The 55441-nt window shown below is 60.3% G+C and carries 58 protein-coding genes (1 of these 58 running past the window's edge); 23 read left to right on the top strand and 35 right to left on the bottom strand.

Annotation, left to right across the window (positions count from 1 at the left end; genetic code table 11):
• Positions 1-12, bottom strand: partial view of a fructose-bisphosphate aldolase gene (locus H8F23_RS01805; RefSeq protein ID WP_228759054.1) — the 5' end (the start) only. The gene continues 270 nt to the left of window position 1, outside the view; only the first 12 of its 282 coding nucleotides appear in the window; its start codon is at positions 10-12; its stop codon lies beyond the left edge, outside the window.
• A 580-nt stretch (positions 13-592) separates the two neighbouring features.
• Between H8F23_RS01805 and H8F23_RS01800 the strand changes: the two genes are divergently transcribed.
• A complete protein-coding gene (locus H8F23_RS01800; protein WP_127928684.1) occupies positions 593-877 on the top strand; it encodes a hypothetical protein in 285 nt (94 codons plus the stop codon).
• Positions 878-955: 78 nt separating this feature from the next.
• Here H8F23_RS01800 and H8F23_RS01795 read toward each other — a convergent pair whose 3' ends face one another.
• Positions 956-1387 (bottom strand): hypothetical protein, encoded by a 432-nt coding sequence (locus tag H8F23_RS01795; protein WP_038365628.1) that lies wholly within the window; start codon positions 1385-1387, stop codon positions 956-958.
• Between the two features lie 166 nt (positions 1388-1553).
• On the opposite strand from H8F23_RS01795, the gene H8F23_RS01790 reads away from it, so the two are divergent.
• The 3 genes from H8F23_RS01790 to H8F23_RS01780 all read left to right on the top strand — a co-directional run bounded on the left by H8F23_RS01790 (position 1554) and on the right by H8F23_RS01780 (position 3534).
• Positions 1554-1943 carry a hypothetical protein gene (locus H8F23_RS01790; protein WP_194933254.1) on the top strand — a complete coding sequence of 130 codons (390 nt, stop codon included), beginning with the start codon at positions 1554-1556 and terminating at the stop codon, positions 1941-1943.
• A 15-nt stretch (positions 1944-1958) separates the two neighbouring features.
• On the top strand, positions 1959-2381 hold the full coding sequence (locus tag H8F23_RS01785; RefSeq protein WP_194933209.1) for an HD domain-containing protein: 423 nt from the start codon (positions 1959-1961) through the stop codon (positions 2379-2381).
• A gap of 130 nt (positions 2382-2511) precedes the next feature.
• Complete coding sequence (locus H8F23_RS01780; protein ID WP_194933208.1) at positions 2512-3534, top strand: AbrB family transcriptional regulator; 1023 nt, start codon at positions 2512-2514, stop codon at positions 3532-3534.
• A 328-nt stretch (positions 3535-3862) separates the two neighbouring features.
• On the opposite strand, the gene H8F23_RS01775 is transcribed toward H8F23_RS01780, so the two are convergent.
• Entirely contained in the window at positions 3863-4639 is a 777-nt protein-coding gene (locus H8F23_RS01775; RefSeq protein WP_194933207.1) for an NAD(P)H-dependent oxidoreductase, read from the bottom strand.
• Positions 4640-4724: 85 nt separating this feature from the next.
• Between H8F23_RS01775 and H8F23_RS01770 the strand changes: the two genes are divergently transcribed.
• Together H8F23_RS01770 and H8F23_RS01765 are read left to right on the top strand one after the other, a co-directional pair.
• Complete coding sequence (locus tag H8F23_RS01770) at positions 4725-5618, top strand: LysR family transcriptional regulator (RefSeq protein WP_194933206.1); 894 nt, start codon at positions 4725-4727, stop codon at positions 5616-5618.
• A 256-nt stretch (positions 5619-5874) separates the two neighbouring features.
• Positions 5875-6660, top strand: coding sequence for a DeoR/GlpR family DNA-binding transcription regulator (locus tag H8F23_RS01765; protein WP_194933205.1), 786 nt, complete (start codon positions 5875-5877; stop codon positions 6658-6660).
• A 173-nt stretch (positions 6661-6833) separates the two neighbouring features.
• On the opposite strand, the gene H8F23_RS01760 is transcribed toward H8F23_RS01765, so the two are convergent.
• From H8F23_RS01760 to H8F23_RS01725, 8 genes are all read right to left on the bottom strand, one after another.
• The gene (locus tag H8F23_RS01760; RefSeq protein ID WP_194933204.1) at positions 6834-8117 is read right to left on the bottom strand and encodes an NAD(P)/FAD-dependent oxidoreductase; all 1284 of its coding nucleotides are present in this window, start codon (positions 8115-8117) and stop codon (positions 6834-6836) included.
• A gap of 148 nt (positions 8118-8265) precedes the next feature.
• A complete protein-coding gene (locus H8F23_RS01755; protein ID WP_194933203.1) occupies positions 8266-9630 on the bottom strand; it encodes a glutamine synthetase family protein in 1365 nt (454 codons plus the stop codon).
• Between the two features lie 409 nt (positions 9631-10039).
• Positions 10040-11383: a chromate efflux transporter gene (chrA, locus tag H8F23_RS01750; protein ID WP_194933202.1), complete on the bottom strand. Its 1344-nt coding sequence runs from the start codon at positions 11381-11383 to the stop codon at positions 10040-10042.
• 316 nt (positions 11384-11699) lie between these two features.
• Positions 11700-12161 (bottom strand): molybdopterin synthase catalytic subunit MoaE, encoded by a 462-nt coding sequence (moaE, locus tag H8F23_RS01745; RefSeq protein ID WP_194933201.1) that lies wholly within the window; start codon positions 12159-12161, stop codon positions 11700-11702.
• 3 nt (positions 12162-12164) lie between these two features.
• On the bottom strand, positions 12165-12416 hold the full coding sequence (locus tag H8F23_RS01740) for a MoaD/ThiS family protein (RefSeq protein ID WP_194933200.1): 252 nt from the start codon (positions 12414-12416) through the stop codon (positions 12165-12167).
• The gene (moaC, locus tag H8F23_RS01735) at positions 12413-12898 is read right to left on the bottom strand and encodes a cyclic pyranopterin monophosphate synthase MoaC (protein WP_194933199.1); all 486 of its coding nucleotides are present in this window, start codon (positions 12896-12898) and stop codon (positions 12413-12415) included. Before moaC ends, H8F23_RS01740 begins: the two co-directional genes overlap by 4 nt.
• Positions 12895-13740: a formate dehydrogenase accessory sulfurtransferase FdhD gene (gene fdhD / locus H8F23_RS01730; protein WP_194933198.1), complete on the bottom strand. Its 846-nt coding sequence runs from the start codon at positions 13738-13740 to the stop codon at positions 12895-12897. Before fdhD ends, moaC begins: the two co-directional genes overlap by 4 nt.
• 227 nt (positions 13741-13967) lie before the next feature.
• Positions 13968-14867 (bottom strand): LysR family transcriptional regulator, encoded by a 900-nt coding sequence (locus tag H8F23_RS01725; protein WP_194933197.1) that lies wholly within the window; start codon positions 14865-14867, stop codon positions 13968-13970.
• 287 nt (positions 14868-15154) lie between these two features.
• On the opposite strand from H8F23_RS01725, the gene moaB reads away from it, so the two are divergent.
• Positions 15155-15694 carry a molybdenum cofactor biosynthesis protein B gene (gene moaB, locus H8F23_RS01720; protein WP_038365659.1) on the top strand — a complete coding sequence of 180 codons (540 nt, stop codon included), beginning with the start codon at positions 15155-15157 and terminating at the stop codon, positions 15692-15694.
• The gene (locus H8F23_RS01715) at positions 15691-16896 is read left to right on the top strand and encodes a molybdopterin molybdotransferase MoeA (protein WP_194933253.1); all 1206 of its coding nucleotides are present in this window, start codon (positions 15691-15693) and stop codon (positions 16894-16896) included. The genes moaB and H8F23_RS01715 overlap by 4 nt, the downstream gene beginning before the upstream one ends.
• Before the next feature lie 318 nt (positions 16897-17214).
• On the opposite strand, the gene H8F23_RS01710 is transcribed toward H8F23_RS01715, so the two are convergent.
• Both H8F23_RS01710 and moaA read right to left on the bottom strand, forming a co-directional pair.
• Positions 17215-18111 (bottom strand): bestrophin family protein, encoded by an 897-nt coding sequence (locus tag H8F23_RS01710; RefSeq protein ID WP_194933196.1) that lies wholly within the window; start codon positions 18109-18111, stop codon positions 17215-17217.
• Between the two features lie 35 nt (positions 18112-18146).
• Positions 18147-19145, bottom strand: a complete 999-nt coding sequence (gene moaA / locus H8F23_RS01705) for a GTP 3',8-cyclase MoaA (protein WP_194933195.1) — start codon at positions 19143-19145, stop codon at positions 18147-18149.
• A gap of 354 nt (positions 19146-19499) precedes the next feature.
• Between moaA and H8F23_RS01700 the strand changes: the two genes are divergently transcribed.
• From H8F23_RS01700 to H8F23_RS01685, 4 genes are all read left to right on the top strand, one after another.
• Complete coding sequence (locus H8F23_RS01700) at positions 19500-21824, top strand: FdhF/YdeP family oxidoreductase (protein WP_194933194.1); 2325 nt, start codon at positions 19500-19502, stop codon at positions 21822-21824.
• Between the two features lie 106 nt (positions 21825-21930).
• Positions 21931-23334, top strand: a complete 1404-nt coding sequence (locus tag H8F23_RS01695) for a cytochrome ubiquinol oxidase subunit I (protein WP_194933193.1) — start codon at positions 21931-21933, stop codon at positions 23332-23334.
• Between the two features lie 3 nt (positions 23335-23337).
• Positions 23338-24354 carry a cytochrome d ubiquinol oxidase subunit II gene (gene cydB / locus H8F23_RS01690; RefSeq protein ID WP_194933192.1) on the top strand — a complete coding sequence of 339 codons (1017 nt, stop codon included), beginning with the start codon at positions 23338-23340 and terminating at the stop codon, positions 24352-24354.
• The gene (locus tag H8F23_RS01685; protein WP_194933191.1) at positions 24341-24496 is read left to right on the top strand and encodes a DUF2474 domain-containing protein; all 156 of its coding nucleotides are present in this window, start codon (positions 24341-24343) and stop codon (positions 24494-24496) included. The genes cydB and H8F23_RS01685 overlap by 14 nt, the downstream gene beginning before the upstream one ends.
• Positions 24497-24812: 316 nt before the next feature.
• On the opposite strand, the gene H8F23_RS01680 is transcribed toward H8F23_RS01685, so the two are convergent.
• Positions 24813-25664, bottom strand: a complete 852-nt coding sequence (locus H8F23_RS01680; protein WP_194933190.1) for a CAP domain-containing protein — start codon at positions 25662-25664, stop codon at positions 24813-24815.
• 199 nt (positions 25665-25863) lie between these two features.
• Here H8F23_RS01680 and H8F23_RS01675 point away from each other — a divergent pair, with 199 nt between their 5' ends.
• On the top strand, positions 25864-26484 hold the full coding sequence (locus H8F23_RS01675) for a cell wall hydrolase (protein WP_034155563.1): 621 nt from the start codon (positions 25864-25866) through the stop codon (positions 26482-26484).
• Here the strand turns inward: H8F23_RS01675 and H8F23_RS01670 are convergent.
• The gene (locus H8F23_RS01670; protein ID WP_194933189.1) at positions 26481-27368 is read right to left on the bottom strand and encodes a LysR family transcriptional regulator; all 888 of its coding nucleotides are present in this window, start codon (positions 27366-27368) and stop codon (positions 26481-26483) included. The two genes, H8F23_RS01675 and H8F23_RS01670, sit on opposite strands and share 4 nt — an antisense overlap.
• A gap of 103 nt (positions 27369-27471) precedes the next feature.
• Between H8F23_RS01670 and H8F23_RS01665 the strand changes: the two genes are divergently transcribed.
• Positions 27472-28884, top strand: coding sequence for an MFS transporter (locus H8F23_RS01665; protein WP_194933188.1), 1413 nt, complete (start codon positions 27472-27474; stop codon positions 28882-28884).
• Between the two features lie 55 nt (positions 28885-28939).
• Here H8F23_RS01665 and H8F23_RS01660 read toward each other — a convergent pair whose 3' ends face one another.
• The 4 genes from H8F23_RS01660 to H8F23_RS01645 all read right to left on the bottom strand — a co-directional run bounded on the left by H8F23_RS01660 (position 28940) and on the right by H8F23_RS01645 (position 32222).
• A complete protein-coding gene (locus tag H8F23_RS01660; protein WP_194933187.1) occupies positions 28940-30343 on the bottom strand; it encodes a heavy metal sensor histidine kinase in 1404 nt (467 codons plus the stop codon).
• Positions 30340-31011 carry a heavy metal response regulator transcription factor gene (locus H8F23_RS01655; protein ID WP_016985270.1) on the bottom strand — a complete coding sequence of 224 codons (672 nt, stop codon included), beginning with the start codon at positions 31009-31011 and terminating at the stop codon, positions 30340-30342. Before H8F23_RS01655 ends, H8F23_RS01660 begins: the two co-directional genes overlap by 4 nt.
• 9 nt (positions 31012-31020) lie before the next feature.
• Complete coding sequence (locus H8F23_RS01650; RefSeq protein ID WP_064389346.1) at positions 31021-31278, bottom strand: DUF2790 domain-containing protein; 258 nt, start codon at positions 31276-31278, stop codon at positions 31021-31023.
• Between the two features lie 230 nt (positions 31279-31508).
• Positions 31509-32222, bottom strand: a complete 714-nt coding sequence (locus tag H8F23_RS01645; RefSeq protein ID WP_194933186.1) for a murein L,D-transpeptidase catalytic domain family protein — start codon at positions 32220-32222, stop codon at positions 31509-31511.
• Positions 32223-32373: 151 nt separating this feature from the next.
• Between H8F23_RS01645 and H8F23_RS01640 the strand changes: the two genes are divergently transcribed.
• Positions 32374-33990, top strand: coding sequence for a L,D-transpeptidase family protein (locus H8F23_RS01640; RefSeq protein ID WP_194933185.1), 1617 nt, complete (start codon positions 32374-32376; stop codon positions 33988-33990).
• Between the two features lie 3 nt (positions 33991-33993).
• Here H8F23_RS01640 and H8F23_RS01635 read toward each other — a convergent pair whose 3' ends face one another.
• A complete protein-coding gene (locus tag H8F23_RS01635) occupies positions 33994-34509 on the bottom strand; it encodes an HvfX family Cu-binding RiPP maturation protein (protein WP_194933184.1) in 516 nt (171 codons plus the stop codon).
• Positions 34510-34886: 377 nt separating this feature from the next.
• Here H8F23_RS01635 and H8F23_RS01630 point away from each other — a divergent pair, with 377 nt between their 5' ends.
• From H8F23_RS01630 to H8F23_RS01620, 3 genes are all read left to right on the top strand, one after another.
• The gene (locus H8F23_RS01630; RefSeq protein ID WP_194933183.1) at positions 34887-35771 is read left to right on the top strand and encodes a LysR substrate-binding domain-containing protein; all 885 of its coding nucleotides are present in this window, start codon (positions 34887-34889) and stop codon (positions 35769-35771) included.
• 104 nt (positions 35772-35875) lie between these two features.
• On the top strand, positions 35876-36985 hold the full coding sequence (aguA, locus tag H8F23_RS01625; protein WP_194933182.1) for an agmatine deiminase: 1110 nt from the start codon (positions 35876-35878) through the stop codon (positions 36983-36985).
• A 2-nt stretch (positions 36986-36987) separates the two neighbouring features.
• On the top strand, positions 36988-38085 hold the full coding sequence (locus H8F23_RS01620) for an extracellular solute-binding protein (RefSeq protein WP_194933181.1): 1098 nt from the start codon (positions 36988-36990) through the stop codon (positions 38083-38085).
• A 334-nt stretch (positions 38086-38419) separates the two neighbouring features.
• Here H8F23_RS01620 and H8F23_RS01615 read toward each other — a convergent pair whose 3' ends face one another.
• Genes H8F23_RS01615 through H8F23_RS01605 form a run of 3 tightly spaced genes read right to left on the bottom strand, consistent with a single transcriptional unit; the run spans position 38420 to position 40962 of the window.
• Positions 38420-39049, bottom strand: coding sequence for a DNA-3-methyladenine glycosylase family protein (locus H8F23_RS01615; RefSeq protein ID WP_194933180.1), 630 nt, complete (start codon positions 39047-39049; stop codon positions 38420-38422).
• Entirely contained in the window at positions 39050-39847 is a 798-nt protein-coding gene (locus H8F23_RS01610; protein ID WP_194933179.1) for an isocitrate lyase/PEP mutase family protein, read from the bottom strand.
• A gap of 32 nt (positions 39848-39879) precedes the next feature.
• Positions 39880-40962 (bottom strand): bifunctional transcriptional activator/DNA repair enzyme AdaA, encoded by a 1083-nt coding sequence (locus H8F23_RS01605; protein ID WP_194933178.1) that lies wholly within the window; start codon positions 40960-40962, stop codon positions 39880-39882.
• Positions 40963-41172: 210 nt separating this feature from the next.
• On the opposite strand from H8F23_RS01605, the gene H8F23_RS01600 reads away from it, so the two are divergent.
• Entirely contained in the window at positions 41173-41586 is a 414-nt protein-coding gene (locus tag H8F23_RS01600; protein ID WP_194933177.1) for a VOC family protein, read from the top strand.
• On the opposite strand, the gene H8F23_RS01595 is transcribed toward H8F23_RS01600, so the two are convergent.
• Complete coding sequence (locus H8F23_RS01595; protein WP_194933176.1) at positions 41583-42203, bottom strand: LysE family translocator; 621 nt, start codon at positions 42201-42203, stop codon at positions 41583-41585. The two genes, H8F23_RS01600 and H8F23_RS01595, sit on opposite strands and share 4 nt — an antisense overlap.
• Before the next feature lie 275 nt (positions 42204-42478).
• Between H8F23_RS01595 and H8F23_RS01590 the strand changes: the two genes are divergently transcribed.
• The 3 genes from H8F23_RS01590 to H8F23_RS01580 all read left to right on the top strand — a co-directional run bounded on the left by H8F23_RS01590 (position 42479) and on the right by H8F23_RS01580 (position 46162).
• Positions 42479-43093: a biliverdin-producing heme oxygenase gene (locus H8F23_RS01590; protein ID WP_194933175.1), complete on the top strand. Its 615-nt coding sequence runs from the start codon at positions 42479-42481 to the stop codon at positions 43091-43093.
• Entirely contained in the window at positions 43090-45327 is a 2238-nt protein-coding gene (locus H8F23_RS01585; RefSeq protein WP_194933174.1) for an ATP-binding protein, read from the top strand. Before H8F23_RS01590 ends, H8F23_RS01585 begins: the two co-directional genes overlap by 4 nt.
• A gap of 247 nt (positions 45328-45574) precedes the next feature.
• Positions 45575-46162 (top strand): LysE family translocator, encoded by a 588-nt coding sequence (locus H8F23_RS01580; protein WP_194933173.1) that lies wholly within the window; start codon positions 45575-45577, stop codon positions 46160-46162.
• Positions 46163-46295: 133 nt separating this feature from the next.
• Here H8F23_RS01580 and H8F23_RS01575 read toward each other — a convergent pair whose 3' ends face one another.
• From H8F23_RS01575 to H8F23_RS01555, 5 genes are all read right to left on the bottom strand, one after another.
• Positions 46296-46604 (bottom strand): antibiotic biosynthesis monooxygenase family protein, encoded by a 309-nt coding sequence (locus H8F23_RS01575; RefSeq protein WP_194933172.1) that lies wholly within the window; start codon positions 46602-46604, stop codon positions 46296-46298.
• A gap of 23 nt (positions 46605-46627) precedes the next feature.
• Positions 46628-47611, bottom strand: a complete 984-nt coding sequence (locus H8F23_RS01570; RefSeq protein ID WP_194933171.1) for a zinc-dependent alcohol dehydrogenase family protein — start codon at positions 47609-47611, stop codon at positions 46628-46630.
• 61 nt (positions 47612-47672) lie between these two features.
• Positions 47673-47975, bottom strand: a complete 303-nt coding sequence (locus H8F23_RS01565; protein WP_077572353.1) for an ArsR/SmtB family transcription factor — start codon at positions 47973-47975, stop codon at positions 47673-47675.
• Between the two features lie 105 nt (positions 47976-48080).
• On the bottom strand, positions 48081-48914 hold the full coding sequence (locus tag H8F23_RS01560) for a helix-turn-helix transcriptional regulator (RefSeq protein WP_194933170.1): 834 nt from the start codon (positions 48912-48914) through the stop codon (positions 48081-48083).
• A gap of 35 nt (positions 48915-48949) precedes the next feature.
• Positions 48950-49453 carry a VOC family protein gene (locus tag H8F23_RS01555; protein WP_194933169.1) on the bottom strand — a complete coding sequence of 168 codons (504 nt, stop codon included), beginning with the start codon at positions 49451-49453 and terminating at the stop codon, positions 48950-48952.
• Positions 49454-49714: 261 nt separating this feature from the next.
• On the opposite strand from H8F23_RS01555, the gene H8F23_RS01550 reads away from it, so the two are divergent.
• The gene (locus H8F23_RS01550; RefSeq protein ID WP_194933168.1) at positions 49715-49966 is read left to right on the top strand and encodes a transmembrane sensor/regulator PpyR; all 252 of its coding nucleotides are present in this window, start codon (positions 49715-49717) and stop codon (positions 49964-49966) included.
• A gap of 116 nt (positions 49967-50082) precedes the next feature.
• On the opposite strand, the gene H8F23_RS01545 is transcribed toward H8F23_RS01550, so the two are convergent.
• From H8F23_RS01545 to H8F23_RS01520, 6 genes are all read right to left on the bottom strand, one after another.
• Positions 50083-50751 carry a class I SAM-dependent methyltransferase gene (locus tag H8F23_RS01545; protein WP_194933167.1) on the bottom strand — a complete coding sequence of 223 codons (669 nt, stop codon included), beginning with the start codon at positions 50749-50751 and terminating at the stop codon, positions 50083-50085.
• Between the two features lie 56 nt (positions 50752-50807).
• Positions 50808-51701 carry a LysR family transcriptional regulator gene (locus H8F23_RS01540; RefSeq protein WP_194933166.1) on the bottom strand — a complete coding sequence of 298 codons (894 nt, stop codon included), beginning with the start codon at positions 51699-51701 and terminating at the stop codon, positions 50808-50810.
• An 81-nt stretch (positions 51702-51782) separates the two neighbouring features.
• Positions 51783-52835: an alpha/beta hydrolase gene (locus tag H8F23_RS01535; RefSeq protein ID WP_194933165.1), complete on the bottom strand. Its 1053-nt coding sequence runs from the start codon at positions 52833-52835 to the stop codon at positions 51783-51785.
• Between the two features lie 49 nt (positions 52836-52884).
• A complete protein-coding gene (locus tag H8F23_RS01530) occupies positions 52885-53829 on the bottom strand; it encodes an alpha/beta hydrolase (protein WP_194933252.1) in 945 nt (314 codons plus the stop codon).
• Between the two features lie 121 nt (positions 53830-53950).
• A complete protein-coding gene (locus H8F23_RS01525) occupies positions 53951-54724 on the bottom strand; it encodes a carboxymuconolactone decarboxylase family protein (protein WP_194933164.1) in 774 nt (257 codons plus the stop codon).
• Between the two features lie 229 nt (positions 54725-54953).
• On the bottom strand, positions 54954-55421 hold the full coding sequence (locus H8F23_RS01520; RefSeq protein WP_194933163.1) for a (R)-mandelonitrile lyase: 468 nt from the start codon (positions 55419-55421) through the stop codon (positions 54954-54956).
• Between the last annotated feature and the right edge of the window lie 20 nt (positions 55422-55441).

The following is a 55441-nucleotide window of genomic DNA, read 5'->3' as shown; positions in this document are numbered from 1 at the left end:
GTCTGTAGGCATGAGTAAAACTTCCTCGTATCTATGAGAGAAGCTACTGCCATTCGCTGCGAGTCGAAGGGTGGTAGCTGTGTGCGGGTTCGCAGACCGAGGATACGAGGAACCCGGCAGACCCGAAGGTCTCCCACACACAGCCACCATTGAACGGATTTCGGGCGCTAGTGCGACCGCCACCGTTTTTAGGGGGCGCTAGGTTACTACACGTATCGTCAGGGCTGCGAAACCCTGGTGCTGAATTTGCTCAGCGACGACCCCACTCTAGGCAGCAATTTCAGCCGCCACAACCGACCTGTAGGACGTGAAACCCGTACCCGTGACAAGCGCGCTTGCTCCCGCTCGGCAACGCAGTCGTCGTAATCCGGGGCGTGCGGTCTGTCTGGGAGAAACGGACTATCCGGTTTTGGCGCAGCTTCGCAGCCCAGCGGGAGCAAGCTCTCTCGCCACACGGGGTGTTTTCCTACGAAGTTTTCAGACATCGAAATGGCGCGAGCCTTTTGGGCGACAACCATTCGTCCGACACACCGCACCTTCGCCTCACACCTTCTTCCAATGCTGTAACTCACCCAGCAAAGGAAGAGCCACCATGCTGAACCATAAAATCGCGGCGTTTACCCTCGCGGCATTGCTGTCCGGCAGTTCGCTGTACGCGATCGCGGCTGGCGAAACGCCGACCCCAACGGCTAACGACGGCAACAGCCAGACGCGTGAACCGGCGTCTCCAGCCACCAATGCCGACCCGGACGCCAATTCGCTGCCCAAGGGTGGTGATGGTGGCAAGACCGACAATGGGCCGGTGCCTTCTGCCTCCAAGCCCAGCCCTGCGGGTCAACCGTCAGGTAGCAGCAGTGGTGGTAACGGCGGTGGTTAACGGATATTGCGCACTAAAAAGCCCGGTCCTTTTGAGCCGGGCTTTTCTTTGCCTGTCGCTGGCATGGAAATCAGTCGTTTACTTCGTTTTCCAATGCCCGCCACCATTCTCACAATCAATCCGCGCCTGCGCCAAATGCTCTACGTCGTAGTAATAGGTGGTCACTTGCGCGTTGTCGGGGATGTTCAGGGCTTTGGCGTTTTTGTCCTTGCTGGTGGAATGCGGGTTGGCCAGGGATTCCTGGGTAATCGTGGCGGCACACGTTGCCTGGTAGTGATCGGCACAGTGTTCGACCTTGGTTTTAGTGCTGCTGAGCATGTCTTTGCTTTCGTTGCTGCACGACCAGTCGATTGAGTTGACCGGCATGCCTTCGTATTCATAGCAACTGTGGGTTTCCACCGCAGGCACCGAGGCGCTGGAGGATTGGGTCTGGACGTCGCAGCCTTCGGCCATGACGCAGGTGGGGATGACGGCGAAGCTGGCGATCAGAAGCAGGAATCGAATGTTCATCGGGGTTTCCTCTTCAAAGGCGCCGGGTCTGATCGATGATTTGGCGCTGATACAGTTTCGAGATTATGCGGAGGAGGGAGGTTCCATCGGGTTTTTGATTTGCTCCCGTGGCGTACACTGCGAAACAATCGGAAACATTCAGCGCCCAAGGATTGGAACATTGCCCATGATTGAAATCGGCAGCCGCAATAACGCGCCCCCCTCGCAGCATCCATTCCACGACATCTATCTGTTTCACATTGACCCTGCCAAGCCAGACACGCCTTTCTGTTTCGAACAGTCGATGTCCGGCGGACATATGGAGCATGGCGGTGCGCGGTGGTTGGCGCTGGATGAGCTGGACGCCTGGCCCGGTGAGTGGCGTGAGCATCTGCAGAAGGCTGATTGCGCTTGGGTTGCCGAGTTGATCGATGCCAATCCAAAAGCCGATCAAACTACTTTGGTGTCGCTGATCCTTCAGCGTCATTCCGGGCCAGCGAAGCCAGTCAGTCGCCTGAAAGCAATCGGCAACTGGCTCAAACGCAACATCCATGTCGGCGGCCGTTACGGCGTCTAACCCTCGGAGACTCTCATGACCCAGACACTCGAACGCGCTATCGCCATCGCCGCCACGGCCCACGCCGGGCAGGTCGACAAGGGCGGTGCGCCGTACATTCTGCACCCGCTGAAAGTCATGTTACGCATGAGCACGCTGGAAGAACGCATCGTCGCCGTGCTGCACGATGTGGTTGAGGATTGTGGCATCAGCCTTGATGATTTGCGCAAGGAAGGTTTCAGCGAGGAAGTTTTGAGCGCTATCGAATCCGTGACCAAAGTATCGGGCGAATCCTATGAAGACTTCGTCGACCGCGCCGCACAGAATCCGATAGGTCGGGTAGTGAAGCTGGCGGATCTGGAAGAGAACAGCGACCTGTCGCGGATTGCTTCGCCGAGTTGGGAGGATCTGGAGAGGATCGAGAAATATCGCCGGGCGATTGGACGGTTGCGCGGCTGAAAACGAATACATCCCCTGTAGGAGCTGCCGAAGGCTGCGATCCTTTCAAAAAACAAAGTCAAAAGATCGCAGCCTTCGGCAGCTCCTACACGGGTTGTGGTGTGTCAGGTAAATAGCCAGGAAGGCGACTATGAAATCCATTCTCTGTTTGTTTATTGCCGCTGGTTTCGGCGCGCTGTTGCAGTTCGAAGGCGTGCCCCACGGTTTGTTGTTGGGCTCGATTGTCGTTACCGCATTGTTCGCCAGTAAAACCGGCATCGCGCCGGCAACACCTTATGGACTGGGCTACATCCAGGTCACGCTGGGCATCGCCACCGGGCTGATGTTCGAGGCGTGGGACAGCGAGACGGCCTCGACGATGTTGCCGAGCCTCGGAGTGTTGCTGATTTGCCTGACGGTGCAAATCGGACTCGCCGGATGGTGGCTGACGCGCGGCGCAGGCTGGAATCGTACCGATGCGCTGTTAGCGGTTTATCCCGGTGCACTGGCGGCGGTGTTCGATTTATTGGAGTCAGAAAAGGCATCGAGTAAGGTCATCATCGTGCACTTGATGCGCTTGCTGCTCATCACGGTGCTGGTGAGTTTCCTGATTCCCGGCCAGGCGGCTGCGGTGGCGGTTGCCGATAGTGATCCTTTAACGACAGGCATGGCGCTGACTGCGTTTTCGGTAATCGCGCTGAGCGTACTGCTCGGACGCTTGCTGCTGGTGATCGGCGTACCGGCGCCGTTCATGCTCACCGCGATCATCATCACTGCCGTGTTTGTGAAATCGGGATGGCTGCACGGTTTTCACATGCCGGACTGGAGTTTGAATCTGGCAGCGCTGATTCTCGGCGTGCGGATCGGCTCAAGGTTTCAGGGGCTTGGCGTCGCGGAGCTGGGACGTCATGGGCGCACGGCGTTGGTTTCGGTCGGTTTGATGATTGTGGTTGCCGCAGTATTTGCTGAAGTCGCGGCGCGCTGGTTGGGCAGTGATCCGCTGTCGCTGTGGCTGGCGTATATGCCGGGGGCAATTGAGACGATTGCGATTGTCGCGTTTGGTGGCGGACTGAATGTGGTGTTTATTCTGACTCATCATTTGAGCCGGATGGTGTTGCTGCATTTTGCCCCGGCGTTGTTGGTGCAGGTGCGGCGAGTGCGGGAGGAAACATGACTCGAGCTGATGCCAATGTGTTGCGGTGTGTCAGTTAGATCCATCCCCCTCACCCCAGCCCTCTCCCCCAAAGGGGGCGAGGGGGAAGGGAGTCGATCTCGGTGCCTTTCAAAAGTTGAGTTCAACTCGAGATATCAGGTCGGCGTAGCTCGAAAAAACAACTCGGTCAGTCCCCTCTCTCCCAGGTGGTCGAGGGGGAAGGGAGCCGATCTCGGTGGCTTTCAAAAGCTGAGTTCAACTCGAGATATCAGGTCGGTGTAGCTCGAACATCCAACACGGTCGGCTCCCTCTCCCTCCGGGAGAGGGCTGGGGTGAGGGCAATGCGGCGCTAGCGGATGTGTGCGTGGAAGCCTTCGCTATCCGGCGCAATATCGCTCTTCAAGGTCAAAGCAGGAATTTCGTATTCGCCGGCATTCTGCTGCCGAAACCCAATCGGCCGCGCACTCCACAACTCATCCAGCCGCCGCCCCAGCTGATCGCAAGTCTCGGCATACCGCGCCGCATCCATCCGGCTAGTCCGATACACCACAAACGGTGGCACCACTTCAAAACCGGGGTAGTACAAAATCCCGTGTTGAATCGGAAACAGCAAATCATCCATCGGCCCGTTAATCCCACGCGGCGCATAGTGCGATTCCCAGCCACCAGTGGTGACCATCAACATCGCCCGTTTACCTTTCATCTTCCCTTCGCCATAACGCTCGCCCCAACGACTGTCGGAGTGTTCACCGACGCCATAGGCAAAACCGTAGGCGTATACCCGATCGACCCAGCCTTTGAGAATGGCGGGCATGGTGAACCACCACAGCGGAAACTGCAGGATCAGCGCATCCGCCCACAACAGTTTCTCCTGCTCACGGGCGATGTCGGCAGCCTGGGTGCCTTCGGCGTAGGCGATTTTCGAGTCGAGGGAGGCATGGAACGGTTTCGTCGCATCGCGCTGCGGGGCGTCGTCGGCGTCGAGGGTGGCTTTCCAGTTCATTGCGTAGAGGTCGGAGACCTGCACGGTGTGGCCGGCGGCTTGCAGGCGCTGGACGCTGAAGTCGCGCAGCGAGCCATTGAGGGAAGTCGGTTCCGGGTGTGCGTAGACGAGTAAGACGTTCATGTTGAAGCTCCGTTAGCTGAGTGACTGCAGGATCGGCGTTCAACCGGTATATTGGAAATGAATGTCTGATATGTCTGGTATAGCCATGAATAATTTGAGACGCCTGGATATCAATCTGCTGCTGACCCTTGATGTGTTGCTGGCGGAGCACAACGTCACCCGCGCGGCGCAGCGGCTGAACCTGTCGCAGCCTTCGGTGAGTGTGCATCTGGCCAAGTTGCGCGACATCTTTGGCGATCCGCTGTTGTTGCCTGGACCGCGCGGCATGCGCCCGACGGCGCGCGCCGACGAACTGCGCGAACCGTTGCGCGAGGCGCTGGAGGCGTTGGAGAGGGCGGTGGCGCCGGCCAGCGCGTTCGACCCGGCGCTGGCGACGCACACCTGGAAAATCGCCGCGACCGATTACGGCGAGTCGACGGTGGTGTTGCCGGCGCTGGGCGGCTTGCGCGAACAGGCGCCGGGCACGCGGCTGGCGGTGATCGATCTGACGCCGGCGCATTTGGTCAAACAGGCTGAGCAGGGCGTGTTCGATCTGGCGCTGCACATCAGCGAAGACGCGCCGCCGGAACTGCATCGCCGACCACTGTTCACCGAGCGTTATGTGCTGGCCGGTCGAGTCGGGCATCCGGGATTAAAGTCTGCACCCACTCGCAAACAATTCTGCGCGCTGGAGCATGTGATGGTGTCGCGCGAGGGCGGGGGCTTTTTCGGGGTGACCGACCGGGCGCTGGCCGATGTCGGGCTGATGAGAAAAGTGGTGTTATCGGTGCCGCATTTTCTGATGGCGATGTCGGTGTTGGCCAGCACCGATCTGGTGGCGATGCTGCCGTCACGCCTGGTGCGCGGCAATCCGGCCTTGCAAGTGGTCGACGCGCCGCTGGAAGTGCCCGGCTACGAGATGGCGATGTTCTGGGGCGAGCGTTCGCATCGCGATCCGGCGCACAAATGGTTACGCGAGCAATTGCTGGCGTCGGTCTGAGGCGCTGTCAGGCGTGGCCTAGGGCAATCGCAAACGACACGACGATCATGCACGCAAACGCAAAATTGAGATTCATGAGGTGTTCATCCTGAGCCTTTTAGAAGTGCGGCCATTCTGAACAGGTTGAAAGCAAAGAAAAAATTCGCCTTGTCGATTCCAATGATCGAAACGATTGATACCCCGCCGGTTTGTGTTTGCTCAGGGCTTTGGCTAAGCTCGCAAAAACCTGCAACTACAAGCATAAACAGGCATAACCATGCACGATCATTCCGCGGTTGAACTGCCATCCCTGCGCCGGCAGAAAATCCTTTTGCTCCTTGAGCGTGACGGCAAGGTCATGGCCTCCGAATTGAGCCAGCACTTTGCGGTGTCAGAAGACACCATCCGCCGCGACCTCGCCGAACTGGACAATGCCGGGCTGGTGCAGCGTGTCCACGGCGGCGCGTTGCCGCGTCCGAAGGACTCCGGCAAGGATTACTTCACGCGGCTGGACGAGACGGATGAGGTCAAGATTCGTTTGGCGCAAAGAGCGGCGCAGGAGATTGAGGACGGGCAGATTGTGCTGTTCGATTCCGGTTCGACCACGTTGCAGGTGGCGCGGTCGCTGCGTGCCGATATCAGCATCACGGCGGTGACGGCTTCACCGATGACGGCGATTGCGCTCTCGGATTTCAAGGGTGTGAAAGTGATTCTCGCTGGCGGCCAGTTGAACCCGCGAACGATGGCGGCAGGAGGGCATGAGGCGCTGCGGTTGCTGGCCGGGATCAAGGCGGATCTGGCGATTACCGGGGTGTGTGCGATTCATCCGGAGGTAGGGATTACCTCGCTGCATTTCGACGAGGTGCCGGTGAAGCAGGCGATGCTGGAGGGCGCGGCGCGGGTGATTGCGGTGACCACGGCGGACAAGTTGGGGGCGGTGGAGCCGTTTGTGGTGGCGCCGTGTACGCGCCTGCATACGCTGATTACCGAGCGGCATGTGGCGTCGGGGAGTGTCGAGGATTATCGGCGGTTGGGGATTGTGGTCGAGCAGTTGCCGGATTGAGCTTTTGCGGTGGTTTTGATGGCCCCTTCGCGAGCAAGCTCGCTCCCACAATGGATCTTCGGTGAATCGATAACCTGTAGGAGCTGCCGAAGGCTGCGATCTTTTGATTTTGATTCTTAAAAACAAGATCAAAAGATCGCAGCCTTCGGCAGCTCCTACAACTGGAGGGTGTGTCAGCGAAGTCGCTCAAGCATCTGGTAATACCACATCCCCGCCGCCAACAACGGATTACCGAGTAAATCCCCCATCGGCACACGAATGTGCTGGCACTGGGCAAACGTATCGAACTGCTCCATCTGCCCGGTGATCGCCCGGCTCATGATTTCACCCATGATGTGCGTCGTCGCGATGCCGTGCCCCGAGTAGCCCTGGCAATACCAGACGTTGTCCGAGAGCTTGCCCAGTTGCGGAATGCGGTTGATGACGATGCCCATCGCGCAGCTCCACTGGTAATCGATCTGCACGCCTTTGAGCGCCGGGAAGGTTTGCTCGATGCACGGGCGCAGTTCGGCGGCGATGTCCCGTGAATCCTTGCCGCTGTAGTTGGCACCGCCACCGAACAACAGGCGGCCGTCGGCGGTGAGGCGGTAGTAGTCGAGGACGAAACGGCAGTCGTACACCGCGAGGTCTTCGGGGTTGATCTGTTTTGCCAGATCGCCCAGTGGCGCGGTGGTGACGATGCCGCCCATGGCCGGGAAAATCTTGCCCTTGAGCTGCCCCGGTTCGAGTTTGTGGTAGACGTCGCCGGCGAGCATCACCTGATTGGCATCGATCTGCCCGTGAGCCGTGCGCACACCGGGCGTAGCGCCGTGAATGATCTCCAGCACTTCGCTGTTTTCGAAGATCAGCGCGCCAAGACTTTCCGCCGCCCGCGCCTCACCGATGCACAGGTTGAGCGGGTGCAGATGCATGTTGCGCGTATTCTTGATTGCGCCGTGGTAGAGGTCGCTTTGCAGCAGATCACGCACCTGGCTGCGGTCGAGCAGGCTGACCTCATCGCCCAGTCCGCGGCGCACGGCTTCTTCATAATCCTTGCGCAAGTCGGTCATGTGGCTGGGCTTGTACGCGGCGTGCAAGTGGCCGTGTTTGAGATCGCATTGAATGCCGTATTTCTCGACGCGTTGCTGGATGATTTCGTGCCCGCGCCAGCGCAGGTGCCAGATGAAATCATCGACCTCATCGCCGAGTTTCGCGCGCATCTGTTTGCGCATCGCACCGTCGCCGGAAAGGCTGCCGGTGACTTGGCCGCCATTGCGGCCGGTGGCGCCCCAGCCGATCTTGTGGCTTTCGACGATGGCGACTTTCAGGCCTTTTTCAGCGAGTTCGACGGCAGTGGCGACGCCAGTGAAGCCGCCGCCGATGATCACCACATCGACCTTGTGCCGGCCTTGCAGGGTCGGGTAGTCGGTGTCTTGGTTAAGGGTGGCGGTGTAGTAGGAATTGCAGCGTTCGGTCATTTTAGTTTCCACACAGAATTCGGGAGTTGTACGCGGTCCCCTGTAGGAGTGAGCCTGCTCGCGATAGCGGTGGGTCATTCAAAGATGATTTGACTGACATGGCCTAATCGCGAGCAGGCTCACTCCTACAAGGGATAGTGGTGAATCTTCAGGCCTCGGTGAGATACCAGCGCCAATCCTGCTCACCCACCTCGGCCATGAACTGCCGGTATTCGGCACGTTTCACCGCCAGATACACCCCGAGAAATTCCTGCCCCAAGGCATCCCGCGCCCACACCGAATTCTCCAGCGCCTGCAGCGACGTCAGCCAATCGGTTGGCAACAATTCCTTCGCCTGCGCATAACCATTGCCTTCAACCGGCGCACCCGGATCAAGGTCTTCACGAATGCCGCGATGAATCCCGGCAAGGATCGCCGCTGCCGCCAGATACGGGTTGGCATCGGCGCCGCAGATGCGGTGTTCGATGTGCCGGGTATTGGCCGGGCCACCGGGTACGCGCAGGCTGACGGTGCGGTTGTCGACGCCCCAGGTCGGCGCCAGCGGCGCGTAGCTGTTGGCCTGAAAGCGTCGGTACGAGTTGGCGTTCGGGCAGAACAGCAACAACGAGTCGAGTAGCGAGGCGAGCATGCCGCCAATCGCCGTGCGCAGCAGCGGGGTGCCGGCCGGGTCTTCCGAGGCAAAGAGGTTACGTCCCTCGCTATCGGCCAGGCTCACGTGCATGTGCATGCCTGTACCCGCCAGATCATCGAACGGCTTGGCCATGAACGTTGCCTGCATGCCGTGCTTATGGGCGATGGCTTTGACCAGACGTTTGTAGCGCACGGCCTGATCCATCGCCTCCAGCGCGTCGCCGTGTTCGAGGGTGATTTCCACCTGACCCGGCGCGTATTCGGAGATCGCCGTGCGCGCCGGAATGCCGTGCAGTTTGCAGGCGCTGTAGAGGTCGGCGAGGAACGGTTCGATTTGCTCCAGCTCGCGCAAACCATACACCTGCGTATGTCGCGGTCGACCGCCGTCAGCGTCCAGGGCCGGTTGCGGACGGCCGTTGTGATCGCGTTTGGCGTCGAGCAGATAAAACTCCAGTTCACACGCCATCACCGGGTGATAACCCTCGGCCTTGAGCCCGTCGATGACCTTGATCAGCAAGTGTCGAGGGTCGGCGATACTCGCCGGCATGCCCTCGGTCGGGTGCATGCTGACCTGCACGGCGGCGGTCGGAATCTGCCGCCATGGCAGGCGCACCAGACTGCCCTCAAGCGGATAGGCGCGGCAGTCGATATCGCCGACGTCCCAGACCAGACCGGAGTTTTCGACGTCTTCACCTTGCACGGTCAGACCGAGGATGGTGCTTGGTAGCGGTCGACCGCTTTGGTACACGGCGAGCAGTTCTTCGCGGTGCAACAGCTTGCCGCGTGGCACGCCGTTGGCGTCGAGAATGAACAACTCGATCATGTCGATATCGGGGTTCTGGTCAAGGAACAGGCGTGCGTCTTCGATGGCTGCGAATTTCATAATCAATCACTCACGATGGCGCCGCACAGGCGCGCAGATTCGGGCCGGACACGACGCGGCAATAGGCGTGGCTGTCCTGGCAGGGATATCAAGGGGTAGGGGACTGTCGCGGGTTCTTTAACGGACGCGATCAGACAGACCGGGCGATATCCGGCGGGCGTGCGGAGTGACGCAGCTTGGAACGGCGCAGGGCCATGGGGAGATTGACGATACGATTCATACGCCGCCCCTGTGGGAGAGGGCGCGCAGGGTAGAGACGTTCAACGATTTTCGTTGTTGTGGTGACGTACTCATAACGCGTGTTTCCGTTGGCGGAAAACGTCGGTGGCGGGCTGACCCGCCGACCGGTGTGCCCGGATAGTAAGGGGGAATTCGCGGACCTGTAAACGGGAGATTCACAGGCCCCGCTTCAGCGCATCAGCTCAAAGCCCAGCCCGGCGAGGGCGCAAACGATCAACACACTGATCACGCCGCGTTTGAAAACGAACAAAGCCAATGCTGCCGCAACCGCCAGCATCAGCGAAAACAGATCCAGCGCCCCGGCAAAACCGTTCGGCCAGAACACGTGGTAGGCGAAAAAACACGCCAGGTTCAGAATCACCCCGACCACGGCAGCGGTGATCGCCGTCAGCGGTGCGGTGAATTTCAGTTCGTTGTGCGTCGATTCCACCAACGGCCCGCCGGCGAGGATGAACAGAAACGAGGGCAGAAAGGTGAACCAGGTCACAAGCGTTGCCGCCAGCGCCCCGGCGGCAAACGCATGCTCGGGGCCGAACGACGGTTGCACATAGGCACCGACGAAACCGACAAACGCCACCACCATGATCAGCGGGCCCGGCGTGGTTTCACCGAGGGCGAGGCCGTCGATCATCTGCGTCGGCGTCAACCAGCCGTAATGCCCGACGGCGCCCTGATAGACGTAAGGCAGCACCGCGTAGGCGCCGCCAAACGTGAGCAGCGCGGCTTTGGTGAAGAACCAGGCCATTTGCGTGAACGTGCCGTCCCAGCCGAACAACGCCGTCAATAACGCCATCGGTAAACACCAGAGCACCGCACCGATCAACGCCAGGCGCAACAGCTTCGCCTTTTTGAAACGGGCGTGTTCAGGCGCCGGCGTATCGTCATCGATCAACGCCGGGCCGAAGGATTTCTCGCTGTTGCGCGCGCCGCCGTTGCTGAACCGTTGCGGCGCGAATCGTCCGCCCAGATAGCCGATCAGCGCGGCCCCAAGGACGATCAAGGGGAAGGGCAGATTGAAGGCGAAAATCGCCACGAACGACGCCCCGGCAATCGCCCATAGCCAGGCATTCTTCAGGGCGCGCGAGCCGATGCGATGCGCGGCGTGCAGCACTATCGCGGTGATTGCCGGTTTGATCCCGTAAAACACTCCAGCCACCGCTGGCACGTCACCGAAAGCGACGTACAGCCACGACAAGCCAATCAGAATGAACAACGACGGCAGCACAAACAACGCACCGGCGATGACACCGCCCCAGGTGCGATGCAGCAGCCAGCCGATGTACGTCGCCAATTGCTGAGCCTCGGGGCCGGGCAGCAACATGCAGTAGTTGAGTGCGTGCAGGAACCGTTTTTCGGAGATCCAGCGCCGACGCTCGACCAGTTCTTGATGCATGATCGCGATCTGCCCGGCCGGGCCGCCGAAACCGATGCAGCCGAGTTTCAGCCAGAAGCGCCAGGCCTGGCGCAGGGTGACGGGATCGGGGCGGGGCAGGTTGTTCGGCGCTGTGCTCAAGCGAGACTCCGGAGTTGAATCCTGGCGGAGTGGCTATCTAATCAGACTTTTAACCCTCACCCCAGCCCTCTCCCAGAGGGAGAGGGGGCCGACCGAGGTGTCTGGTGTTATCCATCGACCTGGAAGATCGAGTCGATTATGGATTGGGTCTTCAGTGGCAGGGGCTGACGCAGGCGTCTGGCATCGTCCATCGATCTGACAGATTCCATCGATTATGGATTCACCACAATTCCTTCACGTCGGCGTACTTCTGCAATATCCCCCAATCAGTCCCCTCTCCCTCTGGGAGAGGGTTAGGGTGAGGGGCTTTTGCTTTTCAGGCATGCGCCAGACTCCAGCGCAACGCCGCATCCCGATCGCTCTCACGGCCCTCGACCCAGCGAGAACCCTCAGGCGTAGTCTCGCGCTTCCAGAACGGCACGCGGGTCTTGAGCACATCCATGATGAACGCGCAGGCCTCGAACGCCATATGCCGATGCTTGCTGCTGACCCCGACAAACACGATCGGCTCGCACACCGGCAACGCGCCGACCCGATGCACAATCTCCACCCCCAACAGCGGCCAGCGCTGGCGGGCCTCCTCGGCAATCTGTTCGAGGGCTTTTTCGGTCATGCCTGGATAGTGTTCCAGAAACAATTCATTCACGCTCTGACCAACATTCAGATCACGTACATAACCAATGAAATTCACCACCGCGCCCACCCGTGGATTGCGCGCGTGCAGATCAGCCGTCAACTGGCCGACATCGAAGCTTTTGTGCTGGACACGAATAGCCATCGATCAACCTCCGGTCACTGGCGGGAAAAACGCGATTTCATCGAAATCCTCAATCACCTGACTCGGCTGACACAGCTCCTGATTCACCGCGCACATCAGGTTGCCGGCGCCCAGCACTTCACGCCACAGCTCGCCGCGCTCCATGAGCATTTGCCGCACGTCTTCCACGCAGCCCAGCGTGTCAGTCAGCGGAATTTTTTCACCGCCCAGATTGAGCCGGTCACGGTAGCTGGCGAAGTAGTTGATCAGGATCATTGCGCGTCCTCCCATTGAAAGTGGCCTGAGCGACCGCCCTGTTTGCTGAGCAGGCGGATGTCGCCGATGATCATCGCCCGATCCACCGCTTTGCACATGTCGTAAATGGTCAGCGCGGCGACACTGGCGGCGGTCAACGCTTCGAGTTCGACGCCGGTCTGGCCGGTGAGGCGGCAGTTGCTGGTGATCTGCACGCGATCCGGTTCGCAGGCCTTGAGTTCGATGTGAATCGAGCTGAGCAGCAGCGCATGGCACAGCGGGATCAGTTCGTGAGTGCGCTTGGCCGCTTGTATCCCGGCAATCCGCGCCACGGCGAAAACGTCACCTTTCGGATGACCGTTGGCCTGGATCATTTGCAGGGTTTCCGGGCGCATCTGCACCCAGGCTTGCGCCGTGGCTTCGCGGCGGGTCGCAGCTTTGTCGCTGACGTCGACCATGTTGGCGCGGCCCTGATCGTCGAGGTGGGTGAGGGTGTGGCTCATACGGAATACTCCTGAAGCGGGCTGTAGATTCGCGGGGCGTTACGGTGCGGCACATGGATCAGATTGAGCCGGTGCTTGAGTGCCCAGCGCACGGTCAACGCGGTAGGCGCGGACAGGCTGACGAGGGTGCCGATGCGTGCGCGCACGGCTTTGTGGATCAGTTCGAGGCTGCAACGGCTGGTGACCACGACAAAACCTTCAGCGGCATCGACGGCGGCGAATTGCATCGCGCCGATCAGCTTGTCGAGGGCGTTGTGGCGACCGATGTCTTCACGGCACAGCAGCGCTTCGCCGTCGCCGTCGAAATACAACGCGGCGTGCAGCGCGCCACTGCTGCGCGCCAGTTGCTGGGCCTGTTCGATGCGTTGGCGGATGCCGTCGAAATGCTCGGCCGGCGGTAACGGCGAAGGTTGCAGGGTCTGCAGCTGCGGCAACGCCTGCTCAAGCGCTTCGACGCCGCAGATGCCGCAGCCGCTGGTGCCGATCATTTGCCGGCGATGATCCTTCAAGGCCCAGAATGCCCGGCTGGAAATCTGCACATCGGCCTGACAGGCCTGATCGAAATGCGTCACGCGGATGTCGTAGATCTCGTCGACGCTGTCGATGATCGCGTTGCTCAGGCTGAAGCCACGGATGAAGTCTTCGAGGTTGCCGGGCGAGACCATCATCACTGCCTGGCTGAGGCCGTTGTAGCTGATGGCGAGGGCGATTTCCGAGGCGAGAGCTGCTTGGGAAAGCGGGGCGTTCGGCAGGTATTCGCGAAACGCCACTTGCGCCGGTTGCGGTGCGGGGGCGTTGGGTTCGCTGGTGGATTCTGTGAGGGTTTCGACGTGGCAGAGCATCTTGAAAGTCCCGAGGCGCTGAAGAGTGTTCAGGCTAAGGGGGTGTTAAAAGTGCGTCCAATCGCTTGTTCCGATGTGGTGATTGCTTTGCTCGATCAACACCTTTAGATCCAGAATATTTGCTGTCTGGTCGGGCCTCTTCGCGAGCAAGCTCGCTCCCACAGGGAAACGCATTTCAACTGTGGGAGCGAGCTTGCTCGCGAAGGCGCTCTGACATTCAACATCATTTACTCGGCAGAAACCTCAACCCCAAACAACTTCCGCGCCTCGGCAAAACACTTCTCTGCAATCGCCGAGCGCGGCTCGGTCTTGCGCATCACCAGTCCCAACGGCGCCAGCACACTGGCATCCGGCAATTGCATGAACGACAGATGCTCGATCGGCTCCTCAAGCCCACTGTCCAGCGGCATGATCGCGCAGCAGAAGCCCTGGTGAATCGCCTGCAACAGCTGATAGGTCGAATCGCTTTCCATGATCGGCTGCGGGCTGAGACCACGGCTGCGGAAGCTCAAGTCGATGGATTTGCGGTAATGCATGCCGGCGGTGATCATCCCCAGCGGCAGTTCGGCGGCGTCTTCCCAGCTGATTTGCGAGCCTTCGAACTGGAAATGGCGGTTGTCGTAGAGCAGGCCGACGCGGGTTTCGCCGATCTCGAAAAACTCGAAATAGCTCGGGTTGACGTGGTCCAGATAGCACACACCCAAGTCCAGTTGGTTATTGCCCAGCCCGGCGATGATCTCGTCGGAACTGAGCGACGACAGGCTGAATTTCAGCTCCGGATACGTCCCCGACAAACCCTGAATGTAATTGACCGGGTTGAAGCTGCTCAGCGGCACCAGACCCAGACGCAGACTACCCACCAGTTGCCCGCGACAGGCCGCCGCTTCGGCGAACAATCCGTCATGCGCTGCGAGCAAGGTGCGCGCCCAGGCCAGCACACGCTCGCCAGCCTGGGTGAAACCTTCGAAGCGCTGGCCACGGTTGACCAGCACCAGATCCAGCTCATCTTCGAGATTGCGCAGGCGCATCGACAACGTCGGTTGGGTGATGTGGCAGCGTGCGGCGGCCTGGCCGAAGTGGCGGGTTTCGTCCAGCGCGATCAGGAACTTGAGTTGTTTGATGTCCACGATGGCACCTGCTCGATGGGGATTTTTTGATTGAGTATTGACGCAGATGCGCAAGGCGCACGAAAAGCGCAGGGTGCGACGATCTCACTTGAACGGTTATCCGTCCAATCGGAAGTGTTTAAGGGACTATCGATCGGCTCTATCACCCACGGTTTCACTGGCTTTGTTCAGTGCCAAAGGTGCTGATAGAGCCGCTCGATAATGTGGTTGGCCAGAGTGATTAGACAGTACTCATAAGTGGCACTTAGGCTGCTCGGCAATCTGATTAATTACTGCCGGAGAGCCCCATGAGCGCCAAAGCGGATGCCCTGTTTGTCCCCCTCAATATTGCCGTGCTGACGGTCAGCGATACGCGCGACTATGCCAGCGATACCTCGGGCCAGTTGCTGGTCAGTCGCTTGCTGGAGGCCGGTCATACGTTGAGCGAGCGCAACTTGCTCAAGGACGATCTGTACAAGATCCGCGCTCAGGTAGCGAACTGGATTGCCGACGAAGGCATTCAGGTGGTGCTGATCACTGGCGGCACTGGTTTCACCGGTCGCGATAGCACGCCGGAAGCGGTGGCGTGCTTGTTCGACAAACAGATCGATGGTTTTGGCGAGCTGTTCCGGGCGATTTCGATTCTGGATATCGGCACGTCCACCGTGCAAAGCCGTGCGCTGGCCGGGCTGTCGAATGGCACGCTGGTGTGCTGCCTGCCGGGTTCGACCGGCGCCTGTCGCACCGCGTGGGAAGGCATTCTTGCTGAGCAGCTCGACAACCGTCATCGCCCGTGCAACTTCGTCCCGCACCTGAAGGCCGTGCAAGCCTGTGGGCCACGCGGATGAGCAAGGCACCGCTGATGCCGGTCGAGGACGCCCTCGACCAATTGCTCGGCATGGCCAATGAGCAACGTCTGGCCGACAGCGAACTGCTGGCGCTCGACGATGCACGTGGGAGGGTGCTGGCCAGTGATCTGGTGGCGACACTCGACTTGCCGCCGTGGCCGAACAGCGCCATGGACGGTTACGCGCTCAATCTCGCTGATCTGCACCGACAGCCGCTGAAGGTCTCGCAGAAGGTTTACGCCGGGCTGGCGCCGGACACGTTGCTGCCCGGCACCTGTGCACGGATTTTTACCGGCGCGCCGCTGCCGCCCGGCGCCACCTGCGTCGAAATGCAGGAGAACGTCGAAGTGCTGGAGGACGGCCGCGTGCGCTTCTTGCAGCCGCTGAAGGCGGGGCAGAACATCCGCGCGCAAGGTCAGGAAAATCGCGTCGGCGACATCCTGCTGCGCGCCGGCAAACGCCTTGGACCATTCGAACTGGCAGTCGCCGCCGGGCAAGGGCTGGCGCAACTGCACGTGGTACGTCGCCCACGCGTGGCGCTGCTGTCGACCGGTGATGAACTGGTCGAGCCGGGTCAGCCGCTACGCCCCGGCAGTATCTACAACAGCAACCGCGTATTGCTCGGCCACTGGTTGCGGGAGCTGGGCTGCGAAGTGATCGACGCCGGCATCCTCCCGGATCGCCCGGCGCAGACACGGCTCAAGCTTGAGCAACTGCAAGTGAGCGCGGATCTGATTCTGACCACGGGCGGCGTGTCTGCCGGTGATGCCGACTGCCTCGGGCAAGTGCTGCGCGACAGCGGCAAACCGCTGTTGTGGAAACTGGCGATCAAGCCTGGCAAACCGCTGACCGTGGGCCATTTTGGTACGGTGCCGGTGATAGGTTTACCGGGCAATCCGACCTCGGCGCTGGTGACGTTTGGCTTGTTGGCGCGGCCGTATTTGCTGCGTATTCAGGGTGTGGAAGATGTCATGCCGCTGAGTTTTACGGTCAATGCAGGTTTCGACTGGCACAAGGCTGGCGGCCGCCGTGAATACTTGCGGGTGAAGCTGGAAGCGGGGCGTGCGGTGCTTTATCCGAATCAAAGCTCCGGCGTCCTGCTCGGCGCGACCTGGGCCGATGGCCTTGTGGAAATCCCCGAGAACAGCACCCACACCCACGGCGACCCGCTGCGCTTCATCCCCTTCAACGAACTCTTCTGACCTCACCCCAAAAACCCTGGAGCGAGCTTTATGGCGCTCATCAATATCCGGGTGTGAATGCAAAACCTGTAGGAGTGAGCCTGCTCGCGATGACGGAGGGTCAGTCGACGAAGATGTTGACTGGGCCAGCGCCATCGCGAGCAGGCGAAGGCCTACAGTGGTTTTGTGGTGCTCAACAATATCCGCGGTGTACGCAAAACCTGTGGGAGCGAGCTTGCTCGCGAATGCGAAGTGTCAGTCAACATCGATAGTGGCTGATAGGGCCCCTTCGCGAGCAGGCTCGCTCCCACAGGGTTTCGGGGTGTTTGGAGAGAAGGGTCAGCTCAGAACATAGTCCACCGGCTTCAGCGCCGGCGGTACGTCTGCGCCAAGCTCGGCGAGGATGTCACGTTCGATGGTGCGCACCAGTGCATCGGTGGGCAGGTCGTTTTCGTCGCGACCGAACGGGTCTTCCAGTTCATCGGCAATCGCATCCAGGCCAAAGAACGTGTAGCTGACAATCGCCGTGAACAGCGGTGTCAGCCAGCCCAGTGGTTCCGCCATGGCAAACGGCAACAGGATGCAGAACAGATAAATCGTCCGGTGCAACAGCAGCGTGTAAGGAAACGGCAGCGGCGTGGTCTTGATCCGCTCGCACACCGCTTGCGCCTGGGTCAGGCTGGTCAGGTGATTGGCCAGCAGCATGTAGCGCCACTCAGTCAGTTCACCGTTCTGATGCAGATCGGAACACTGTTGGCCGACCGTTTGCAGAATGCGCCCACTGTAGTCCGGCGTCTGCGGATCAGGTTTCGGCATGATCCATTGGCTGCTCGCATCGGCCTCGCTTTCCTTGCGTAATCGCGCGTTCAACGCATGAGCAAAACCACAAAGATTGAGCAGCAACGGTTTACGCTCAGCCGACTCACGAATCACATGGGTTTCGCGAATTACCGAGCGAATGTGCACGATCACTTCACCCCAGGCTTTACGCGCTTCATACCAGCGGTCATAGCAAGCGTTGTTGCGAAAATTCATGAAGATCGACAGCGACAAACCGAGCAAGGTAAACGGCGTGGCGTTGACCTTGGTGAAGTTGCTCGGATGGAGGATTTCCACCAGCACGATAGCCGAAGCGAGCAGGGTGACCATCAACGTGCGCAGGGCAATGCGCTTGGCGATCGAGCCCTTGAGGGTGAAGAGAATGGCGAGCTGGTTGACCTTGGGTCTGATGATCATGTTTTGCGGTTCCGATAACCCTTGGAGGGGGCGTTCTAGCCGCCCGTCATGTTCATGAAACGCACGACCTGAACATCGTCGTTCACTTCGAAATTATGTCGATACGGCTTGAGCTTCATCGCCTCGATAATGGCTTTCTCCAGCCGCTGCGGTTGCCCCGGGTGGGCGCGCAGCACCGCTTTCAGATCCACCGAATGCTCGTTACCCAGACACAGTAGCAGGCGCCCTTCGACGGTGAGCCGTACGCGGTTGCAGGTGCCACAAAAGTTGTGGCTGTGCGGCGAGATAAAGCCCAGGCGAATTTCCGGCGCCTCGGCCAGCCGCCAGTAGCGCGACGGGCCTTGCGTCGACTCGGCCGAGTCGATCAGGGTATAGCGTTCGGCAATCTTTTCCCGCACCTGGGCGCTGGAGAAAAACGACTCGGCGCGACTGTGTTCACTGATGATCCCCAGCGGCATCTCTTCGATGAAAGAGACGTCGAGCTGACGATCAATGGCGAAACTGACCAGATCGTTGATCTCCTCATCGTTACGGCCCTGCATCACCACCACGTTGAGTTTAGTGCGGGTAAAACCGGCCTTGCGCGCGGCATCGATGCCGTTGATCACCTGCGCCAGATCGCCGGTGCGGGTCATTTGTTTGAAGCGCGGCGGGTCGAGGCTGTCGAGGCTGATGTTCAGGCGCTTGACCCCGGCGTCGAACAGCGGGGCGGCGAGTTTGCCCAGCTGTGAACCGTTGGTGGTCATGCACAACTCGCGCAGGCCGGGCAGGGCGGCGATCTGCTTGCACAGCTTGACCACGCCCGGACGGATCAGCGGCTCGCCACCGGTAAGGCGAATCTTGCGTGTGCCGAGCGCCACAAAGCTTTGCGCCAGTTGATAGATCTCTTCCAGCGTGAGGATTTTTTGCCGTGGCAGAAACTGCATGTCTTCTGCCATGCAATAGACGCAGCGGAAGTCGCAGCGGTCGGTCACCGACATGCGCAGATAGTCGACGCGGCGGTTGTAACCATCGATCAAGACACGCTCTGACATGACAGCCTCGCAGGAATGAAAACCACTGTAGAAGGGGTTTGGTCAGCGCAGGTTATGGGCAACTTTCACTGCCGTCCAATCACTGTTAATGAACGGCTGATTGATGCCGTCGATGATGAATTATTTTGCGCCAAAAGTTGCTGCGTTAGTTTCGCAAGGCCCCGTAAATAAAGGGTTTTAATCCGTGATAGATGCTTTCGATAAGTCGGTCATTAATAGCGATTAGACAATGTTTTGTAACGGTTCATATCCTTGCCCCGACAAACCCAACGACCACTTTTAAAACTTGAAAGTCGGCCGTCGCTGTTTAACCGAATCAGGTTCATGCCTGTCTGCATCGTCATGGAGAGTCCCATGTCACAAGTCGACCGTTACAAACCCTATAAAGGCGCCGCTGCCGGTTGGGGCGCTGTCATCAGCCTGACCAAGAGCTGGCTGGGCAGTGAAAACGCCCTGAAAAACATCCGTGCCATGCTCAAGACCAACCAGAACGGCGGCTTCGACTGCCCGGGTTGTGCCTGGGGTGAAGCGCCGGGCGCGAGCATGTTGAAGTTCTGCGAAAACGGCGCGAAAGCGGTGAACTGGGAAGCGACCGGGCGTTTGGTCGACCCGGCGTTCTTCAACAAGTACACGGTGTCGAGCCTGGCCGAACAGAGCGACTACTGGCTGGAATATCAGGGTCGTCTGACCCACCCGATGCGCTACGACGCGCGGGTCGACCGCTATGTGGAAATCAGTTGGGAAGATGCGTTCGCACTGATCGCTGATCATCTGAAAAACCTAAAATCGCCGCATGAAGCCGAGTTCTACACCTCGGGCCGCGCGAGCAACGAAGCGGCGTTTCTCTATCAGTTGTTCGTCCGTGCGTTCGGCACCAACAATTTTCCCGACTGTTCGAACATGTGCCACGAAGCGAGTGCGGTGAGCATGATCGAGACCCTCGGCGTCGGCAAAGGCACTGTCGTTTACGAAGATCTGCATCACGCTGACGCGATTTTCGTCATCGGCCAGAACCCCGGCACCAACCACCCGCGCATGCTCGAACCGTTGCGTGAAGCGGTGAAGCGCGGCGCCCAAGTGGTCTGCATCAACCCGTTGAAAGAGCGTGGCCTGGAGCGTTTCCAGAACCCGCAAAACCCGCTGGAAATGCTCAGCAACGGCTGGGAAGCGACCAATACCGCGTACTTCCGTCCGTCCCTTGGCGGCGACATGGCGATGATTCGCGGCATGGTCAAATTCCTTCTGCAGTGGGAGCGTGAGGCGCAGGCGACTGGCGGCGAACCGGTGTTCGATCATGCGTTCATTGCCGAGCACACCACAGGGCTCGACAGCTATCTGGCTGAAGTCGAGGCAACCAGCTGGGAGCACATCGTCGAGCAGTCCGGCGTGCCGCTGCATGACATCGAACTGGCCGCGCGCATGTATGGCCGCGCCAAAAGCGTGATCATGTGCTGGGCGATGGGCCTGACTCAACACGTGCACTCGGTGGCGACCTTGCAGGAAGTCATCAACCTGCAACTGCTGCGCGGCAACGTTGGCCGTCCGGGCGCCGGGCTTTCCCCGGTTCGTGGCCACAGCAACGTGCAGGGCGACCGAACCATGGGCATCAACGAACTGGCGCCGAAAGACTTGATGAACGCGCTGGAAAAACGCTTCAACTTTGACGTGCCGCGCATGCACGGGCACAACACGGTGATGGCGATTGGCGCCATGGAACGTGGTGAAGCCAAAGTGTTTATCGGTCTGGGCGGCAACTTCGCCCAAGCCACGCCGGACACCCCGCGCACCCACGCGGCGATGCGCAAACTCGAGCTGACCGTGCACATTGCGACCAAGCTCAACCGCAGCCACCTGGTGACCGGTCGCGATGCGCTGATCCTGCCGTGCCTCGGGCGCACCGACATCGACATCCAGGCTGAAGGCCCGCAAGGCGTGACCGTCGAAGACACGTTCAGCATGGTGCATTTGTCGTTCGGTCAGTTGAAACCGAAGTCGGCGCAGTTGAAATCCGAGCCGGCGATCATTGCCGGGATCGCCGCCGCGACGTTGGGCAAGCATCCGATTGATTGGGAGTGGGTGGTGGGCGACTACGGGCGCATCCGCAACCTGATTGCCGACGTGATTCCGGGCTTCGAGAACTTCAATGAAAAACTGCTGATTCCGGGTGGTTTCCACCTCGGCAACGACGCCTCGGATCGGGTCTGGAACACCGCCAGCGGCAAGGCGCAGTTCACCCCGTGCGTGCTGCCCGAGCACTTGATCAGCGAAGGCGTGCGCAACTTGCCGGTCAAGCCGCATCTGATTCTGCAAACCATGCGTTCCCACGATCAGTACAACACCACGCTGTATGGCCTTGATGACCGTTATCGCGGAGTTTACGGCATGCGCGACGTGATCTTCGCCAACGAACAGGACATCCAGCGCTTGGGGTTCGAGCCGGGGCAGAAGGTCGATCTGGTGGCGCTGTGGGATGACGAACGTGAACGTCGGGTCAGCGGTTTTACCCTGATCGCTTACGACATTCCGGCAGGGCAGGCGGCGGCGTATTACCCGGAGACTAACCCTCTGGTACCGCTGGAAAGCTACGGCGATCGGACGTACACGCCGACCTCCAAATTCGTAGCGATTCGTCTCGAAGCCGCGAAGGTCAGCAACCTGATCCCGTCGTCGGTGGCGTAACCCGCGACTCATAAAAACATTGGCAATTTGACTGGCTGCAGGCGTTCGCGTCTGGCGGTGGCCCGGGTTCGTGCTGCCGCTTTTCAGCCTGGATGAGGACATCATCATGTTCAATCTGGAGGCACTGGACCTGGCGCGAATTCAATTCGCGTTCACGGTTTCGTTCCACATTATTTTCCCGGCGATCACCATTGGCTTGGCGAGTTTCCTGGCGGTACTCGAAGGCCTGTGGCTGAAAACCCGCAATGACACCTACCGTGATCTCTACCATTTCTGGTCGAAGATTTTCGCGGTCAACTTTGGCATGGGCGTAGTCTCCGGGCTGGTCATGGCGTACCAGTTCGGCACCAACTGGAGCGGCTTCTCGGATTTTGCCGGGAGCATCACCGGGCCGCTGCTGACCTATGAAGTGCTGACCGCGTTCTTCCTTGAGGCCGGTTTCCTCGGGGTGATGCTGTTCGGCTGGAACCGCGTCGGCCGTGGCTTGCACTTCTTCGCCACGGTGATGGTCGCGATCGGTACGTTGATTTCGACGTTCTGGATTCTCGCGTCCAACAGCTGGATGCAGACGCCGCAGGGCTTCGAAATCGTTGACGGGCGGGTGATGCCTCTGGACTGGCTGGCGATTGTGTTCAACCCGTCATTCCCCTTCCGTCTGGCGCATATGGCGATTGCCGCGTTTGTAGCGACGTCGTTCTTCGTTGGTGCGTCGGCTGCCTGGCATTTGCTGCGCGGCAATAACACGGCGCCGGTGCGCAAGATGTTTTCCATGGCGTTGTGGATGGCGTTGATCGTTGCGCCGATCCAGGCAGTGGTCGGTGACGCCCATGGCTTGAACACGCTGGAACATCAACCGGCAAAAATCGCCGCCATCGAAGGCCACTGGGAGAACGCCGACAACGGGCCGACGCCGCTGGTGCTGTTCGGCATCCCTGATATGCAGGCTGAGAAGACCAAGTATGCGTTGGAGATTCCCTATCTCGGCAGCCTGATCCTCACTCACAGCCTCGACAAGCAGATCCCGGCGCTGAAGAGCTTTCCGAAAGAAGACCGGCCGAATTCGACCGTGATTTTCTGGAGCTTCCGCGTCATGGCCGGGCTGGGGATGTTGATGATCCTCGTTGGTTTGCTGGGGTTGGCGCTGCGCCGTGGCGGCAAGCTCTACGCTCATCTCGGCTTCCAGCGTCTGGTGCTGGTGATGGGGCCGAGCGGCTTGATTGCGCTGCTGGCCGGTTGGGTCACCACGGAAGTCGGGCGTCAGCCGTGGGTGGTGTACGGCTTGCTGCGCACCCACGACGCCGCGTCGCATCACTCGGTGGCGCAGATGAGCACGTCATTGGCGCTGTTCGTGGTGATCTATTTCACCGTGTTTAGCGTGGGTATCGGCTACATGATGAAACTGGTGAAAAAAGGCCCGCAGCCGCACCACGAACATCCACCTGCGGGCGATGAATTGCAGACGCCGCGTCGACCGATTTCGGCGGCTATCGCCCCTATGAAGGAGCATTGAGTCATGGGTATTCAAGGTATCGATCTCTCGTTGATCTGGGGAGTGATCATCGCCTTCGGGGTGATGATGTACGTGATCATGGACGGCTTCGATCTGGGCTTGGGGATTCTGTTTCCGCTGATCCCGGACGAGCAGGAACGCGATGTGATGATGAACACCGTCGCCCCGGTGTGGGACGGCAATGAGACGTGGCTGGTGCTTGGCGGGGCGGCGTTGTATGGCGCGTTTCCGCTGGCGTACGGGGTGATTCTCGAGGCGTTGTATCTGCCGCTGATTCTGATGCTGTGCGGTTTGATTTTTCGCGGCGTGGCGTTTGAGTTTCGCTTCAAGTCGTCGCCGCAAAAGCGTCACTGGTGGGACAAGGCGTTCATCGGTGGCTCGCTGCTGGCGACGTTCTCCCAGGGTGTGGTGATTGGCGCGTATGTGTCCGGGATTCCGGTGGTCGATCGGCAGTTTGCCGGCGGCGGTCTGGACTGGCTGGCGCCGTTTCCGCTGGTGTGTGGCGTGGGCTTGGTGATTGCCTACGCGTTGCTCGGCAGCACTTGGTTGCTGGTCAAGACCGAGGGCATGCTGGAATCGCGGATGCGCCTGTTCACCCGGCCGCTGGCCTTGCTGTTGATGGCGATGGTGCTGGTGATCGGCGCGTGGACCCTGCAACTGCATCCGGAGCTGGCAGCGCGTTGGTCGACCCACGGGCATCTGCAGGTATTTGCCGGGTTGGTGGTGTTGGCGTTGCTGGCGGTGTTCGGGCTGTTGCGCACATTGCGTCAGCGGCATACGCACTGGCCGTTCGTGTTCACCCTGGTGCTGATGCTGCTCGGTTACATCGGCCTGGCGCTGAGCATCTGGCCAAACATCATCCCGCCGTCGGTGAGCATCTGGGCCGCCGCGTCACCGCCGTCGAGCCAGTTGTTCGCGCTGATCGGCGCACTGTTCATCCTGCCGGTGATCCTGATGTACACCTTCTGGAGCTACTACGTATTCCGCGGCAAAGTGAGGATTGGCGATGGCTACCATTGATTCGCGTGAAGTGAAATCCAGCGGCTGGTACAAGCGCCTGGGCTGGCTGTTGTTGATCTGGCTGGGCAGCGTGGTGTCGCTGGCGGTGGTGGCGAGCCTGCTGAAACTGGCGATGTACGCAGCGGGGATGAGAACCCACTGACCCAAAAAAACCGGAGCCTGGCTCCGGTTTTTTATGGTCAGGAATTTCGGATGTACCACCGAACATTGTGGGAGCGAGCTTGCTCGCGAAGTCGTCAGGACAGACAACATTGATGTTGAATGTAATGGCCTCTTCGCGAGCAGGCTCGCTCCCACATTTGATCTCGGTCCGGCCGAAGATCGACTGATCAACTCAATCCCTGTGGGAGCGAGCTTGCTCGCGAAGGCGGCAGGTCAGACAACATTGATGTTGAATCTACTGGCCTCTTCGCGAGCAAGCTCGCTCCCACAGGGGGGGTGATGAACTTGAGAGCGGCTTACTGCGCGCCAAACATCGCGGTCCAGTAGATCCCGGCGCTGCTTTTCGGGTCGGTCGCGTAGGCGGCGCCGAGTTCCTGGTATTGCGGGTTCATCAGGTTGGCGCAGTGGCCGGGGCTGGCGAGCCAGCCTTCGACGACTTTGTGCACGGTGTCTTGGCCGGCGGCGATGTTTTCGCCGACCTGTTGGCCGCTGTAACCGGCGAGTTCCGCGCGATCGCCCGGGGTGCGGCCGTCGCGGTCCTTGTGGTCAAAATAATTGTTATTGGCCATGTCGCGGCTGTGATCCTGGGCGATCGTGCCCAGCGTCGCGTTCCAGGCCAGCGGTGCGGCAGCGGCGAACGCCTGCCCGCCACACTGACGTGCCTGGCTGCGCGCGGCATTGAGTTCACTGAGCAACTTCTGCCCCTCACTTTGCGCATCCCCCAGCTTGGCCGACAGCAGCGGCCGCGCCAACACGATGCGCCAGTCACGATCATCGCGGCTGACACCGACATCGACGAACTGTGGATCGAGCACCACCTGACAGAAACTTTCCTGAATCGCCTTCATCGCCGACGCCGCATCGCGCGGGCCGTTAAGGGTGATCGCCTGCACATTGACCATCGGGTAACTGGCGCTGGCCATGGCTTGTTGCAGATCGACAGCGCCGGTGGCGCGTAATCTCAGCCGGGGATCAGCCGACAGCGGTGGCAGTTCATTCGATGCCTGCGACCCGCAACGCTGCGGCTGGCTGCGGTAGCTGTTGATCGACTCGATCAATTGCGACTCATCGCCAGCCAGCGCCGGAATGGCAAACATAACGCCCACGGATAAAGCGGCAAGACGCAAAACGAATGGCATGAAGCGCATGGAAATCTCCCTTGAGCTGAATGCGCCCATGATGCGCGAAAGGCACCCTGTGAGTGCAATGTCTTTTTTCTTCATTCAGCGGTTTTTCTGCGCAACTTTGTCTCTGGGTTTGCCGTCTACACTCACCGAAGACCCCGGAAACCGGGTGTCTCCCCGACGTAACACCTTGCCCGACTCGGGCGCTGCCGGAAGAACAGACATGGGATTGAAAGGCTGGGCGGGTTGTCTCGTATTCACCCTGTTGGCAGGCTCTGCATGGGCCACCGATCAGGCCCCGATCAAAGCGAAGGCTGAAGAAAAAGCCCAAGTGCTGGAAGAGAAAGCGGCGGACAAGGTCAGCGCCGCACCGGCACCGAAAGCCGAAGCCATCACCCCGACCGAAGTGCAAGCGGTCGACCCGGCCGGCGCGGCGCCGCTGGACGATCCGATCACTTGCCTGGCGCGTAGTATCTATTGGGAAGCCAAAGGCAAAGACACGCCGGAAATGGAAGCGGTGGCCAGTGTGGTGATGAATCGCCTCGGTCACGAGGGCTTTCCCGACACGGTGTGCGCTGTCGTCAAACAAGGTTCGGAAACCAAGAGCTGCCAGTTTTCCTGGTGGTGCGACGGGCGTCCGGATCAGGTCAAGGAAGATGCCGAATACACGCTGGCCAAGGATATCGCCCGCAAAGCGCTGAACCGCCAGCTCAAGGATCGCACCAACGGCGCGCTGTATTTCCACGACCGCAATGTTCATCCGAGCTGGGCCAAGGAATATCGCAAGACTGCCGAAACGAAAAAGTTTCTCTTCTACAAACCTGCCGGCGGCGACGCGCGTTAAGCGCAGACTTGCCGCACACAATCGCGCAGCCAGCGATGCGCCGGGTCAGCGTCCATGCGCGGATGCCAGAGCATCGACACACTGATGTCCGGCATCGCGAAGGGCAGGGCGAAACTGTGCAGGCCCGTGCGCAGTTTGCTGGTATGACGCTGCGGGACCGTGGCGATCAGGTCTGACTCACGCACCAGCGTCAGCGCCGCCGAGAATCCACCGAATGAGGTGACGATGTCTCGTGTCAGCCCTAGCGCGAGTAACGCTTCGTCGACCGGGCCGCTGCTGCGCCCGCGGCGGGAGATCAGAATGTGCTCGCCGCCGGCAAAGCGCCTGCTGGTGATTTTCCCCGTGCTCAAAGGATGCCCCTCACGCACCACACCAATCCATTGATCCTGAAACAGGATGCGGCTGTGCAGTGTCGGGTCGGTGCTGTCATCGACCACGCCGGTTTCCAGATCGACGCGGCCTTCGCGCAGCGGTGTGCTGTCCTTGTCGGCTTTCTGCACAAAGCGCAGGCGTACATCCGGCGCTTCTTCAGCGATGCGTGCGAGCAGGGCAGCGGCGAAGGTTTCAACAAAACCGTCGGTGTTGCGCAGGGTGAAGGTACGTTGCAATCGGCGCGGGTCGAGCACTTCGGCAGGGCGTAAAACCGCCTCGGCTTCCTGCACCAGATGACTGACCCGCTCGCGCAATTCGAGTGCGCGCGGCGTTGGCACCAGGCCACGACCTGCTCGCACCAGCAACGGATCCCCGGTGGTTTCGCGCAAACGGGCGAGGGCGCGGCTCATGGCCGACGGGCTCAACCGCAGGCATTTGGCGGCGCGGGCGACGCTGCCTTCGCGCAGCAAGACGTCGAGGGTGATCAGCAGGTTCAGATCCGGTGCAGTCATGACATGGCGTTCCATGCAGGTATTGAATGCAAAGCATGCGTCTTGCGCCGTGTGTTGTCGAGGCTCAGGCTATGACGCATCACCTTTGCACTGTGAGCCTGCCATGCCCCAAGAACCTCTGAGCACTCCCGCCCGCTGGGCGCTGACCAGTCTGGCCTTGTCGATGTTGATGCCTTCCCTGGACACCAGCATCGCCAACGCAGGGCTGCCGATTCTGGCGGCGGCGTTCGAGGCGACGTTTCAACAGGTGCAATGGATCGTGCTCGCTTACCTGTTGGCGATCACCACATTGATCGTCAGTGTCGGGCGTCTGGGCGATGGTTTTGGTCGGCGGCGATTGCTGCTGATCGGGATCGGCATTTTCACCAGCGCCTCATTGGCTTGCGCGTTGGCTCCGGGACTGGGCTGGCTGATCGGCGCGCGGGCAGTGCAAGGCGTTGGCGCGGCGATCATGTTCGCTTTGACAGTGGCGTTGGTGGCCGATGCGGTGCCGAAGACGCGGGCAGGCAGTGCGATGGGCTTGCTGGCGACGATGTCGGCGACGGGCACCAGTCTTGGGCCGTCGCTGGGTGGGTTGTTGATGACGCATGTCGGCTGGCAGGCGATTTTCCTGCTCAACGTGCCACTGGGCTTGCTCAATGTCTGGCTGGTGTATCGCTTTCTGCCGGCGGATCGCGCAGCAGGGCCGCGAGTAACGTTCGATTATTCTGGCAGCGCGGTGCTGGTCTTCACGCTGGCGGCCTATGCGCTGGCAATGACGCTCGACGGTTTCATGTTGCCATTGCTGCTGGCCAGCCTGGGCGGCGCTGGCTTGTTCTTCATGATCGAGAAGAAGGCCAAGGCGCCGCTGATACGCTTGTCACTGTTCGCTGACCGGCGATTGAGCAGCAGCCTGGCGCTGACCTTGCTGGTGACGACCGTGATGATGACCACGCTGGTGGTGGGACCCTTTTACCTGAGTCGCGGATTGGGCCTCAGCAGTGCCGTGGTCGGCTTGGCGTTATCGCTCGGGCCGTTGTTGTCTGCGTTTGGCGGTGTGCCGGCCGGGCGTCTGGTGGACCGCTTCGGCGCGCGGCGCATCGTGCCGGGCGCGTTGCTCGCCATGGCCTGCGGTTGTGGCTTGTTGGCGCTGTTGCCGATGAGTCTGGGGTTGCTCGCCTATTTGCTGCCGATTGCAGTGGTCGCCGTCGGCTATGCGCTGTTTCAGGCGGCCAACAACACCGGATTGATGGCGGGTGTTCGTCAGGAGCAGCGCGGCGTGGTCTCGGCGATGCTCGGACTGGCACGTAATCTGGGATTGATCACCGGGGCGGCGGTGATGGGTGCGGTGTTTGCGCTGGCGGCGGGGGATCCGACACAAGCGCCGGCAACGGCGATTGCCAGTGGATTGCACATCACTTTTGGCGTCGCGGTGGCGTTGATGCTCATGGCGTTGATCATCAGCCGAGCACCGATCCCCTGTGGGAGCGAGCTTGCTCGCGAAGAGGCCGGCAATGCCAGCATCTCCGGTGACTGACACACCGCTTTCGCGAGCAAGCTCGCTCCCACAGGATTTGTGGTGTGTTGGCGATTTATGTTGATTGCCGGGCGGGGAAAAACAGTTCGAAGCAGGTGATGCCATCGACACTGCTGACGCTGTAGCGGCCCTGATGCAACTGCATGATGGTCGCGACGATCGACAAGCCCAAACCATTCGATTGCGCCGAACGCTCACGGGACTGATCAACGCGGTAGAAGCGTTCGAACAGCCGCGCCAAATGTTCAGGGGCAATGGTTGTGCCCTGATTGCGTACCCGCAGATAACTGCCATCCAATTCGGCAATCGCCTCCACCTGCACCGTCGAATCCGCCGCACCGTACTTGATCGCATTGGCGCACAGGTTGGCTAGCGCACGGCGTAGCAGCATCGGTTCGGCCCAGATCACACCGCTACCACGAGCCTCAATGCACACCCCGACATCCGCCGCGAGGCCTTCAAAATAATCGGCGATCCGCTGCATTTCATCCGCTGCATCCAGCTCCTGGCGCTGGCTCAAGGCACTGGCCGGATCGGTACGGGCGAGGAACAGCATGTTGTCGAGCATCCGCGTCAGGCGCTCCAGTTCTTCGACGTTGGAGGCGAGCAGTTGCTGATAGGCCTCCATGCTGCGGTTCTGCTGCAGCGCCACCTGGGTTTCGCCGAGCAGGTTGTTGATCGGCGTGCGCAGCTCATGGGCCATGTCGGTGGAGACCTGACTCAACTGCGCAAAGCCCTTGGCGAGTCGATCGAGCATGGCGTTGAACGCCTCGATCATCGGCTGCAATTCTCGTGGTGCACCGCTGCTGGCAAGGCGTTCGCCAAGGTTGCCGACACCAATGCCATGCGCGTGTTTCGCCAGTCGCCGCAACGGCAATAAACCGCGATACACCAGCAGGCAGCCCACCACTGCCAGCAACAGTGCCGCCAGCGAGGCGAGGCCATAAACACTCAAGCGGTAGTTGGCGAGCATCGCCGTGCGCTCGCTCATCAAACGCCCGGTGGTGACTTGCAAGTTGCCCAGTTCGCCGGAATCGATGCTCGCCGCCACCGCCGAAAACGGCACGCCGTCGACACTCGGCAAGTGCTGCACGTCCTTGAGCGTCATCGGCTGGTCGCTGGGCACCGGCGGCAACGTGGGCGTGCTCAGATTGCCCGGATTGACCACCAGCAGCGGCGGTTGCCCCGGCGTGCCAATGGTCAGCAACGCTTCGCGATTGCCAAGCATGTTCTGGAACAATGCCGGTTTGTTCTTGATCAATTCGAGGGTGTTGCTGTCATTGAGAAAGGTGCGCAACTGATCGACGCGGCTGACCAGTGAGATGTCGTCGCGGCGAATCAGTTGCGCTTCGAGTTCGCCGTACAGCGCAGCGCCGAGGCCGGCCAGCGAGGCGAACGCGAGCAGGGCAAACACCAGCGCCAGACGCAGTGTCAGGGAGTACGGGCGATGGGCGTTCATGGTTGCGTATCGAAGCGATAGCCGATGCCACGCACGCTATGGATCAGCTTGAGCTGGAACGGGTCATCGATCTTCGCCCGCAAGCGGCGCACGGCAACATCAACCACGTTGGTGTCGCTGTCGAAATTCATGTCCCACACCCGTGAAGCAATCAGCGAACGGGCGAGAACCTGGCCGGTATGCGTGGCGAACAACTGCAGCAACGCGAACTCCTTGTTGGTCAGGGTGATGCGCACCCCGGCGCGCGTCACGCGGCGCTTGAGCACGTCGATCTGCAGGTCGGCCACTTGCAGTTGTTCGTCTTCATGGATCGGCCCGCGCCGGGTCAGGGTGCGCAGGCGCGCTACCAGTTCGGCGAAGGAAAACGGCTTGATCAGGTAATCGTCGGCGCCCAGTTCCAGGCCTTTGACGCGGTCAGCGATATCGTCGCGCGCGGTGAGGAACAGCACCGGTGTGTCGGCTTCCTTGCGCAGCCGGCGCAGGACTTCCCAGCCATCCATTTTCGGCATCATCACATCGAGCACGATCACGTCGAAACTGTGTTCCAGCGCCAGGTGCAGGCCGTCGGCGCCGTCACGGGCGAGGCTGACGCTGTAACCCAGTTCCTGCAAACCGTTGAGCAGGTAATTACCGGCCTTGGGTTCGTCTTCGACAACCAGAATATTCATCGATCAGTCTCAATGGTCATTGATGCAGCCGCTGCCTTGTACCTGATAGTCCAGCACATGTTCGCGGCCCTGATGGTCGAGGTAATTCAATTGCGCCGGGACCACGCCACACGCTTGTGAAATATCGGTGCTGGACAGGACTTTGTCGACATCCAGATTGACGTAGAAACCGGATTTGTCATGAATCACGGCGGTGTCGGGCATGTTCGCGGCGAACGCGCTGCCGGTGGCGAGGAGGGCGGTGAAGGCGAGCAGAAGGGTTTTCATGGTCAGTCACTCAGTGGTCGGAGTTGATCGGCATTGGCGCCGGGACAACTTCAGGCTACCGAGCGATCCGCACGGCAAACCGACAGCTGAATGACAAAGTTGTAATGAAAGTGACTGCGAATCTCCCTGTAGGAGCTGCCGAAGGCTGCGATCTTTTGATCTTGCTTCTAAAAGTCAAAGTCAAAAGATCGCAGCCTTCGGCAGCTCCTACAGGGGATTTGTGGTGGCCGTCAGCTCGCGTGGGTATTGAGGATGCTCGCCACTTGCTGCGGCTGGCAGTTCAGGTACGGCGACGACTTCAGCCAGCGCTGATCCGGGTACCACGAAAACATGAACTGGCCATTCTTCAGGCGATCAATCACCTGCTTGGCAATCTGCGGTCGCACTGCCGGGCAACCCTGGCTGCGACCGATGCGCCCCTGTTTCTTGCTCCACAACGGGTTCACATAACTGGCGGCGTGAATGACGATCGCGCGATCACGGGCCATGTCATTGAAACCCGGCTCCAGACCGTCCATGCGCAGCGAATAACCGTGGGTGCCGCTGTAGCTTTCCTGCGTGCGGAACAGGCCAAGGCTCGACTGGTAACTGCCTTCGACATTGGAAAACTGCGTAGCGAAGTTTTCCCCGGAGTTGGAGCCGTGGGCGACCAGATCGCGTAGCACCAATTTCTTTTTGCTGAGGTCGAAGATCCACAGGCGGCGTTCGGTGGACGGCTGCGAATAGTCGATGATCGCCAGGTGGCGCGACGGTTTCGCACCGCTGTTGACCGCGCATTGCATGGCGTTCAGGGCACCTTTCAGCGCTTGGGGATTGAGTTCTGGCGCGGCGTGCGCGAGGCTGGTGTAGAGAACCGGCGATGGTTTGCCGGCGGCAAAAACGGGACTGGACACGGCGACAAGGGTCGCGGTGGTCAACAGCAGTCGGCGCAAAAACGTCAACATTTTATAAAGTGTCCTCACTTGCTACTTATTTGGCACTTTGGCTCCTGACTCCCAGTCAATACCGGCAAGCCCGCAGATCGAGCCTGACTGTTCAGCGCACCTGATGTAAGGTTGGCCATCATCTAGACGGCCATGGATTGGAGTAAAGCAGTTGTTCAAAAAGTACGCATGCTACTTGAGCATTTGTTTGCTCGCTGCGCCGTTTGTCGCTTGTGCCGATGAGCCGCTGCCGGCGTTGGAAACACTGCCGACGCCACCGGCAGAAATGCCGGTCGAGCCGCAAAGTCCGTTGCAGGCGGTTTTGATCAGTCTGGCGCAGTCATGCCCGGCGATTGCCGCGCATCTCAACGGCCCGGCGCTGACGCAATTGCAAGCGTTCTACCAGCAGCAGGACTGGATGCCGGTGTGGGCCGGTGACTCGGCACGATTGCCGGCCTTGCAGGCGCAATTGCAACTGTTGGCCGACGATGGCCTCAATCCTAAACGCTACCCGATCGCGACCACCGTGCCGCAGGATGGCGAGTTATGTGCCGACATCGACATCAGCCGCAACTACCTCCAGGCCCTGCAGGATTTGCATTACGGTCGCCTGCTGCAATCACACTTTGAACCGCTGTGGCATGCCGACGCCACCCCGCGCGACCGTCAGGCGGAATTGTTGGCGATCGCCGTACCTGGCATGCACGACATTCCCGCTGCGTTCGATCTGGCCCGGCCGCGTCTGGCGCAATATCAGGACCTGCGTCAGCTCTACGCCGCGCAACGGCTCAAAGCCTTGCCGCAATGGCAGTCGGTGGGCAGCGGGCCGCTGTTGCGCCCGGCCATGGAAGACAAACGCGTGCCGGAACTGGCCCAGCGTCTTTACAACGAAGGTTATCTGACTCAGATCATTGGTACGTCCGGCAATGCTTATGACGGCGTGCTGGTCGACGCGGTGAAGAGTTTTCAGGCCAACCATTCGCTGCAGGCTGACGGTGTAGTCGGGCCGGGAACGATTGCCGAACTCAACATCAGTCCGCTGATTCGCCGCGAACAACTGCGGGTCAACCTCGAACGTTTCCGCTGGATGGCTCAGGATCTGGAGCCCAATGGCTTGCTGGTCAACGTCGCCGCCGCGGAACTGACGCTGTATCAGGGCGGTGTGGCGGTGTGGCAGACGCGTACTCAGGTGGGCCGCGCCGAACGCCAGACGCCGCTGCTGAAATCACGGGTGACACGCCTGACCCTGAACCCGACCTGGACCGTGCCGCCGACCATCTGGAAAGAAGACAAACTGCCGGAAATCCGCAAGGACCAGACCTTCCTCAGCCGGCAAAACCTGCAAGTGCTAGACGCCAACGGGCAGCCGCTGGCGGCGGCGGACATCGATTGGGACAATCCCGGCAACATTATGCTGCGCCAGGACGCCGGGCCGCGTAATCCGTTGGGGCAAATGGTCATCCGCTTCCCCAACCCGTTCTCGGTGTACCTGCACGACACGCCAAGCAAGGCGCTGTTCGAAAAAGGTCCGCGCGCCTTCAGTTCCGGCTGTGTACGGGTCGAACACCCGATGCAACTGCGTGATCTGCTGCTCACCCCGGCGGAAAAGGCCCGCACCGAAACCTTGCTGGCCACCGGCACCACTCACGAATTTCGCTTGTCGGAACCGGTGCCGATCCTGATGACTTACTGGACGGCACAGGTCGACAGCAGTGGCCGCGTGCGTTACTCACCGGACATCTACAGTCGCGACAGCGCATTGCTGGTGGGGCTAGATCGAGCGCATTGAGCCTCAGCGGGTGCTTCGGTTCCAGAACACCCGCGCCAGCCAAGCATCGACACTCAACTTGCCAGCCCCGGCGAACACCAGCGGCAGTAGCGCCGCCAGGTAAATTGCCGGCAGCTTGAAGTTGCCGAAGCCTTTGTTAGTGATTGCATACCCCTGCGCCAACTCGCTCAGTGACGACCAGTCCGCGGGCCAGTGCACGGCGGCGGTGGCGACGACGGTAACCACGATCAGCGAAATCGCTGAGATGCGCGTGCCGAACCCCACCAGAATCGCTAGCGCACAGATCAGCTCGGTCCACATCGACAGTTCCCAGTTCAACGTTGCCGGCAGGTGATCGAACGGGAAGGGGAATTTGTCCTGGATGTCTTCGAACCAATTCTGCCCGTTGAATTTCTCCAGCCCGGATTCGAAGAATTCCCAGGCGATGAACAGGCGCAGGGTCAGAGGGGCGAGCCAGGTGCCGGCGCGGTCGAGGTTCAGGTGCAGGGTTTTGATGGCGGTTGAAAGGGTGGCGGTCATGATGCAGCTCCGGTGAGTTGAGTGAAATCGACCGGGGTATTTCAGCGTTGGGGTGTATCGGGTGTGTGTCGGCGGGGTGGGGGATTGTGCTTTGGGTGTGTCTGCGGCTTCGGGGTATACAGTGCGATACAGACAGCTTGCCCTCACCTCAGCCCTCTCCCGGAGGGAGAGGGAGCTGACCGAGGTGTCTTGCGTCATCCATCGACCTGGAAACCCGAGTCGATTATGGATTCACCCAAGCACGTTCAGGTCGGCGTAAATCCTCAATATCCCCCGATCGGCCCCCTCTCCCTCCGGGAGAGGGCTGGGGTGAGGGTAACGGGCTGGACTCAAATCGACGAGCCAGTCAGCATGACCAAAAAAACGGACCCCCCCACATGCGACGACTTCCCTCCCTGGCCGCCCTGCGCACCTTCGAATGCGCCGCCCGCCACGCGCATTTCGGCCGTGCAGCCGCCGAACTGTGCGTCACTGACAGCGCCGTCAGCCATCAAATCCGTCAACTTGAAGAACAACTCGGCGTCTCGCTGTTCATCCGCGAAGGTCGACAAATCCGCCCGACCATCGCCGCCGGCCGCTTGATGCAAAGCCTGCAACAAGCCTTCGAACTGATCGGCGATGCTTGCGAAGAGCTGCGAGATCCATCCTCGCTGGCTGTGCTCAGACTGGCCGTCACTGCCGAACTCGCGCAAAAGTGGCTGATGAGTCGCCTCACCGATTTCTATGCGCGCTACCCGCACATCACCCTGCACCTCTACGAACAACCGATCGATGCCACGGCGCCCGGCGAAGACATCGACCTGGCGATCACCTACGGCACCGGCCCGGTGGACAGCAGTGCTTACTTCGTTCGGCCGCTGCCAGCCTTGCAGTTCTTCCCGGTGTGCAGCCCCGGCCTGTTCAACCAAGGCACTTTGAAAACCCCGAAGGATCTGGCTCGCCACTGCCTGCTGCACGACGATCAGGATGGCAAGACCTGGACCGCTTGGCTGACCAGCCACGCCGGCGATCTACGCCCGCAGCGTCAGTTGTATTTCGCCCACGCCGGGTTGGCGCTGGAAGCGGCGGCGCAAGGGCAGGGTGTGGCCATGGGCGACAACCTCACCGCGCAGGAAGATCTGCAAAGTGGCCGGCTGGTGCGGCCCTTCGCCTCCAGCATGACCGCGCTCGGCCAATATGCGCTGGTCTGCGAGCGGCTGCGGCTGGAGCGTCCGGCGGTGGCACAGATGCTCGAATGGTTCAACGATCAACTGGCCGATTGATGAGTTGAATTCAACTGTTCCGCAATAATCATCGTTGGCGAGCGCGTGGCTTGCGCCCTTAGCCTGTGGTCATTCCATTCCTATCGCGAAGACGAGGTTTGACCATGGCACGTTTGCTCGACTCCACCCCCAAACAAGACGGCTTCCGTCTGCCCGGAGAATTCGAAGCTAAGTCCGGCTGCTGGCTCGGCTGGCCGGAGCGCACCGATGTCTGGCGCAACGGCGCCAAGCCTGCACAGAAAGTCTGGGTGCAAATCGTCACCGCCATCTCCCACAGCGAGCCGGTCACTGTGTGCGCCTCTGCCGCGCAGTTCGCCACGGCACGTCGGCAGTTGCCGCCACAAGTGCGTGTGGTCGAGATGACCTGCAATGACACTTGGTTTCGCGACAGCGGCCCGTGCTTTGTGGTCAACGACCAGAGCGGTGAAGTGCGCGGCGTCGACTTCGAATTCAACGCCTATGGCGGCCTCGACGGTGGTCTCTATTACCCATGGGACAAGGACGATCAGATCGCCAGCAAAATCCTCGAAATCGAGCGCTTCGACCGCTACCGCGCGCCGCTGATTGCCGAGTTGGGCGGCATCCAGAGCGATGGCCAGGGCAGCATCCTCACCACCGAACAATGCCTGCTCAACCGCAATCGCAACCAGCATCTGGGCAAGGACGAAGTGACCCGACGCCTGACCGATTACCTCGGTGCCGAGCAAGTGATCTGGCTGCCACGCGGCTGCAAGTTCGACGAAACCGATGGCCATGTCGATGACCTCGCCTGTTTCGTCCGTCCCGGCGAAGTGGTGCTGCAATGGACCGATAACCGCGACGATCCGCAGTGGGAAATCTACCAAGAGGCCTTCGACATCCTGCGCAGCACCCGCGACAGCCGTGGTCGTGAGCTGATCGTGCACAAATTGCCGCAACCGGATGTGCTCGAGTGGACTGCCGAAGAAGCCGAAGGCCTTGATCAGCAGGACAGCACTCACACCCGTCAAGCCGGCACGAAAATCTGCGCGTCGTACATCAACTACTACGCAGGCAACAGCTCGATCGTGGTGCCGCTGTTCGGTGATCGTAACGACAAGGTTGCCATGGCGACGCTGGCCGAACTGTTCCCGCAGCACAAGATTGTCGGCATCGAAAACTCCCGGGAAATCCTCCTTGGCGGCGGCAACGTTGCGTGCATCACCATGCCGCAATACGCCGGCAAAGGAGTGTAATCATGGGCCTGCACAAACTGACTCAAGCGTTATTGCTGGTGCTTGCACCCCTATGTGTGCAGGCCGCTGACTCCGCCAAACCGGTGGTTAATCTGTACATCTGGGGCGAGTATCTGGCGCCGGATACGCTGAAGAATTTCGAGGCGAAGACCGGTATTCATGTGGTCGCCGATCACTTCGATTCGCTGGAAACCGTCGAGACCAAATTGCTCACCGGGCGCAGCGGATACGACCTCGTGTTGACCGCCGGGCAGCATCTGTCGCGGGCCATCGAAAGCGGCGCGATCCAGCCGCTGGACAAGGCCCGGGTGCCGCACTTTGCCGGGGTTGGCGAGGAGTTTCGCCAGCACATGGCGGTGTTCGATCCGGGCAATCGCTATGCGGGGATTTACGCCTGGGGCACCACCGGTGTGGGCTATCAGGAACAGGCGATCAAGCAGCGTTTGCCCGATGCACCGACGGACAGTTGGGCGATGTTGTTCGATCCGGCAGTGGTTTCGAAATTCGCTGACTGCGGGGTGAGTCTGCTCAACGATCCCAACGAGGTATTTGCCGCCGTCATGAAGTACATGGGGCTGGACATCAACCGGCAGAACCTCGATGACTTGAAACTCGCCGAGCAGCAACTGGCGAAGATCCGGCCGTACATTCGTTACTTCGATAACGACCTGAACATCAGCGATCTGGCCAACGGCAACACCTGCGTGGCGATGTCGTGGAATGGCAATGTGGCGATCGCGGCGGGGCAGGCGGAGGCGGCGCAGAAGCCGTTCAAGTTGAGTTACCGGATTCCGAAAGAGGGCACGTTGATCTGGTTCGATGCCATGGTCGTGCCCAAGGACGCGCCGCATCCGCAGGCCGGGTTGGCGCTGATGGATTATTTGATGACGCCGGAGGTGATTGCGCCGATCACTGACACCATTCATTACGCCAACGCGATCACGGCGGCGGATGGTTTGGTCGATGCATCGATTCGCAATGATCCGGGGACGTATCCGTCGGCCGACGTCAGGGCCACGCTGTACAGCAAAAATGATAATGGCAAGGCGTTCAATCGGGCGCTGATGCGGGCGTTCAGTCGGTTGAAGTCCGGGCTGTGAAAAGCCGACCCTCACCCCAGCCCTCTCCCAGTGGGAGAGGGGGCCGACCGAGGTGTCTTGCGTTAAACATCGACCTGAAAACCCGAGTCGATTATGGATTTAAGCCCTGGCGATCATGGATTCAGAGGTGCTATTTCAAGTCGACGTAAATCTCCAATATCCCCCAATCAGTCCCCTCTACCTTTGGGCGGTCCGACGTTTCGGGAGGGTTAGGGTGAGGGCAGTCGATTATGGGTTTGAGAAGTCTTGGCGATCATGGATTCACAGGGGTTATTTCAAGTCGACGTAAATCTCCAATATCCCCCAATCAGTCCCCTCTCCCTCCGGGAGAGGGCTAGGGTGAGGGCAGCGGTTTCGGCACCCGCCACAAATACCACGCCGCCACCGTCCGAAAAGGACTCCAGGCCAACCCGATCTCAACCATCTGCCTGCGCGTCGGCTGCACCTCCAACCCCTTCAAGCGCCGATAACCCTCACGCACACCAAAATCATCCGCCGGCAAAACATCCATGCGCTCCAGGCTGTAGATCAGCAACATCTCCACCGTCCAGCGACCGACCCCGCGCAAACTGACCAAACGTTCGATCAGCGCCTCGTCATCCATCGCCAACGCCGTGGCGTAATCCGGCACCACGCCATCCAGCGTCGCCTGGGCAATCCCCTGAATCGTCGCAATCTTGCCCGCGGAAAATCCGCAACTGCGCATTCGCTCAAAATCAGTTGCAAGAATCTGCTCGGGACGAGGAAACGTCTGACCGGGAAACAACCCCACCAAGCGCCCGACAATCGCATCGCCGGCCTTGGCATGCAGCTGCTGATAAGCAATCGCCCGCACCAGCGACTCATACGGATCACGCGCCGGATGCGGTTGATGCAGGCACGGGCCGACCTCAGCGATGTGACGCTGCCAGTCCGGATCAAGCGCGGCCAGATACTCGCGGGCCGCTTGATAGTCGTCAGCCATTTATTTCAGCAAGCCGTTGACTTCGCCGTAAGTGAACGCCTTGAGGTCATGGCTGTCGAGTTTGCCGCTGGCCAGAAAGCTTTTCACCAGCCCGCCCATCGCGCCATAGAGGAATTCGGCAATGCCGGAACCCGCGCTCAAGCGGCGCACGCCCAGCGCTTGCAGTTCTTCAGGCGAAGGCAGGCAAGCGAAACCAAGGACATTGACTGGCAGCGCAGTGCCCTTGCAGATGGCCTCGATTTCATAGGCCGACGTGACGCCCGCCGCGAACAAACCATCCGCGCCGACCGCTTGATACAGCGCCGCCCGATGCAGGGTTTCGGCGACGCGATCCTCGGCCGGAACAAGGCTTTTCAGATAGACATCGGTGCGCGCATTGATGAACAGCTGCACCTCGCGTTTGTTGGCAACCTGTCGCGCCACTTCGATCTTGCGCGCGAGCAACTCGGGATCGGCAGAACCGTCCTCGATATTGATGCCCACGGCACCCGCCGCGATCACCGCATCCAGCACTTCGGCCACGCGCCCGAGGTCGTCGGAATAGCCGGCCTCGACATCCACGGTCAAGGGAATGCTGATCACCCGGGCGATGGCTGCCACCGTCGACACCAGCCGTTCAAGGGGCAGAGCGTTGCCGTCCGGGTAACCGTGGGCCCAGGCCACTGCCGCGCTGCTGGTGGCCACGGCTTTACCGCCCAGATGCTCGACCAGTCGCGCCCCGGTGGCGTCGCCCACGTTGGTCAGCATCAACAGGCCTTGCTGGTGCAACTGGTGAAACTGCGTAGCGAGCGCGTTCATCAAAAATCCTTCTTGTCAGTTGATTCGATTCGTCAGAATGCCAAGGGTTGCGTGAGCTGCACGGCGGCGTTTTCCAGACGCAGCAGAAACGCTTTGCGCGGCTGCCCACCACCATAGCCGGTCAGCGAGCCATCCGCGCCGATCACGCGATGACAAGGCACCACAATCGACAGCCGATTGTGCCCGTTGGCCAGACCGACCGCGCGACTGGCACCGGGTTTGCCCAAACCGGCGGCGATGGCCCCGTAAGTGCTGGTATGGCCGTAAGGGATTTGCAGCAGCGCCGACCAGACCTGCCGGGCGAACTCGCTGCCGGGCAGGTGCAATGGCACGGTAAAGGTGTTCAGCCGGCCGGCGAAATACTGCGCCAGTTGCGCCTCGATCTGCTGCAAATGCGCATTGTGCCCCGGTGCCACCGCGTAACCGTAGCGGTTCTGCAACTCCTCGACTTCGCGGGTCAGTGCCGGGCGATCAAGAAATTCCAGCAACACCAGGCCGCGGCGTTCGGCCATGGCGATCATCGGCCCCAGCGGCGTGGTCAACCGGGTGAACAGCAGCGGCTCGCTGTGTCCGGCGCGGCCGGGGGTGATGTGGAAGGACTTCTGGAAGGCATCGCGAAAACCGCTGAGCGATTCATAACCCGAATCAAACGCGGCGTGATCAATCGAGGTGCCTTGCTTGATCCCGCCCAGCGCCATGCCCAAGCGGCGCGTACGCAGCCACGCATGGAAGGTCATGCCGAAATGCTGCTTGAACCAGCGCCGCAGCTTCAGCGGCTCGATGCCTTCAGCAAGCAATTGTGCGTCGCTCCAGCGCACCTCCGGATCGGCGTCCACGGCGTTGAGCAGCCGTTGCACCCAGTCCGGGGCGATGGCTGCGGCATCCAGTGGTTTGCAGCGCAAGCAGGCGCGATAGCCCGCCGACAGACAGTCGTCGGCGTGGGCGAAGAATTCGACGTTCTCCGGTTTCGGTTTGCGCGCCGTGCAACTGGGGCGGCAGAAGATCCCGGTGGTTTTCACCGCCGTGAAGAACACGCCCTCGTAGGCAGTGTCGCGTTCGAGCATGGCGCGCACCATTTCGGCGTGGGGCGGCAGGACAGCGGTTTGTATGTTCATGGTTCGAGAGTAAAACCAGATTCTCGATGGCTCCACCGAAAAATCGACAGTGAATTTTCAAATCCCCTGAACTACCGTGTAGGAGCTGCCGCAGGCTGCGATCCTGATCGTTCCCACGCTATGCGTGGGAATGCAGCCCGGGACGCTCCGCGTCCCAAAATCCCGGATCGCCGCTATCGGCAGCTCCTACCGTTTGTTGAGGTGTGCCCGATGCATCCGTTTTCCATCCAACACATTGATCACATCGTCCTGCGCGTCGCCGATCTGCAACGCAGCATCGACTTCTACGGCCAGGTGTTCGGCGCCGAAGTGGTCAAACGCAACGAACCGCTGGGCCTGATACACCTGCGCGCCGGCACTTCGATGATTGATCTGGTCGACCTGCAAGGCGAACTCGGCCGCAAGGGCGGCGGGGCGGCCGGCAGCGAGCGGCGTAACGTCGATCATTTCTGCCTGCGCATCGAACCGTTCGATGAAGAAGCGCTAAGCGCACACCTGCAATCCTTCGGCCTGAGCGTGGCAAAAGCCGAATCACGCTTCGGCGCCGAAGGCAAAGGGCTGTCGCTGTACTGCTTCGACCCGGACGGCAATCAGGTCGAACTCAAAGGCCCGTCCGAGGCTTAAGCGCGTTTGGCCATCAACAGCGCCGAAGCCGCCGCCGAGAGCAGGCCTGCGCAGCAACGATTGAAGATCCGTTTGCCGCGCGGCTCGGCGAACCAGCGGCGCATGTGCAGGCCCATCCACGCGTAGGCGCTGATGGCGATCCACTCCAGCAGCAGAAACAGCACGCCCAGCACCGCAAATTGCGCCGGCACCGGGCGCGCCGGGTCGACGAACTGCGGCAGAAACGCGGTGAACAACAGGATCGCCTTCGGATTGCCCGCCGCCACCAGAAACTCCTGCCGCGCCAATGCAAAGAAACCAATGGTCGCGCCCGTCACCTGCTGATCGGCCTCAGGATTGGCCCGCCACAACTGCCAGGCCAGATATAACAGATACGCCGCGCCGACGATCTTGATCGCATGGAACAGCCATTCCGAGGTCTGTAACACCACCGACAAACCCGCCCCAGCCAGCGCAATCATCCCCGCGAACGCCAGAATCCGCCCGATACCCGCCGTGCAGGCGCGGCGAAAGCCATAACGCGTGGCGTTGCTGATCGATAGCAGGTTGTTCGGCCCGGGGGCCATGTTCAGGGCGAAACAGGCCGGGAGAAACAGGATGAGCGTGGCGAGATCCATGACAGCACTCCAGAAACGAGAGCGATATTTTTATCACAGCCTCCGGGCGCCCAGACCCATACAGTCACGCCGCGCTGTCGCGGTACAGCGCCCGGCGCGGTTGGGCAACGCGGTCGAACTTTTTGCAGATGCCTTCACTCTGAATGACTCAGAGGGTGATGGTTTCGGCAGAAATAACTATCCGGCCGGTCAGAAACCGCGATAGCCGTGTAAAATTTCGCCGACGTTGCACTCACCCCGTTTGGCCCCCGGCGGCCCCACCAAGAGCGATCTACATGCAAGCAAAGGCCCGTGAAGTTTATGTGCCACCGGTGCTGCAAGATCTGCGGGCCGGCACTGCCGAGCTGCACATCGCACTGGAAAAACGCCTTCCCTTTTTCTCCGATACCCTCGATACCCAGGCTTTTGTGCGGTTGATGCAGGCTTATTACGGCTTCTATCTGCCGCTGGAAAACGCCTTGCTCCGCAGTGATGCAATTCCTGCCGATTTTGATCTGACGCTTCGACTCAAAGCGCCAACCTTGCGCACTGATCTGCACGCGCTGGGCGTATCTGCCGAAGCGCTGCAAAACCTGCCGCAGTGCGAGCAGTTGCCGTTGATCGACTCAAGTTCCGCCTGCCTTGGCGTGCTCTACGTCCTCGAGGGGGCGACGCTGGGCGGGCAGATTCTGCGCCGGGAAATTTCCACCCGGTTAGGCCTGGAAGCCGATAACGGCGCGGCCTTTCTCGATATCTACGGCGCCGCCACGGGCCGGCGCTGGCGTGACTTCATCGAATACCTCGGTAGTCGCCCAATGAGCGCCGCCGAGCGCGCCGCTGTCGTCACGGCAGCACAAACCACATTCAGCTGTTTCGAGCACTGGCTCGAAAGCCGGGAGGTACTGGCATGAACCCGCAAGACAAACAAGACTTTGAAGAACTGCTGGCCAACTGTGCCGACGAGCCGATTCGTTTCCCCGGTGCGATCCAGCCCCACGGTTTGCTGTTGACCCTGAGCGAACCTGCATTGGCGATCATTCAGGTCAGCGCCAACGTCGAAACCCTGCTGGCCCGGGAGCCGCAAAGCCTGATCGGTCAGCCACTGGAAAGCCTGATCGGCGACGCCGAAGCGGCAAAAGTGCGCGAGGCCTCGCTGCAACCGTCGCTGTCCGACTTGCAGCCGCTGCGCTTCAGGCTCAACGGCACCGCGTTCGAGGGCTTGTTGCATCGTCATCAGGGCGTGCTGATTCTGGAGCTGGAAATCCACGTTGAAAACTTCCAGCCGCGCAACGTCGCCGGCAATCAAACGCATCTGGGGCGCATGCTTCAGCGTCTACAAGCGGCCACCACCTTGCAGGCGCTGTACGACATCAGCGTCAAGGAAATCCAGACCATGACCGGTTACGACCGGGTGTTGATCTATCGTTTCGAAGAGGAGGGCCACGGTCAGGTCATCGCCGAAGCCTCCGACCCGTCGATGGAAGTGTTCAACGGCCTGTTTTTCCCGGCGTCGGACATTCCCGAACAGGCGCGCGAGCTGTATCGCACCAACTGGCTGCGGATCATCCCCAATGCCGATTACCAACCGGTGCCGCTGCTGCCCAAGCTGCGCCCGGACACCGACACGCCGCTGGACCTGAGTTTCGCCACCCTGCGCAGCGTGTCGCCGATCCACTGCCAGTACATGAAGAACATGGGCGTGCTGTCGTCGATGAGCATTTCCCTGCTCAAGGGCGACAAACTGTGGGGCTTGATCAGTTGCGGCAATCGCCAGCCACTGCACGTGCCGCACGAGTTGCGCGCCGCGTGTCAGACCATCGGCCAAGTGCTGTCGCTGCAGATCAGCGCGATGGAGGCGCTGGAGATCAGCCGCCAGCGTGAAGAAAAAGTCGAAGCCTTGGCGCTGCTCAATCAAGCGATGATCGATTCGCCGCAGAATGTCTTTGACGGGCTGGCCAATCAACCGCAGACGTTGATGGCGCTGACCAATGCCGGCGGTATCGCGATCATCGAAGACAAACAATTGCACCGTTACGGCAACTGCCCGGAACCGGAAGACATTCGCGCCTTGCACAAGTGGCTGCAGGACAGCGGCGAGGCGGTGTTTGCCAGTCATCACCTGGCCAGCGTCTACCCGCCGGCCGCGCAGTATCAGCAGGTGGCCAGCGGCGTGCTCGCCATGAGCCTGCCGAAACCGGTGGACAACGGCGTTTTCTGGTTCCGCCCCGAGGTCAAGGAAAACATCAATTGGAGCGGCGATCCGCGCAAGCCGCTGGACCTGGAAAACTCCGACGCCGGCCTGCGCTTGCGCCCGCGCACCTCGTTCGAAATCTGGAAGGTCGAGATGGCCGGGATCTCCACCAAGTGGAGCCACGGTGATCTGTTTGCCGCCAACGATCTGCGCCGTTCGGCGCTGGAAAACGATCTGGCCCGGCAAGTACGCCGCGAACAGGAAGCAGTGCGTGCCCGCGATGAGCTGGTGGCGGTGGTGTCGCACGATCTGCGTAACCCGATGACCGTGATCTCGATGCTCTGCGGCATGATGCAGAAGGCTTTCAGCTCCGACGGCCCGCACACTTCGCGCAGGATTTCCACGGCGATCGACACCATGCAGCAGGCCGCCGGGCGCATGAACACGCTGCTGGAAGATTTGCTCGATACCTCGAAAATCGACGCCGGACGCTACTCCATCACCCCGCAGAAACTCGATGTCGGGCAGATGTTCGAGGAAGCGCAGGCGCTGCTTGCGCCGTTGGCACTGGACAAGGACATCAGCATTTCCTTTGCCGCCGATCCTGATCTGCGCATTCACGCTGACCCCGAGCGGCTGTTCCAGGTACTGTCGAATCTGGTCGGCAACGCGATCAAGTTCACCCCGCGTCTGGGCAGGGTGGGGGTACACGCCACTTCCGTCGGCAATGACATCGTCTTCACTGTTCGCGATAGCGGCGAAGGCATTCCCAAGGAGCACCTGCCGCACGTGTTCGACCGTTACTGGACGGTGAAAGAAGGCAACCCGACCGGCACCGGCCTCGGTTTGTACATCACCCAAGGCATCGTCGAAGCCCACGGCGGGCGGATCTTCGCCGAGAGCGAACCGGGGCAGGGCAGTGAGTTTCGCTTCACCGTGCCGCGTTTGGACTGAACACAGCTTTTATGTGGGAGCGAGCTTGCTCGCGAATGGGGTCGTCCTTGATCGTTCCCACGCTCTGCGTGGGAACGCCTCAACGGACGCTCTGCGTTCGGCTCTGGAAGGGACGCGGAGCGTCCCGGGCTACATTCCCACGCAGAGCGTGGGAACGATCAGGATCACAGGGGCATTTTCTTCAATACGGAGAACCGGGCGCTGGCTAGGGTGAGCACCTTGTTCCTCGATTTGAAGCAGGTGTGCGATGAGTCTGATTGTTTCGATGGCGGCGTTTGCGTTGGCGGCGTCCATCACGCCGGGGCCGGTGAATATCGTGGCGTTGAGTTCCGGGGCGCAGTTCGGGTTTCGCGCCAGTCAGCGGCATGTTGCCGGGGCCACGTTAGGGTTTGTGTTGCTGTTGGTGTTGATGGGCCTGGGTTTGCACGAGGTGCTGAAACTCTGGCCATTCATGACCCGCGTGGTGCAACTGGCCGGCGTGGCGTTTCTGCTGTTCATGGCGTGGAAACTGGCCGTGGATGACGGGCAGTTGAATGCCGGGGATTCGGGGCGGGCACCGTCCATGCTGTACGGCGCAGTGATGCAATGGCTCAACCCGAAAGCCTGGCTGGCATGCGTCGCGGGTATGGGCGCGTTTGTCGCCGATGGCGAGGCGCGGCTGGTGTGGCAGTTTGCGGCGGTGTATCTGGTGATCTGTTACCTGTCGGTCGGCTGCTGGGTGTATGCCGGGACGTTTTTGCGTGGGTACCTGAGCAATGCGGCGGGGATGCGTTGGTTCAATCGGGTGATGGCGGGGTTGTTGGCGCTATGTGCCGGGTATTTGTTATTGCCTTGAAAAGCAAAGATCGCAGCCTTCGGCAGCTCCTACATTTGGAATGCATTCTCCTGTAGGAGCTGCCGAAGGCTGCGATCTTTTGATGTTCAAACACCAAACCAGATGCATACAGCCCCGGTGTCTTCGTCAGGGGCTAGCTGAACGGCTGCTGAAACGCGCCACCTTCCATGTGCCAGACCTTCGGCTCGTCCGAAAAATATTCCTCCAGACCCAGCATGAACAGCCGATGATCTTCACTCGCTTCAAACCCCGGCGTGTGATCCTCAAGGGATTGCCAGCGCACGATCAGATTGAACACCTCCGGTGTTTCGATTCCTGGCGCGAGCAGGTGGCCGCAATAACCCTTGGCGCGTTTGAGCAACGGCTCGACCTCGGTAAACGCATGCCGAAACGCCGCAGTTTGTTCTGTGTGAACGGGCAGTAAAGCGATCTCATAAATCATGGTGTGTTCTCCTTGCACTGCGTTCAGCGATTGGCGAGTTCGGACGACGGCGCGACAGCAATCGCGATTTTGCCTTGAACGCCGTTGTTGGGCGTTTCCAGCCGGGCATGGGCGAGCCCGATGTCGGCCAGCGAATACACTGCGCCCACGTGTGGCCGTAACTGACCACGGTCGATCAACGCACTCAACTCGTCGAGTTTGCCGCGATTCTGTCGGGTGAACACGAAGTGATAACTGGCGTTCTTGCCCCAGGCCTGAATCAGGTTCTGTGGCCGGGCCAGGTCAACGATCGACACTACGCGACCTAGCTGTGCGAGCGCGTCGGGACTGCGCGACAGGGTGTCGCCGCCGATGGTGTCGAACACTACATCGACGCCGCGCCCCTCGGTTTCGCGCAAGATCGCGTCAACGTAATCCTCCTTTTCGTAATCGATCAGCACATCGGCGCCCATCTGCCTGACGAACTCGAAATTGCCTTCACGCACGGTGGTGAACACCTTCGCGCCGATGGCTTTGGCCAGTTGAATCGCGACATGACCGACGCCGCCCGCGCCACCGTGGACCAGAATGCTTTCGCCGACTCTGAGTGCCGCCCGCACAACCAGCGCCTCCCATGCTGTTCCACCCACCAGACTCAGGCTCGCGGCTTCGAGATGACTCAATGTGGCAGGCTTTTTCCCGACAATGTTTTCGGCCGCCACGTGGTACTCGGCATAACTGCCCGGACCGTCGAATATTTGCGGGGTGTACCAGACTTCGTCACCCGGCACGAACGCCGTCACTCCCGGGCCGACCGCTTCGACAACGCCGGAGACGTCGTGCCCGGTGATGGCGGGGAGGGGCACCAGATCGGCATAGTCGCCACGGCGAACTTGGTAATCCAGTGGATTGATGGAGGTGGCGTGCACCCGTACCAGTACTTCTCCGGCTTGGGGTACCGGCTTGGGCACATCGCACAGTTCGAACGATTGCGCGCCGCCAAATGATGTAAGGATCATCGCTTTCATTGCATTGCCTCGTTTCGGTAAAAAGGGATATCGGGAATTCTCGATATCATGGGGTAAAAAATTACAGCTCACTGCCGATGATCTCGGCCAGCGCGCTGATCGCTGCTTCGTTGCGTTTGTAGTAAGTCCACTGCCCAATGCGCCTGACCTCGACCAGGCCGGCGCGTTGCAGCGTCGCCAGGTAATCGGACACCGTCGACTGCGACAGCCCGACGCCTTCCTGAATACTGCTGACGCAAACGCCCACCGTGTGCACGTCACCCTCATCCTGGGGAGGAAAGTGTTTCTCGGGATCCTTCAGGCCTTTGAGGATTTCCAGGCGTGTGCGGTTCGAGAGGGCTTTGAAGATTTCGAGTAGTTCCATGCCGCGACGATATCGGAATTTACCGATATGTCAATATCTGAATGTGAAACCGATCAGGCAATCACTCGCTCCCACAGGGGGAAGGGTTCGGTTTCAGATGACGTGTCAGCCGCGATATTGGCCGGGCGTTGCCGCCAGATGATGCTTGAACGCCCGCTGAAAATGCGCCTGATCGGCAAACCCGGCTTCCAGCGCGACATCCGCGATCAACTGACCGCTGCGCAGGCGCTCGCGGGCAAACTGGATGCGCTGGTTGACCAGAAACGCGTGGGGCGTCATGCCGTAATGCTGTTTGAAGGCGCGGATCAGGTATGAGGGTGACAGTTGTGCTGCTGAACAGATGTCGTCGAGGTTGAGCACCTCGGTGCAGCGTTCGCGGATGAAATCGGCAGCGCGTTCCAGTTTGAAATTGGGTTCGCGCAGAGAGGGGGCGGCGGGGTTCAAACGCAGTTGCAGATCGCTGAAAAACTCTACCGCAGCGCTTTGCTTGTGCAGCACATCCTGTTGCGGGTCGACCAACGTTTGATACAGCCCGTTCAGTTCGTTGAACAGCGTAGCGTCATCAAGGTGAGTGGTGGAAAAGCGCCGAAATTCAAGGTCACTGGCGAATCCCAGTTGATGCTGCAAGTCCGTCAGCCACGGCGTCTCGACGTACAGCATCACATACGACCACGGCTGATCATCGATCGGATTGCACGCATGCACATCGCCGGGGTTCATCAGCACCACAGTGCCCGCCGCCACTTCGAACTGCGCCTGTTCATGCACATAAGTACTGCGCCCGGCGGTGATCGCGCCAATGGAAAAATGCGCATGGGAATGCCGGGCGTAGCAGACTTCGCGGCCATCGGCGATGGCCCGCGCTTCAATGAACGGCAGCGCCGCGTCGCGCCAGAAGCGCGGGGCTTTTTCAGGGTGTTTGGCGGCAGCGTGTTTCATCGTTGTTATTCCCGGCAGGCCAGGGCGCCAGTGTATTAGCTCTGGCCGGCAAAGGCCCGTTCGAGTCCGGCGATATCGAGTTTTTTCATTGTGAACATGGCCTGCATGGCACGCTGCGATTTGCTGGTGTCTGCATCCAGCATCATGTGCATGAACGCCACCGGCACGATCTGCCACGACACGCCGAACTTGTCCTTGAGCCAGCCGCATTGCTGGGCTTCGACCGGGCCGCCCTCGGACAGATGGCCCCAGAAATGGTCGACTTCTTCCTGATTCTGGCAGTTGACCTGAAACGAGATCGCCTCATTGAACTTGAACATCGGCCCACCGTTGAGGCCGGTGAAGGTCTGGCCATCGAGTTCGAAACTGACGGTCATCACCGCACCTTCCGGCTTGCCGTGAAATTCCTGGCCGACCTTGCTGTAGTGGGTCAGGCCGGTGATTTTCGAGTGATCGAAGATCGAGCAATAGAACTTCGCGGCGGCTTCGGCCTGATCGTCGAACCACAGGCAGGGCGTGAGCTTTTGAAAGCGTTGCATGGCAGTCATCCTCGGCAGGTTAGACACGCAGGATTTACAGCGTAGTCAGTCCTTGGTCGATTGCCGATGCCGTAGATCGACAAGTTAGCGGGCGTCAGAAATCGTAGTCATAACGACTAGAGGTGGAGTCAAATTGACATTAATGTTTCTGTGTCAAATTGACTCTGCTGTGCTCAAGTGACTGAATTTCCTCGATTTTTAATATGGCACGGGAATTGAGGTGCTCAACGTACACAATGAATTGCTCAGGAGTACGCCACCATGCTCACTTTCTTCGAAAGCCCGCTGAACGTTCTGCACCTGTCGAGCAAAGTCCTCGTCGCCGGCCTGATCATGCTGCTGGCCGGCATCTACGGCGCGTATCTCTACAACGGCCACATGCCGATTGCGCTGCTGGTGACGATGCATTCGCTGACCATCCTCGGCCCGACCCTGATCAAGATCGGCTACGTCATGCGCCTGCTGGCGCAATACCGCATTCGTGGTCCGCAGATGATCCGGCAAACTGCATAGATCCCTGTGGGAGCGAGCTTGCTCGCGAAGGCGTCGGCACAGTCGGAATCTGCGTACCTGACACACCGCTTTCGCGAGCAAGCTCGCTCCCACAGTGTGGTGGTGTTTCTGAAATTTCAGCGGCGCTCGGCAACCATCAGCAATGACTGCGGCACGGGACTTTGCGGGTGCTGTGGCTCTTGTAAGCTGGCCAGTTGGAACCCGGCCAGATCGAGTGCATTCAGCCAGCTCGACAACGTGCGGAAATACCAGGGCATCGGCTGCCACTGGCCTTTGAACCCGGCGAACGATTCCTCGCGCCAGCCATCCTGATAATCGCCTGCCGCGACAGACCATGGATGCAGTGTCTGAATGACCACAACACCTCCGGGAACAAGCAAGGCATTCATCGCGGCAAGCAGCGGAATTATCTCTTGATGCAGTAGCGAGAAATTCGCGCACACCAGGTCGTAGTCGCGACCGATATCGACCTTGCCATCGACCAGCGCTTCATAGCTAGCGACATGCACCTGCACCGTCCCCGCCAGACGCGCCGCTTCGACCAGCCGCGCATCGCCATCCACACCGACAGCTTCAATCCCTCGATCCGCCAACGCCCGCAACAACCAGCCTTCGCCGCAGCCAAGATCAAGCACACGCTGCGGCTGACGGCCCATGATCGCCCACAGAATGGCCTGATCGGTGACCTGCTGGCGGCTTTCGATGGCGCCGCTGCGGATCACTTCGATCCAGGCCGCAGCGTTGTCGTGCCAGCTCTGCAAAAGGCTGGATTCGGGGGAGGGCATGGCGGTGTCCCAATTATTGAAAACCCACAGTATGGACGCTGATCGCAGGTGCGCCGCTAGGGCTTGTAGATCAGCGCATCCACCACAACCCCGAACGCCGACGAATGCTCGCGGCGATTCGGGTAATAAAGATGATAGCCGGCAAAGGGCTGGCACCAGTCCTCCAGCACCCGCACCAGACTGCCGTCGGCCAAACTCCCGGCGACCATGTCTTCGGGCAGAAACCCCAAACCGCATCCCGCCACGGCCGCGCGCAGAATCGGCACACTGCTGTTGAACGTCCATTGCCCTTCAACGCGCGCCTTGAGTTCGTGACCGTCCTTCTCGAAATCCCATTGCATCAGGCTGCCATGCGTCGGCAGGCGCAGATTGATGCAGTTGTGCGCAGCCAGATCGCCAGGCTCCACGGGCATTGCCCGGCCTTTGAAATACTCGGGCGAACCCACGACAGCGATGCGCAGCGACGGGCCTATGGGCACGGCGATCATGTCCTTGGCCACCTGATCGCCCAGCCGCACACCAGCGTCATAGCGCTGCGCGACGATGTCGGAGAGGGCGTAATCGACGGTGATTTCGACTTTGATGTCCGGGTAGTCCGGCAGCACCTTCAGCAGCTTTGGCCAGAGAATGTTGTTCGCCGCATGCTCTGAGGCCTGGATGCGCACATTGCCGGCCGGGGTGTCGCGAAACTCGCTGACCGCCGCCAGTTCCAGTTCGATCTCGTCAAAGCGCGGCGCCATCGATTGATACAGGCGTTGACCGGCCTCGGTCGGGGAAACACTGCGCGTAGTCCGCGTCAGCAAGCGCACGCCCAGCCGGGTTTCCAGTGCACGCAGGGTGTGGCTCAGCGCCGACTGCGAGACGCCCAACTGTGCGGCAGCGCGGGTAAAACTGCCTTCGCGAGTGATGACCACAAAGGCTTGCAGGTCATTGAGATTGGGGCGGGACATTGATGAGAACCTCTCATGAGGAGCGCGTGATTATTCCATGAAAGCAGGTCGCGCACGGATGCGCGACCCTTGGCGCGCTGATCACAAGGTGCGTGCGTAAAAATCCGTCAGTTTGCCGATCGCTGCATCGACATAACGCGGCACCCAGTAGGTTTCAATGTGGGTGGCGCCATCGAGTATGAACACTTCCTTGTCGGTGGTGCCGGTGGCTTTGGGGAACGCATCCTGAGTCATGTACAGGCTGTCGGCCTTGCTGCCGGCGATCATCAGCAACGGTTGATTGATCAACTCGATATGGTCGGTGGCGTCGAAACGCATCAGGTCAATAAGGCTGCTGGTGGTGTATTTGAAGGTCGAGTTCGGGTGCGCGTGAGTCTTCCAGTAGTACTCGTAGCCTTGGCGATACAGCTCGAAGGGCAGTTTGGCGATCTGTTCATCGGTGAGGTTGGCATCACCCGAGTACAACACCGCTCCGCCGGCCGCTTCTTGCGCGCGGGCTGCTGATGCTTGTTGCAGGCGTTGCTGAATGCTGTCCATTTGCGAGTCGTTGTAGCCATTGCGACGTACCCGGCCTGAATTGAACATGCTCACCGTCGCCAGGGATTTGAAGCGTTTGTCGGTTTGCGCCGCCGCTAATGAATAACCACCGCCGCCACAAATGCCGAGCAGGCCCAGACGCTTGTCATCCACGCCGGCAAACTGGCTGATGAAATCGGCCATGCCGTGGATGTCTTCGATGCGATACGCCGGTTTATCGATGCTGCGCGGCTGACCACCACTGGCGCCCTGATAGGCCGCATCGGCGGTAATGGTGATGTAACCCTGTTCGGCCAGGCGCTGTGCATACAGACCGGCGACTTGTTCTTTTACGCCGCCATTGGGGTGCGCGACGACCACGGTCGGGTAGGTCTTTTTCGCGTCGTAATTGGCCGGGGTGTAAACGTTGGCGGCGATGTCCAGACCGTTGAGCTTGTAGCTGACCGGGTGGATGTTGACCTTGCCCGCTTCGTTCTTGCTGATCGCGCCGTCGTAGGCGAGGGTAAACGGGTTCTTTTTGTAATCGGCGGCCAAGGCTTCGCCGCCCGAGAGGCCGACCAGTGCCGACATGAGCGTGGCTTTGAGGGTGTTTTTCACGTGAAGCTCCTGAGCAATAAAAAGGGCGGCAGTTCAAACGAAGGGCGGGTCAGTCCAGCTGTTTTTCTTTGAGGAATTGCGCCACCAGGTCAGCGATCTGCACATTGTTAAGATCCGACATGGGGAAGTGAGTGTTGCCGTGGATGCCAATCTCCGGCAGATGGATCAGGCGCACATCGCCGCCGTGGCGATTGACCGCGTCACGCCACAGGCGGGCCATTTTCAGGCGTGCGCGCCAACTGTCCTGGGCGGGCAGGTCAACTGCTTGTTCCGGGATGTTGTCGCCATATAGGATCAGAATCGGAATGCGCGTCAGCGCCATGAATTGTTCCATCGGCACCGCTGCGCCTTGCACCGTGTCGAACGCGCTGGGGATCGGCGCCGGCACTTCACCGTTGGCAAACACGAAGCTACTGCCCGGTTCGAACGCCACGATGGCTTTGACCTTGTCGTTCTTGATCGCCGTCAACCAGCCCGGCCCGCCACCCTGAGAATGCGTAAACAGGATGCCGGGGCCGATTTTGTCGAACAGCGCCGACACACCATCGGAGACCACGCCCATGTCAAACGGCCCGGTGTTCGGCGTCATTGCCCTGAAAAACTGCTCGCGGGTCTGCGCGTCCTGTGCCACTTGCACGCCGTTGAAGTAGCGGGGCCAAAGGCCGATGCGGAACTGGTTGAACCACAGTTGTTCGTCCGGCACCGGTTTGATTGTGGTCTCGACCATGCTGCGTCCGGCGTCGCCACGCCGTGGTTGATCGATCAGATAAACGCCGTAGTGGCGACGCAGAAAAATGTTCTGAAAACCTTCGCGGCCATCGGCGGTGGTTTCCCAGGTCTTGGAAAACTGACCTGCGCCGTGCCACATAACGATGGGCAGTTTTCGCGCATCGACCGGGATCTGGTAGAACGCGTAGGCGTGGTCACCGTGATAGGTCTGGCCGTCGGGCATCATGGGTTTGCGTGGATCGAATGTGCCCGGCGCGGTGGTCACCGTGCCGCCAGCGGCGAAGCTGCCTTGCTTCTGAATCAGCAACGGGCTATCGGGTTGGTTCGCGCACGCCGCCAACAGGCTTAACAGTGCAATGCTCAGGAGATGCTTTGCCGATTTCATGTCATTTCCCCGCAGCCGCGAGGGCTTTGGTCAGTGCTGCGTTGGCCCGCTCGGCAGTCTGTGCATCGCCATGTTTTTTCAGCAGCTCGGTGACTTGGCCTAACTGTGCCGCGCTGAGTCCGATGCGCAGGCTTGCCGCCATGTGCGAGCGCAATTGCGACTCGACCCCCGGCGTTGCTGCCAGCGCGCCGACGGTCGCCAGTTCGCGGCTTTGCCAGTCGAGGTTGTCGCGCTCGAAAATGTCGCCGAACAGATGGGTTTGCAGGAACCGGTTGATCACCGGAGCGAACTCGAACACCGGGCCTTTGACCGGGGCGCCGGAGATTTTCGTTTGATTCGCCGTACCCGCTGCCAATAGCTCATCCCCGACCGGAATCGCCCGGCTCGGCTCACGTCCCGGCGCATCGTCAAGGCCGCGTTGTTTGCGCGCCTGCACCACGGTCATCAATTCATTCAAGGCGTTGAGGCTGCGCGGGAAGCCGACGTAGGCGTAGAGCTGCACGAGAACTTCGCGGGTTTCGCTAATGGTCAGGCCGGCATCAAGCCCTTGGTTGAGCGCCGTGTTGAGGTTGGGCATGTCGCTGGTCGCCATGAACGCGGCGATCAGTGGAATCGTTTGTTGTCGGCTCGACAAAGTAGTTGCGCTGGCTGATGTGCTGGTCATGGTCTGCGCTGCCTCGGCTGCTTGAGTGGTAACGCTGAACATCGCCCCGACGCTCATGCAGAGCGCCATGAGTGTGGGGAGAGCAGTGCTGTTGCGGGTGTCAGTGATCATTGTGAAGGGCTCCATCCATTGCGGGGCGCTGCGGTGTCGCTGGATCGTACGGAGGATGGTTGGGCCGATTAACCCCGATATTGCGCATGGACTCCTGAGCAGAACTCATGAGTGGGCGTTGCAATACCCACTGAAATCCCGGCTCGACCCCGCTGGTGCGGGGCCTGGAGGTCGCATGACGGTTTGCCGCGAAGGTGCCGGGCGAGCAGTCTCGACACATTCGGTAACTTCATTGGCCAGCGTATTGCGCCTCTGAAACCTGTTCTGCCCAGGTGACGGTCTTGCCGTCCTCGGCTTCAGCGATGGCGATGTGGGTCATGCCGTTGCTGGCCGTGGCGCCGTGCCAGTGACGGATGTTCGGCGGAATCCAGACACTGTCGCCCGGACGAATCTCCTGACGCGCGCCACCCTCTTGCTGCACATAGCCGACGCCGGCGGTGACGATCAGCGTTTGCCCCAGCGGATGGGTGTGCCACGCCGTGCGTGCGCCCGGCTCGAAGGTCACTGTGCCGCCGCCGATGCGCGCCGGCGGTTCACCTTTGAACAGGCCATCAACGCGCACCATGCCGGTAAAGTTTTGCGCCGCGCCCTTGGCCGAGGGCTGCGAGCCGTTTGGCGTGATGCGGATTTCGCTGGCGGCCTGGGACTCTGCCGCCATCAGTGAAAAAGCAACGAGTGGCGCAATCAATCGGTTCATCGGATTGGTTCTCCGGTCAG

Source organism: Pseudomonas neuropathica, assembly GCF_015461835.1.
Classification (GTDB): Bacteria; Pseudomonadota; Gammaproteobacteria; order Pseudomonadales; family Pseudomonadaceae; genus Aquipseudomonas; species Aquipseudomonas neuropathica.
The sequence above is the reverse complement of the archived record's forward strand: the minus strand, read 5'-3'. Positions and strand labels throughout refer to the sequence as shown.

Excerpts from the sequence above, each read along its gene's own strand:
- cydB (WP_194933192.1), top strand. The coding sequence starts at position 23,338 with ATGGGTATTCAAGGTATCGATCTCTCGTTGATCTGGGGAGTGATCATC.
- H8F23_RS01635 (WP_194933184.1), bottom strand. The coding sequence starts at position 34,509 with ATGACCGCCACCCTTTCAACCGCCATCAAAACCCTGCACCTGAACCTC.
- H8F23_RS01620 (WP_194933181.1), top strand. The coding sequence starts at position 36,988 with ATGGGCCTGCACAAACTGACTCAAGCGTTATTGCTGGTGCTTGCACCC.
- H8F23_RS01655 (WP_016985270.1), bottom strand. The coding sequence starts at position 31,011 with ATGAATATTCTGGTTGTCGAAGACGAACCCAAGGCCGGTAATTACCTG.
- H8F23_RS01775 (WP_194933207.1), bottom strand. The coding sequence starts at position 4,639 with ATGAACGTCTTACTCGTCTACGCACACCCGGAACCGACTTCCCTCAAT.
- H8F23_RS01555 (WP_194933169.1), bottom strand. The coding sequence starts at position 49,453 with ATGCAACGCTTTCAAAAGCTCACGCCCTGCCTGTGGTTCGACGATCAG.
- H8F23_RS01665 (WP_194933188.1), top strand. The coding sequence starts at position 27,472 with ATGCCCCAAGAACCTCTGAGCACTCCCGCCCGCTGGGCGCTGACCAGT.
- H8F23_RS01630 (WP_194933183.1), top strand. The coding sequence starts at position 34,887 with ATGCGACGACTTCCCTCCCTGGCCGCCCTGCGCACCTTCGAATGCGCC.
- H8F23_RS01765 (WP_194933205.1), top strand. The coding sequence starts at position 5,875 with ATGCACGATCATTCCGCGGTTGAACTGCCATCCCTGCGCCGGCAGAAA.
- H8F23_RS01785 (WP_194933209.1), top strand. The coding sequence starts at position 1,959 with ATGACCCAGACACTCGAACGCGCTATCGCCATCGCCGCCACGGCCCAC.
- moaE (WP_194933201.1), bottom strand. The coding sequence starts at position 12,161 with ATGGCTATTCGTGTCCAGCACAAAAGCTTCGATGTCGGCCAGTTGACG.
- H8F23_RS01780 (WP_194933208.1), top strand. The coding sequence starts at position 2,512 with ATGAAATCCATTCTCTGTTTGTTTATTGCCGCTGGTTTCGGCGCGCTG.
- H8F23_RS01540 (WP_194933166.1), bottom strand. The coding sequence starts at position 51,701 with ATGTCCCGCCCCAATCTCAATGACCTGCAAGCCTTTGTGGTCATCACT.
- H8F23_RS01675 (WP_034155563.1), top strand. The coding sequence starts at position 25,864 with ATGGGATTGAAAGGCTGGGCGGGTTGTCTCGTATTCACCCTGTTGGCA.
- H8F23_RS01610 (WP_194933179.1), bottom strand. The coding sequence starts at position 39,847 with ATGAACGCGCTCGCTACGCAGTTTCACCAGTTGCACCAGCAAGGCCTG.
- H8F23_RS01670 (WP_194933189.1), bottom strand. The coding sequence starts at position 27,368 with ATGACTGCACCGGATCTGAACCTGCTGATCACCCTCGACGTCTTGCTG.
- H8F23_RS01680 (WP_194933190.1), bottom strand. The coding sequence starts at position 25,664 with ATGCGCTTCATGCCATTCGTTTTGCGTCTTGCCGCTTTATCCGTGGGC.
- H8F23_RS01585 (WP_194933174.1), top strand. The coding sequence starts at position 43,090 with ATGAACCCGCAAGACAAACAAGACTTTGAAGAACTGCTGGCCAACTGT.
- H8F23_RS01700 (WP_194933194.1), top strand. The coding sequence starts at position 19,500 with ATGTCACAAGTCGACCGTTACAAACCCTATAAAGGCGCCGCTGCCGGT.
- H8F23_RS01685 (WP_194933191.1), top strand. The coding sequence starts at position 24,341 with ATGGCTACCATTGATTCGCGTGAAGTGAAATCCAGCGGCTGGTACAAG.
- H8F23_RS01605 (WP_194933178.1), bottom strand. The coding sequence starts at position 40,962 with ATGAACATACAAACCGCTGTCCTGCCGCCCCACGCCGAAATGGTGCGC.
- H8F23_RS01760 (WP_194933204.1), bottom strand. The coding sequence starts at position 8,117 with ATGACCGAACGCTGCAATTCCTACTACACCGCCACCCTTAACCAAGAC.
- H8F23_RS01590 (WP_194933175.1), top strand. The coding sequence starts at position 42,479 with ATGCAAGCAAAGGCCCGTGAAGTTTATGTGCCACCGGTGCTGCAAGAT.
- H8F23_RS01660 (WP_194933187.1), bottom strand. The coding sequence starts at position 30,343 with ATGAACGCCCATCGCCCGTACTCCCTGACACTGCGTCTGGCGCTGGTG.
- aguA (WP_194933182.1), top strand. The coding sequence starts at position 35,876 with ATGGCACGTTTGCTCGACTCCACCCCCAAACAAGACGGCTTCCGTCTG.
- moaC (WP_194933199.1), bottom strand. The coding sequence starts at position 12,898 with ATGAGCCACACCCTCACCCACCTCGACGATCAGGGCCGCGCCAACATG.
- H8F23_RS01560 (WP_194933170.1), bottom strand. The coding sequence starts at position 48,914 with ATGAAACACGCTGCCGCCAAACACCCTGAAAAAGCCCCGCGCTTCTGG.
- H8F23_RS01600 (WP_194933177.1), top strand. The coding sequence starts at position 41,173 with ATGCATCCGTTTTCCATCCAACACATTGATCACATCGTCCTGCGCGTC.
- H8F23_RS01570 (WP_194933171.1), bottom strand. The coding sequence starts at position 47,611 with ATGAAAGCGATGATCCTTACATCATTTGGCGGCGCGCAATCGTTCGAA.
- H8F23_RS01525 (WP_194933164.1), bottom strand. The coding sequence starts at position 54,724 with ATGATCACTGACACCCGCAACAGCACTGCTCTCCCCACACTCATGGCG.
- H8F23_RS01800 (WP_127928684.1), top strand. The coding sequence starts at position 593 with ATGCTGAACCATAAAATCGCGGCGTTTACCCTCGCGGCATTGCTGTCC.
- H8F23_RS01565 (WP_077572353.1), bottom strand. The coding sequence starts at position 47,975 with ATGGAACTACTCGAAATCTTCAAAGCCCTCTCGAACCGCACACGCCTG.
- H8F23_RS01580 (WP_194933173.1), top strand. The coding sequence starts at position 45,575 with ATGAGTCTGATTGTTTCGATGGCGGCGTTTGCGTTGGCGGCGTCCATC.
- H8F23_RS01770 (WP_194933206.1), top strand. The coding sequence starts at position 4,725 with ATGAATAATTTGAGACGCCTGGATATCAATCTGCTGCTGACCCTTGAT.
- H8F23_RS01790 (WP_194933254.1), top strand. The coding sequence starts at position 1,554 with ATGATTGAAATCGGCAGCCGCAATAACGCGCCCCCCTCGCAGCATCCA.
- H8F23_RS01545 (WP_194933167.1), bottom strand. The coding sequence starts at position 50,751 with ATGCCCTCCCCCGAATCCAGCCTTTTGCAGAGCTGGCACGACAACGCT.
- H8F23_RS01740 (WP_194933200.1), bottom strand. The coding sequence starts at position 12,416 with ATGATCCTGATCAACTACTTCGCCAGCTACCGTGACCGGCTCAATCTG.
- H8F23_RS01715 (WP_194933253.1), top strand. The coding sequence starts at position 15,691 with ATGAGCAAGGCACCGCTGATGCCGGTCGAGGACGCCCTCGACCAATTG.
- H8F23_RS01595 (WP_194933176.1), bottom strand. The coding sequence starts at position 42,203 with ATGGATCTCGCCACGCTCATCCTGTTTCTCCCGGCCTGTTTCGCCCTG.
- H8F23_RS01795 (WP_038365628.1), bottom strand. The coding sequence starts at position 1,387 with ATGAACATTCGATTCCTGCTTCTGATCGCCAGCTTCGCCGTCATCCCC.
- H8F23_RS01755 (WP_194933203.1), bottom strand. The coding sequence starts at position 9,630 with ATGAAATTCGCAGCCATCGAAGACGCACGCCTGTTCCTTGACCAGAAC.
- H8F23_RS01615 (WP_194933180.1), bottom strand. The coding sequence starts at position 39,049 with ATGGCTGACGACTATCAAGCGGCCCGCGAGTATCTGGCCGCGCTTGAT.
- H8F23_RS01650 (WP_064389346.1), bottom strand. The coding sequence starts at position 31,278 with ATGAAAACCCTTCTGCTCGCCTTCACCGCCCTCCTCGCCACCGGCAGC.
- H8F23_RS01710 (WP_194933196.1), bottom strand. The coding sequence starts at position 18,111 with ATGATCATCAGACCCAAGGTCAACCAGCTCGCCATTCTCTTCACCCTC.
- fdhD (WP_194933198.1), bottom strand. The coding sequence starts at position 13,740 with ATGCTCTGCCACGTCGAAACCCTCACAGAATCCACCAGCGAACCCAAC.
- H8F23_RS01575 (WP_194933172.1), bottom strand. The coding sequence starts at position 46,604 with ATGATTTATGAGATCGCTTTACTGCCCGTTCACACAGAACAAACTGCG.
- H8F23_RS01645 (WP_194933186.1), bottom strand. The coding sequence starts at position 32,222 with ATGTTGACGTTTTTGCGCCGACTGCTGTTGACCACCGCGACCCTTGTC.
- H8F23_RS01695 (WP_194933193.1), top strand. The coding sequence starts at position 21,931 with ATGTTCAATCTGGAGGCACTGGACCTGGCGCGAATTCAATTCGCGTTC.
- H8F23_RS01550 (WP_194933168.1), top strand. The coding sequence starts at position 49,715 with ATGCTCACTTTCTTCGAAAGCCCGCTGAACGTTCTGCACCTGTCGAGC.
- moaB (WP_038365659.1), top strand. The coding sequence starts at position 15,155 with ATGAGCGCCAAAGCGGATGCCCTGTTTGTCCCCCTCAATATTGCCGTG.
- moaA (WP_194933195.1), bottom strand. The coding sequence starts at position 19,145 with ATGTCAGAGCGTGTCTTGATCGATGGTTACAACCGCCGCGTCGACTAT.
- H8F23_RS01520 (WP_194933163.1), bottom strand. The coding sequence starts at position 55,421 with ATGAACCGATTGATTGCGCCACTCGTTGCTTTTTCACTGATGGCGGCA.